Origin of the sequence: Limnobacter sp., from assembly GCF_043511195.1 — a bacterium.
GTDB lineage: Bacteria > Pseudomonadota > Gammaproteobacteria > Burkholderiales > Burkholderiaceae_B > Limnobacter.
Genome location: NZ_CP121330.1, coordinates 2,004,248 through 2,061,918 on the forward strand (window position 1 = coordinate 2,004,248; position 57,671 = coordinate 2,061,918).

Consider the following 57,671-nt stretch of genomic DNA (forward strand, 5'->3'; position numbering starts at 1 on the left):
CCTGCAGCCAAACCAGCAGCTGCACCGGCTGCTGCCAAGCCAGTTAGTCTCCTGCCCGAGGTAAAGGCTCCGCTTGATCCTGCTACCTTGATCGAAGGTCGCCCAGAGCAGCGCGTGCCCATGAGCCGTTTGCGAGCCCGTGTTGCTGAACGACTGGTGCAGTCTCAGCAAACCAACGCCATTCTGACCACGTTCAACGAAGTGAACATGAAGCCGGTGATGGACTTGCGCAACAAGTACAAAGACAAGTTCGAGAAAGAGCATGGTGCCAAGCTGGGCTTCATGGGCTTCTTCGTGAAAGCTGCAGTGGCAGCCTTGAAAAAGTACCCTGTGTTGAATGCTTCTGTAGATGGCAGCGACGTCGTGTACCACGGCTACTTTGATATCGGTATTGCAGTGGGTTCGCCACGCGGTTTGGTGGTGCCGATTATTCGCAACGCAGATCAAATGAGCATTGCCGACATCGAGATGAAAATTGCAGAATTCGGCCAGAAAGCCAAAGACGGCAAGTTGAGCCTTGATGACCTGACAGGCGGCACCTTCTCGATTTCCAACGGTGGTGTGTTTGGTTCCATGTTGTCCACCCCGATTATCAACCCACCCCAGTCAGCAATTTTGGGTATTCATGCCACCAAAGAACGTGCCGTGGTTGAAAACGGTGAAATCGTGATTCGCCCCATGAACTACCTGGCCATGAGCTACGATCACCGAATTATTGATGGTCGCGAGGCGGTGCTTGGTTTGGTTGCAATGAAGGAAGCCCTGGAAGACCCAGCACGCTTGCTGCTGGAACTGTAAGGGGAATAGTCATGAGTACACAATACGACGTAGTAGTGATCGGTGCGGGCCCAGGCGGTTACATCGCCGCGATCCGTGCAGGTCAATTGGGCATGAAAGTGGCCTGTATTGAAGGCAATGCTTACGATGATCCCAAGGGCGAGCCGCGTTTGGGTGGTACCTGCCTGAACGTGGGTTGTATTCCATCGAAAGCTTTGCTGGCATCTTCTGAGGAATTCGAGAAGATTGCTCACCATGCGGAAGACCACGGTATCACTGTGACAGGCGCGACGATGGATGTGGCCAAGATGGTCAAGCGCAAGGATGACATCGTTGCCAAGATGACAGGTGGCATTCAGTACTTGTTCAAGAAAAACAAAGTCACGCCCATCAAGGGGTGGGCCAGTTTTTCCGGCAAGGTTGATGGCGGTTTTGAGCTGACAGTGAAAAGTGCCGCGGGTGAAGAGAAGGTGACTGCCAAGCAAGTGATTGTGGCCACTGGTTCCAAGGCCCGCCATTTGCCAGGTATTGTCGTTGACAACGAATTGGTATGCGACAACGAAGGTGCCTTGAAATTTGGCGCTGTGCCCAAGAAATTGGGCGTGATTGGTGCCGGTGTAATTGGTCTGGAGTTGGGTTCGGTTTGGCGCCGTTTGGGTGCTGACGTAACCGTGCTTGAAGCCATGCCTAATTTCCTGGCCGCTGCCGACGAAGGTGTTGCCAAGGAAATGCAGAAGATCTTCACCAAACAAGGCTTGAAGATGCACATGGGTGTCAAGATCTCCGATGTGAAGGCCAGCAAGAAGGGTGTTTCAGTGGCCTACACCGATGCAGATGGTGCAGCCCAGAAGCTCGATTGCGACAAGTTGATCGTGTCGGTAGGCCGTGTGCCCAATACCGATGGTTTGAACCTGGAAGCAGTTGGCCTGAAAACCAACGACCGCGGTCAAATCGATGTGGACGCACATTGCCAAACATTGGTTGCGGGCATTTATGCAGTTGGTGATGTAATTCGCGGTGCCATGCTGGCGCACAAAGCCGAGGAAGAGGGCGTAATGGTTGCTGAAATCATGGCGGGTCAGGCCGGCCACTGCAACTATGACACCATTCCATGGGTTATTTACACCTCACCTGAAGTGGCCTGGGTTGGTAAAACCGAGCAGCAGTTGAAACAGGAAGGCCGCAAGTACAAGGCAGGTCAGTTCCCGTTCATGGCCAATGGCCGTGCGCTGGGGCAAGGCGATTCACAAGGCTTTGTGAAAGTGCTGGCCGACGCCACTACTGACGAAGTTTTGGGCGTTCATATCATCAACAGCCATGCATCCGATCTGATTGCAGAAGCGGTGATGGCGATGGAGTTCAAAGCTTCTTCTGAGGATATTGGCCGCATTTGCTATGCACACCCCAGTTTGTCTGAAGTAGTTAAGGAAGCGGCTTTGGCTTGCGACAAGCGTCAACTGAACGGTTAAACTCAGACTGACGTCGACCCCAAACGGCTGGTGAATTGCTTCATCGGCCGTTTTTAATTCTATTGATTCAAACTCATCATCGTGAACGTTCAGGAACATTACAAACAAACTTTGGCCGAACGGGGTTACCAATCGGATGCTGCACAGCAAAAGGCCGTGGACCGCATGCAGCTTTTCTATGATGAGTTTGTGGAATACAAAAAGGCGCGCAGCAGTGTGATCAAGAAGTTTTTGAATCGCCCCGCTGTACCCAAAGGCTTGTACCTGTGGGGCGGAGTTGGCCGTGGTAAAAGTTTTTTAATGGATTGCTTTTACAACTCGGTCACTGTTCAGCGCAAAATACGTTTGCACTTTCATGAGTTCATGCGAGGGGTGCATGCAGAACTCGATGACCTGAAAGGTGTTCAAGATCCGCTCGACGAGGTGGCGGCACGCATCGCCAAACGTTATCGCCTGATTTGTTTTGATGAGTTTCACGTGTCGGACATTGCCGATGCCATGATTCTTTATCGCCTGCTCGATGGCTTGTTTGCCAATGGCGTTACGTTCTTGATGACTTCAAATTACAAACCCGACGATTTGTACCCGGACGGCCTGCACCGCGATCGTTTGCTGCCCGCAATTGCTTTGTTGAACAAGCAGCTTGATGTGATCAATGTGGATGTGGGGGTCGATTATCGCCGCCGCACATTGGCGCAATTGAACACCTACCTGATGCCGTTGACTGAAAGTGCAGACATTCAATTGACCGACGATTTTAATCGTTTGGCTGAAGTGGCCGACGAGGCTGCCGAGTTGCAAATCGAATCGCGCGTGATCAAGGCAGTGCGCCGTGCGGGTTCAGTGGTGTGGTTTGACTTCCCCACCTTGTGTGGTGGCCCCCGCTCACAAAACGATTATCTGGAAATTGCCAGTCAGTTTCAAACCGTCATTCTAAGTGGCGTACCCAAGATGGGAGCTGGCATGGCGTCGGAGGCGCGCCGATTCACCTGGTTGATTGACGTGCTCTACGACCACAAAGTGAAGTTGATCATGTCGGCAGCAGTAGAGCCGGAAGAACTTTACACCGAAGGTGCCATGGCGCATGAGTTCTTCCGCACGGTGAGCCGCATTGTTGAAATGCAATCAAAAGAGTACCTGGACTCACCGAAGCGAAACGCCGTTCGCCTTTGATCTGCGCTTATTTGCTTCCCTTCGCCTTTGCAAACGCGGCAGCAAATGCATTGTTCGCAAATCCGGAGCCCGGTTGTGGTGCGCCATTTCCACCACGCCGATCGCCTCGAGAGTCACCTGCACGGTTGGCTTGAACTTGGCGAGCGGTATTTTGCCCTGGTGCAGCTTTGGGCACATCGTCGCCCATTTTCATGGTCAACGAAATCCGCTTGCGTGGAATGTCGACCTCAAGCACTTTCACTTTGACAATTTGACCGGTCTTGACCACGCTGTGCGGGTCTTTCACAAAGGTATTCGACAAGGCAGACACGTGCACCAATCCATCCTGGTGCACACCAATGTCGACAAAAGCACCGAAGTTCGCCACGTTGGTGACCACACCCTCAAGTGTCATGCCCGGTTTTAAATCGGCCATGGTGTGTACCTTGTCGTCAAACTTGGCGGTCTTGAAGCTGGGGCGCGGGTCACGGCCCGGCTTTTCAAGTTCGATCAAAATATCCTGAACGGTGGGTAAACCGAACCGGTCATCCACAAACTCGGTGGGTTTCAGCTCTTTCAGCGCGTCTCGATTGCCGACCAGGCTGCCCACTGGCTTCTTAACCTTGGACGCCATTTTCTCCACCACAATGTAGGCCTCTGGGTGCACCGAGGATGCATCGAGAGGATTATCGGCACCGTGAATACGCAGGAAGCCCGCCGCTTGTTCGAATGTTTTGTCACCGAGTCGTGGCACTTTGCGAAGGTCTTCGCGGCTTTTAAATTTGCCGTTGCTGTTTCTGAATGAAACCAGTGCTTTGGCCACTGATGCGTTCAAGCCCGATACGCGCGACAGCAATTGCTCAGACGCCGTATTCACTTCTACACCCACCGCATTGACGCAATCTTCAACCACCGCGTCAAGGCGTCCACTCAACTGGCGCTGATCCACATCGTGCTGGTATTGACCCACACCAATTGATTTCGGATCAATTTTTACAAGCTCCGCCAAGGGGTCCTGAAGTCGGCGTGCAATTGAAACTGCACCGCGAATGCTGACATCGAGATCGGGCAATTCGGCTGATGCCAAGGCTGAAGCGGAGTAAACCGAGGCACCTGCTTCACTGACCATGACTCGGGTGGCTTTGAGGTCTTTGTGTTGGGCAAGCAAGTCGGCAGCAAGCTGATCAGTTTCCCGGCTGGCCGTTCCATTGCCGATCGCAATCAATTCGACATTGTGTTTCATGCAAAGCGCTGCCAGCAGCGCAATCGATTCATTCCATTGGCGGCGCGGCTCGTGTGGGTAAACAGTGGCGTGTTCAACCACCTGGCCTGTGCTGTCTATCACGGCCACTTTCACGCCAGTGCGAATACCCGGGTCCAGGCCCATGGTGGCCTTGCCACCGGCTGGCGCCGACAACAGCAGGTCTTTCAGGTTTTTTCCAAACACGGTAATGGCCTCGGCTTGGGCTGCGTCACGCAGCGTACCGATCACCTCACTTTCCAGGGAGCTGGCTAATTTGATTTTCCAGGTCCAGCGGCATGTTTCATTGAGAAATTTACCTCGAGGACTGTCATTGCGTTCAATGCCATGCAATCGCGCGATTTCTGATTCGAAGGGATGGGGCGCGCGCGGGCTCTCGGCTTCCCACACCTCTGGTAAATCCACTTTTAGCGTCAAGAATCCTTGCTCGCGACCGCGAAGCATGGCCAACATGCGGTGCGACGCGGTGCTGCTCAAGGCTTCTTGATGTTCAAAGTAATCTTGAAATTTGATTGCTTCGCTGGCTTTTTCAGGCACTACAGCGGCGCGAATAGCGCCCTCGGCTTTCAAGCGACTTCTTAAAAGAGCCAACAAAGCTGCGTTCTCGGAAAACTGTTCAGCCAAAATGTCACGTGCACCGTCCAGCGCCGCCTTGGTGTCATTAATTTGATGTTCGGCATTCAAGTAAGCCGCGGCCAATTCTTCAGGCACTGCTTGCTTGTTTTCAAAGATTTCATCAGCCAGTGGCTGCAGGCCGGCTTCACGGGCAATTTGGGCACGCGTGCGGCGCTTGGGCTTGTAGGGTAGGTACAAGTCTTCCAGCGTTTGTTTGTTTTCTGCTTGTTCAATTGCGGCTTTGAGTTCGGGTGTCAGTTTGCCCTGGCTTTCAATGGATTCCAGAATACTGCCGCGTCGGTCTTCCAGTTCACGCAGGTACACCAGTCGTTCTTGAAGGTCGCGAAGCAGTGCGTCGTCGAGCCCGCCCGTGGCCTCTTTTCGGTAACGGGCAATGAAGGGTACAGTTGAGCCTTCGTCCAACAAATCCACAGCTGCCTTGATTTGTGATTGCGCGGCACCCAATTCTTGGGCCAACTGGGCGATAATTCGATTTTGAACAAGCGACATGGATTCTGATCTATGAGTTTTCAAAGTAAGCAGGGCATTGTGCCACAGCTTGTGAAGTCCTTCGGGGTTAGGGTGCAAGGCCTGTTCACCCGCATTTTGCCAGCTTCGGCCTTGTTGCTGGCAGCTTGCAGCACGATCCAACTTCAGGCAAGTAAACCCCAAGCGCCAAATACGCTTGACCAAGCACGAGCCTACGTGGCTGAGCGTGAAAAACAACTTGAGTACCTGGAGTACGAGTTGAACGAACAGTCACGCGCCTGTTACAAAAAGTTTTTTGTATCCAGTTGCCTGGACGATGTGCGTTTACAAGGCGCTCAAATTCGCAGGGCACACCTGGAAGTTCAAGGTCAGGCCGAAGACATGATTCGTTTGAATGAGTATGCGAATCGACGCGCGAGAACACCAAACTAAAACAGGCCGCAGAACGGGTGATCCACTTCGGGTAGATTGTTTCCAGCCTTCGTTCACTTGCGGCTACAATGTTCACAACACCGAGCTGGTTCAACCTGAATGCCCATGGTCCACACTGAAGACATTGAATCGATCAAGCGACGAATCGTAGAACTGCAAGTCGAGCACCGCGACCTGGATCAAATAATTGCCATGCTCACGGCGCAGGCAGGTTTCGATCAGCTACAGGTTCGCAGGTTGAAAAAGCGAAAGTTGCAAATCAAAGACTCGATTACGCTGCTCCAAATTCAGCTTGAACCCGATATTCCCGCCTAACTTTTACACCTAAACGCACCTGTATCCTGCATGTTTGATTTTTCTGAACCCTTGAACGAGGCATTCGCCCCTGGTGGCGCTTTGGCTCGCCGTTTGCCTGGGTTCAGTGCACGCGAATCACAAATCGAAATGGCACAAGCCGTGGGGCAGGCCATTGAGAAACAAAGCGCTTTGGTTGTCGAGGCGGGCACAGGTACAGGCAAAACCTTTGCGTATGTCGTGCCTGCTCTGTTGTCGGGTCGCAGGGTATTGTTGTCCACGGCCACCAAAACTTTGCAAGATCAGTTGTTCAACAAAGACCTTCCGCTGGTTCGTGAAGCCTTGGGGGTGCCGGTTAATGTGGCTTTGCTGAAAGGCCGTCAAAATTATGTGTGCCATTTTCACCTTGAGCGGGCTTTAAAAGAGGCACGTTTGCCGTCGCCGCGTGAAGTGGATCATCTTCAAAAAGTGAAACTATTTGCTGGCCGCACTCTCACGGGTGATCGCGCCGATTGTGCAGGGGTGCCCGAGGATTCCGCCGTGTGGAGCTGGGTAACTTCCAACAAAGACAACTGTTTGGGTGGCGAATGCCCCAATGCCTCCGAGTGTTTTGTGAACAAGGCGCGCCGGGATGCGCTGGACGCAGAGGTGGTTGTGGTGAATCACCATTTGTTTTTGGCCGACCTTGCGCTGAAAGAAGAGGGAATTGCAGAATTGCTGCCCGCCTGCGATGTAATCGTATTTGACGAAGCACACCAGTTGCCAGATATCGCGACAAGCCTGCTTGGACAGGCGATATCCACAGCCCAGTGTCAGGAGTTTTTGCGTGATGTACTCATTGAAGGCCGAACTTCCAGTGCGGATGCTGGCGATTGGGACACCGTGCTCCGCCCCATGGAGCTTGCCCTGAAGGAAATTCGCCGAATCGTAGGTACCGAGATTGATTCAGCGCGGTTCACGCATGCCCAGTTTTTGGCCTTGAATGGCGTGGCTGCCGTGTGCGCTGACTTTGAAAGTCGCCTGGAGGGCTTGATTGAAATGATCAGCCCATTGTCGGTGCGCAATGAGTCGTGGGTGAAACTGATGGGCCGGGCAAGCGAGCTGTGCCTGCGCTGGCAAGATTGGTTCTCGCCCGCAACCGCGCAAGCCGATGAACAATCTGTGCGATGGGTGAGTGTGTCTACCCATGTGGTTCAGTTCTGTGATTCACCACTGGATGTATCCAATGCATTTGCCAAGTTGTATGCCGAACAGCCCAAAGCGTGGGTGTTTACCAGTGCCACCTTGAGTATCAAGGAAAGCTTGCAGCACTTCACCTTGCAGGTGGGGCTGGATGATTGCCAACAGCTTTTGTTGCCCAGTCCTTTTGACTATGAGTCGCAGGCATTGCTGTGTGTACCCGACAATCTCCCGTTTCCAAACGAGCCCCAATTCAGCAAGAAGTTGTGCGAAACGGTGTGGCCGTTGCTGCAAGCCAGTGAGGGCGGCGTGTTTTTTCTGTGCACCAGCCATCGCGCGGTCAAGCAAGTGGGGGAATACCTGCGTGAACGCATTGAGAAGGACGAGCTTGATTGGAGCTTGTTGGTCCAGGGGGAAGCATCCAGGGCCGAGTTGCTTGAACAGTTCCGGGTGTTGAATAACCCGGTTTTGGTGGGGGCCGCCAGCTTTTGGGAAGGTGTGGACATTCGGGGTGAAGGGCTGCGCTTGGTCATTATCGACAAGTTGCCGTTTGCACCACCTGATGATCCTGTGTTTCAAGCCAAAAGTGAGTTGATTAAAAACCGCGGTGGCAATGCGTTTCAGGATCTGTCATTGCCCGATGCTGCCATTGCGCTGAAGCAGGGAGCCGGCCGCTTGATTCGTGACGAATCAGATTGGGGTGTATTGCTGATTGGCGACCGTCGCTTGGTAGAAAAAGGCTATGGCAAGCTGCTTTGGCGTAGTTTGCCCCCGTTCAAGCGCACACGAGAATTGAAAGTGGCTATTCAGTTCATGACTGACAAGCGCCAAAAATAAAAAAGGATCCGCGAAGGATCCTTTTTTATAAAACCAGAAGAGTGTTTACTCTTTCCAGACCTGCCACCACTTGGCTTCAACCTTTTCCTTTTCTGGAAGATCCATATCCCAGTAAGGGCTGTCTTTGAAGTTCAGGTTGATCACACGCTTGGTGTCTGCCGCCAAGGCGGTCATATTCAATTTCTCGTAGCTTCTCAGGCTGATAAACAGGGCTTCCTCGATGGAGGGTGTCTGTTCGAATCGACGAACCACTTCCTGAGCCCGGTTAACGGCGGCCAGGTAGGCGCCACGCTTGTAATAATAGCGGGCCACATGCAACTCGTTTTGCGCCAGTGCATTCACCAGGTATTGAAGGCGAGACTTGCTGTCGTCGTAATATTTGCTCTCAGGAAAGCGACTGACTACTTCCTTGAACGCATCAAATGCTGCGCGTGTTCCTTTCGGGTCGCGAGCACTTTGATCTTCGCCAGACAGCAGTGCAAAAATGCCTTTGTCTTCGTTAAAGCTGATCAGACCACGCAGGTAATACACATAATCAAGGTTTTGGTGGTTGGGGTACAGCTTGATGAAGCGGTCGGTCGCTGCCAAAGCCTGGGCATTGTCGCCAGACTTATAATAGGCAAATGCGGTGTCAATTTGAGCTTGCTGCGCAAAACGGCCGTAAGGGTAGCGCGCTTCCAGCTTTTCCAGCAATTCGATGCCGCGTTCGTAGTTGCCCACATCAATTTCTGCTTTGGCTTCCTCGTAAAGGCGGGCAGGGCTCCAACCCTCGGTTTCATCGAATTGTTTTGCCGAGCCGCAGGCAGCCAGTGCGAAAATCAACGCGGGGATCAGGAATAACTGCGATAATGTGCGCAGCCAAGTATTGCGCGGGGCCAATGTGGTTTTGTTCATGTGATTTCGAAACCCGAAGTGTCCCTGTTTGATCATCTATGGTTTTCCATTATATCGGGCAAAGCCCGTGCTGCCCACCGGCGGCATACTCAATTGAAAGATTCGATTTTAATTTATGACCTCCCAAATTCACGACGACGCAGAAAGCGCGCAACCCGATCAACCTTTGCAAGCCCGGGTGCCTATGGAACTGGGTGGTTCTCGCTTGGACAAAGTGATTGCCGAGTTGTTCCCGCAGTATTCCCGTTCCCGCCTGCAGGGCTGGTTAAAAGAGGAGCGGGTGCTGGTCAATGGCGTGGCCGCAGCCAAAGGCAACCAGAAAGTACAAGGCATGGACCGCATCGCGCTTAGTCCAGGGGTTCTTGCCCACATGCAGGCATTGATACCTGAGGACATGGGCCTGGACATTGTGGCGCGCACCCAGGAATACACAGTGGTCAACAAGCAGGCGGGTTTGGTGGTTCACCCTGCGCCTGGGCACTGGACGGGTACCTTGATGAATGGTTTGTATCACCTTGACCCCGAATTGATCCACGTGCCCCGTGCGGGTATTGTTCACCGTCTGGATGCCGACACCACCGGCCTGATGGTGGTGGCTCGAACTCAGGAAACCCAGGTGAAGCTGGTCCAGATGCTGCAAGCCCGAATTGTAAAACGTGTGTACTTGGCCATGGTGTGGGGGCGCATTGCCAACTCGCTAACTGTGAACAACCCCTTGGGCCGCGACCCGCGCAACCGCTTGCGCATGGCTGTGGTTGATCATGGCAAGCCCGCAGTCACTCACTTTACCCCGGTAGCCTTCGGTGAACTGCTTGAGGTGCCGGTCACTTTGATGGTGTGTCGCCTTGAAACGGGGCGTACCCATCAAATTCGCGTGCATGCACAGCATGCAGGTTTTGCCTTGGTGGCCGATCCTGTTTATAAAATCAGGGGGGCTGGCAGTCATTCGGCGTTAAGGCTGTCGTCCATCGAGCTTCCAAATGGAGAAAAGTTTGAGCGCCAGGCCTTGCATGCCACGCATCTCAGCTTTCCCGACCCGGCTCATTTTCATGTGCAGGGCACTGATGAAGCTGCAGAAGATTGGGATGAAAGCCTTGGCAACCATGAATGGCCTGAATATGTGGCCAAGGCCCCAGAGGACTTGCGTTTGCTGGGAGAAATGGCTGGCATAGACTTTCACAGCGACGAGGTCGAAGAGGCTGTGCTTGAGGAAGCACACCAACACAAGGCCTCGGTGCTGGCGCGATTTGATGACGATGATGACCTCGAAGAAATCGAATAAATTCCTGCCATTGGCCGAAATCGGTCCAAACTGGTTGGGGGTGAAGGTGTGTGTAACGCAAACCGGATTCGGCGATCCTGCCTTTGACACTGGCCCTTTTGGTTTCAATTTGGGTACACATGTTGGAGACGAACTGGATGATGTCGAAAACAGGCGCAGCGTTGTTCAGCAGGAAATGGGTGCCGCAGTTCTTTGGCTGAATCAGGTGCATGGGTGCGATGTATTTGATGCCAGTCTGTTAACCAATTCACATGGCCTTGGTGCCATGCCACCAAGTGCTGATGCCTCTACATGCGTCAACAGCAATGTTGCTTTAGCCATCATGACCGCAGATTGCCTGCCTGCTGTATTTGCCGCCTTTGATTATTCCGGCAAAGCCATCGGTGTTGCCGCAGCACATGCAGGTTGGCGGGGTTTGCATGCTGGCGTACTACAGGCCACAGCCAAAGCGCTGGGTAATGCGTGCAATGTGCCGATGGGTCAGATCAAGGTTTGGTTGGGACCGGCAATTGGACCGGAGTCGTTCGAGGTGGGTTCTGAGGTATTGAATGCCTTTGTCCAGAAAATCACCACATCCTCAATGTATTTCAAACCCGCTGGGTCTGACGGAAAATTTCTGGCGAATATCTATGGTCTGGCTCGTTGCGTGCTTGACGACCTGGGTGTAGGCAAAGTTCAGGTTGGCGATTGGGACACGGTCACTGATTTACGTTGGTTTTCTCATCGACGGGGGCAACAGCAGGGTGTTCCTTCTGGGCGTTTTGCGACACTAATTCGGCTTCTTCCTGAGCAAGTCGTTTAAGCCGCCTCGACTTTGTTCCCATCAAATAAGCCAGCACTGCGCAGGGCAACGCCCCGTAAAACAGAAAAGTGACAATGCCTGCCACGAAGTTTGTTTCAGTGGCTGCCATCAAGGTAACCACATACATCCAGCCAATAATTACGATGTACATCTTTTGTGAACTCTAGGGTGAAACGAATACACTGGAGATGGTGCATGAAATTGGGCTCATCAGCAAACAGTAAGGGTCAGAGGCATACAATTATTTGACAAGTCAAAATGTTGCGGTGCACAATATACAAAAGGCCGACGAGCCAAGGGAGCGTATTGCGCCCGCAAAGGAGAGGAAGGTGAACAAACAAATACCAGACTTTAACGAAGTCTTCGGTCAGCTATTGCCTGTTGCAGAACAAATGCAGCAGCAGATGCAGGCCCAGTTTCAGCAGGCCATGGGTGCCTTCGGGCAACTGGGGCCAATCCCGGGATTGCAAGCCTCAGTGCCGTTACAAAATGCAACCATGGGAGCCATTCAGCCATTCATGAATTCGATCATGGGTGCTTGCCAGGCTGCACTGACCCAAATCCCGGTGCATTCACTGGGGCAAATTCAAACTGAATACGCTGCCGAGTTGTCCGCATTGCTGGCTTCGGCGTTTTCCAATTTACCCAATCCCGAGTCCAAGGCCACACAGCCTGTATCTCTTGACACCTGGATTCAGGGTGACAAGCGCTTTGCTTCACCCGATTGGCACGACCACGGTGTGTATGAGTTCACTGCGGCCATGTATTCGCTGAACGCACGGTTCACGAAACGTATTGTTGAACTGGTGCCCGACAGCAGTCCTGAAAAACGCAAGGTTGAGTACGCCGTTGAGCAGTTTGTCGATGCACTGAGCCCTTCCAATTTCTTTGTTACCAATCCGGAAGCGCAGAAAAAATTGCTGGAGAGCAAAGGTGAAAGCCTGACACAGGCCATTCAAAACCTGATGGCAGACATGCAAAAAGGTCGCATTTCACAAACCGATGAAGATGCGTTTGAAGTGGGTGTGAATGTAGCCACTACACCTGGTGACGTGGTGTTTGAGTGCGATTATTTTCAACTGCTGCAGTACAAGCCCACCACTGAAAAAGTGGGTAAACAGCCCATGTTGTTTGTGCCGCCGTGCATCAATAAATTTTACATTCTCGACCTTCAACCCGCCAATTCGCTGGTTAACTTCGTGGTTAGCCAAGGCCACACTTTGTTTCTGGTGTCCTGGAAAAATCCCACCGAGGCTGAAGGGCATTTCAGTTGGGATGGCTATGTTGAAGATGGCGTAATCAAGGCCATTGATGTTGTCAAAACCATCACCAAACAACCCAAGCTGAATGTGCTTGGTTTTTGTGTGGGCGGCACGCTTTTGGCAACGGCTTTGTCGACATTGGCCAATCGCGGTGACGACAGTGTCAACAGTGTCACGTTTTTGACCACCTTGCTCGACTTCACCGACACTGGCGCCTTGGGTGTATTTGTGGACGAGGAGCAGGTCAAGGCGCGGGAAGAAAGCATTGGTCAGGGTGGGGTTATGCCCGGCAAAGATTTATCAAGTGCTTTTTCCTCGCTGCGCCCAAATGATTTGATCTGGAATTACGTGGTGAACAATTACCTGAAAGGTGAAAAGCCACCCGTGTTCGATTTGTTGTACTGGAACAGTGACAGCACCAATTTACCGGGCCCCATGTTTGCTTGGTACCTGCGGAATACTTACCTGGAAAACAAGGTGTGCCAGCCGGGCAAAGCCATGGTTTGTGGCATGCCGGTTGATTTGGGTTTGATCGATGTACCTGTTTACATTTTGGCAACTCGTGAAGACCACATTGTGCCCTGGCGAAGTGCCTTTCAAACTAGCCATTTGGTGAGCGGTGAATCCAGGTTTGTGCTGGGTGCCAGTGGCCACATTGCCGGTGTTATCAACCCGGCCAATAAAAACAAACGCAATTACTGGGTGTGTGAAGGTGAAATTCCAGATACTCCTGAGCAATGGTTCAAGCAAGCCAAAGAAGTGCCTGGCAGTTGGTGGAATGATTGGGCGCAGTGGCTTGAGTCCATGAAAGGCGGAGAAGTGAAAGCGCCAGCAAAACCCGGCAATGCAAAATTCAAATCCATTGAGCCCGCACCTGGACGATACGTCAAACAGCGAGCCGTATAAAAACCTGTAAGGAGAGTTGACATGACTGAAGTTGTAATTGTTGCTGCGGGCAGAACCGCACTGGGCAAGTTTGGTGGATCACTTGCCAAAATTTCTGCGCCAGAGTTGGGGGCGCACGTGATCAAAGGTTTGCTTGAGAAAACGGGCGTGAAGGGTGAGCAGATTTCAGAAGTGATTCTGGGACAGGTGCTCACAGCAGGTTCGGGTCAAAATCCGGCCCGTCAGTCTGTCATCAAAGCGGGATTGCCGAACACTGTGCCTGCTCTGACAATTAACAAAGTCTGCGGTTCTGGCCTGAAGGCAGTGATGCTGGGCGCACAAGCGATTGCTTGCGGCGACGCTGAAATCGTGATTGCCGGTGGTCAGGAAAACATGAGTGCAGCGCCCCATGTGATGATGGGCAGCCGCGATGGTTTTCGCATGGGAGACGCTAAGCTGGTAGACAGCATGATCGTGGATGGCCTGTGGGACGTGTACAACCAGTACCACATGGGCATTACCGCTGAAAACGTGGCGGACAAGTATGGTATTCAACGTGCGGAGCAAGATGAGTTTGCGGTGAAAAGCCAGAACAAAGCTGAAGCTGCAATTAAGGCTGGCCAGTTCAAGGATGAAATTTTCCCGTTGAGCATTCCTCAGCGCAAAGGCGACCCCTTGGTGTTTGACACCGATGAGTTTCCACGCCTGGGCGCCACGCTGGACAACATGACCGCGTTAAAGCCCGCATTCAAGAAAGACGGCAGTGTGACTGCTGCTAACGCATCTGGTTTGAATGATGGTGCAGCCGCTGTGATGTTGATGAGTGCTGCGAAAGCGAAAGAACTGGGTTTGCCCGTGTTGGCGACCATTGCTGCCTATGCCAGTGCCGGGCTGGATCCCACGATTATGGGTATGGGGCCGGTCCCTGCTTCGAAGAAGTGCCTGGAAAAAGCAGGCTGGACTGCTGCTGAGCTGGACTTGATGGAAATCAACGAAGCTTTTGCGGCACAAGCATGTGCCGTGAACAAGGAAATGGGTTGGGATACATCAAAGATCAACGTGAATGGTGGCGCCATTGCCTTGGGGCATCCAATTGGTGCGTCAGGTTGCCGTGTGCTGGTAAGCTTGATTCATGAAATGAATAAGCGCGATGCCAAGAAAGGTTTGGCCTCATTGTGTATCGGCGGTGGCATGGGCGTGGCTTTGGCTGTCTCCAGATAGTATTCGGATAAATTCAAATCAATACAAATAAAGAAGGGATGTGAATCATGAATGAACCAAAAGTAGCGTATGTGACAGGTGGTATGGGTGGTATTGGAACGGCCATTTGCAAGAAGCTGTGTGAGTCGGGTTACCGTGTGATCGCAGGCTGTGGCCCCAATTCACCCCGCAAGGAAAAATGGCTGGGTGAAATGCGCAGCGCAGGATACGAGGTGTATGCCAGCGAAGGCAATGTGGCCGATTGGGACAGCACCGTGACTGCTTTCGAGAAAGTACGTGCCGAGCACGGCACGGTTTCCATTCTCGTGAACAATGCCGGCATTACCCGCGATGGCACTTTTGTCAAAATGAGTCGCGACGATTGGTCTGCCGTGATCGACACCAACTTGAACTCGTTGTTTAACGTGACCAAACAGGTTATCAGTGGCATGGTTGAGCAGGGCTTTGGTCGTGTTATCAATATTTCGTCGGTGAATGGTCAGAAAGGGCAGTTTGGGCAGACCAACTACTCCACAGCCAAAGCGGGTTTGCGTGGTTTCACCATGGCGTTGGCTCAAGAAGTCGCATCCAAGGGTGTCACTGTGAACACGGTTTCTCCGGGCTACATCGGTACGGACATGGTTCGTGCCATTCGCCCTGATGTACTGGAAAAAATTTTGAATACCATTCCGGTAAAGCGGTGGGGTACACCTGAAGAAATTGCATCCATTTGCGCCTGGTTGGCCTCTGAGGACTCTGGTTTCTCGACAGGCGCTGACTTTTCGCTGAATGGTGGTTTGCACATGGGTTAATCCTTGGTGCATTTTCGGCAACCAAGTGCCAAAAAGGCGGTATGATGTTGCACTGCACGTTGAAAAAGCGTGCAGTGCTTTGTTTTTTGTAAGTGCTTGTTTGTGCAAGGTAGTTTGACAAATTGATGCACCTGCAACCAGACCGTTCACCCACGCAGGTGCGGCGGCGTATAACACCACAAGAAAGAGATGAGAGGCATGGCTGACGCAACACGACTGATCAAGAAGTATCCAAACCGACGCTTGTACGACACTCAAACCAGCAGTTACATCACCTTGGGCGATGTAAAGCTATTGGTGCTGGAAAACGAAGGATTTCAAGTCGTGGATGCGAAAAGCGGTGAAGATTTAACCCGTAGCATTTTGCTCCAGATCATTCTGGAAGAAGAAACTGCAGGCGTGCCAATTTTCACTTCTCCCATGCTGTCGCAAATCATTCGGTTTTACGGCAATGCCATGCAGGGCATTATGGGTACATTCCTTGAGAAAAACCTGCAAGCGTTCATGGACATTCAGAACAGCTTCCAGGATCAAGGAAAAAATGTGGCGGATGGCAGTCAGTTTGCAAACCCGGAATTGTGGTCACAATTCATGAGTGTTCAAACGCCTGTGATTCAAAGCATGATGAGCAATTACATTGAACAAAGCAAAAACATGTTTGTGCAAATGCAGGATCAGTTTCAAAACCAGACCCGCAGCATGTTCACAAACTTTGGATTCCCAAACCCGGGCGAGTTTCCCGGCATGAGCGGAATGCCAGGCGCGCCTGGTATGCCCGGTGCCACCAAAGCAAAGCCGGACCCTACCAAAAAGTAACACCGAATATGCAAGACGAAACCTTCTCTGCCAAGCGCCCACCGAGTGTGGGCTTTGTTTCTTTGGGTTGCCCAAAGGCCCTTGTGGATTCCGAGCGAATTCTGACCCAACTGAAAGTAGAGGGGTACAACGTATCTGCCTCCTATGAAGGGGCAGACCTGATCGTTGTCAATACCTGCGGTTTTATCGACAGTGCCGTGCAGGAAAGCCTGGACGCCATTGGTGAAGCCATTCATGCGAACGGCAAGGTAATTGTAACGGGTTGCCTGGGTGCCAAAAACGGCAACGAGGGCAAGGAACTGATTACCAACTTGCACCCCAAGGTGTTGGCTGTTACTGGCCCACATGCCACTGAAGAAGTGATGCAGGCGGTGCACATTCACCTGCCCAGACCACACGACCCGTTCATTGATTTGGTGCCCGACCATGGCGTGAAGTTAACGCCCAAGCACTATGCCTATTTGAAAATTTCGGAAGGCTGTAACCACCGTTGCACCTTCTGCATTATTCCAAGCATGCGTGGCGATCTCGTCTCCCGTCCAATCGGTGAAGTAATTCGTGAAGCAGAAAGCCTGAAAAAATCGGGCGTGAAAGAATTGCTGGTGGTGAGCCAGGATACTTCGGCCTATGGCGTGGATTTGAAGTACCGCACTGACTTTGTGAATGGCCGCCCCGTAAAAACACAGTTTCAGCAACTGGCCGAAGAACTCGGCGAACTGGGCATTTGGGTGCGCATGCACTATGTGTACCCATACCCCCACGTGGACCGTGTGGTGCCGTTGATGGCGGAAGGTAAAATTTTGCCTTACCTCGACATTCCATTCCAGCACTCACACCCCGATGTGCTCAAGCGCATGAAGCGCCCCGCCAGTGGCGAGCGCAACATTGAACGCATTCGTGCCTGGCGCGAAACCTGCCCCGACATTACACTGCGCAGCACATTTATCACTGGTTTCCCTGGTGAAACAGAAGATGAATTCAAGCATCTGCTCGATTTCATTGAAGAAGCGCAACTGGACCGCGTGGGTGTATTTGCCTATTCACCCGTGGACGGTGCAGTGGCCAATGCGCTGGACAACCCGGTGCCGGAAGAAGTGAAAGAAGAGCGCCGCGCGCGTTTGATGGAACTGCAGGAAAAGATTTCACTGAGCCGCAACGAAGCCAAGTTGGGCAAAGTGATGCAAGTGTTGGTCGATGAAACCGACGAAGAGGGCATTGTGGCCCGCAGCAAAGCCGATGCCCCGGAAATTGATGGCAATGTGTTTGTACCCATGCCTGAAAACCCGGCCCAGAAGCCTAAGCCGGGCGATTTTATCAATGTGCTGATTGATGACTGTGATGAACACGACCTTTGGGGTCGAATTGCATAACAGAATCATTTAGCTGAATCGTTTAATAAAAAATAGGAGATAGAGCAATGACACGTGAAGTGGTAGTAGTAGCCGGTGTACGCACCGCAGTGGGCGACTTTGGTGGAAGTTTGAAAGATTTTTCCCCAACGCAGTTGGGCGCCATGGTTGTGAAAGAAGTGGTTGCACGCGCAGGTGTAAGCGCCGACCAGGTGGGCCATGTTGTGTTTGGCCATGTGGTTAATTCCGAGCCCCGCGACATGTACTTGTCTCGCGTGGCTGCCATTGAAGGTGGTTTGGACAAAACAACGCCTGCACTTACTTTGAACCGCCTGTGCGGTTCTGGCTTGCAAGCCATTGTGACTGCTGCGCAAAGCATTATGTTGGGCGATGCCGATGTCGCCATTGGTGGCGGTGCTGAAAGCATGAGCAAAGCCCCGTACATTTTGCCTGCTGCCCGTTGGGGTGCACGCATGGGCGACATGAAGGGCATCGACATGATGGTGGGTGCACTGCACGACCCATTCCATGTGATCCACATGGGTGTAACCGCTGAGAACGTGGCCAAAGAATTCAATGTAAGCCGTGAAGACCAGGACGCCTTGGCGGTTGAAAGCCACAAGCGTGCAGCCAACGCAATTGCAAACGGTTATTTCAAAGACCAGATCTTGCCGATCGAAGTAAAAACCCGCAAAGGTCCTGTTGTGTTCGACACTGACGAACACGTTCGTGGCGACGCGACTGTTGAGGGCATGGGCAAACTGAAAACCGTGTTCCAGAAAGACGGCACAGTGACTGCTGGCAATGCTTCGGGTTTGAACGACGGTGCGGGTGCTGTGCTGTTGATGGAACGTGGCGCTGCCGAGAAGGCTGGCAAGAAGCCCATGGCCCGTTTGGTGGCCTACGCCAACACGGGCGTTGAACCAACCATTATGGGCATTGGCCCCGTGTCTGCAACCAAAAAAGCCTTGGCAAAAGCTGGCTTGAAAATTGAAGACATGGACGTCATTGAAGCCAACGAGGCTTTTGCTGCGCAGGCTTGTGCCGTAACCAAGGAATTGGGCATGGACCCGGCCAAGGTGAACCCCAATGGTTCAGGTATTTCAATTGGCCACCCCATTGGTGCCACAGGTGCAATTATTACCGTGAAAGCATTGTACGAATTGCAGCGCATTCAGGGTCGTTACGCACTGGTGACCATGTGTATTGGTGGCGGTCAGGGTATTGCGGCGATTTTTGAGCGGATGTAATACTCAGCGGTATTGCCGCGTGATGAGGTTTGGGTGTTCTGCCCAAACCTCTGTTCGCTGATCAGCTATTCGCCTCAAACCACTTGCAGATGCTATCCAACCCACCGTGGTTGATACAAAAGTCTGTTTTCACCTGCACCACTGGCTTGGCATGAAACGCCACGCTGGCGCCGGCAATTTCCATCATTTTCAGATCGTTGGAACCATCGCCCACCACAATTGCGCGCGAGGGCTCGCAGCCTAAGAGTGCGCAGGTTTCCAGCACGGTTTCACGTTTCACTTCTGCATCCACAATGGTGCCCAACACGCGGCCGGTCAAGTGTCCATCGACAATTTCGAGCGTATTTGATCGGGTGTAATCCAGCCCCAATACTTCCTTCATTTTGTCGGTGAAAAAGGTAAAACCACCACTGACCAACAGCGTTTTCCATTTGTTGGCTTTGGCATAGGCAATCAGCTCTTCTGCCCCTGGCGACAAGCGCAGGCGTTCTTCAAATACAGACTGCAGGCAGCTTTCCGGTACGCCTTTGAGCAAAGCCACCCGGCGGTTCAGGCTTTCGGAAAAGTCTTTGATTTCACCCCGCATGGCGGCTTCGGTAATTTCAGACACTTCCTTTTTTTTGCCTGCAAAGTCTGCAATTTCATCGATGCATTCAATCGTGATCAGCGTGCTGTCCATGTCCATGGCCAGCAATTTGAATTCATTGGCCTGAAACTCGGATTCCAGGATTGCAAAGTCGAACTGGTGCACACGGCTTAATGGCCGCATGGTGTCGGTAATGGCTGCTTTGGGCAGTGTGTAGGCCTCAGGAATTTCAATGCAGGCTTGTTGGTCTTGAACTTCAACGCCCAGTGTGGGCAGGCTGAGTGCATCAAGCGCGGTGTGCACCTGGGCGGTGGTCAATGTTTTGGAGGAAAAGAATAGTCGGCTCATGGTGTGCTCTCCGTGGGTTGCGCGGATTCTACCTTGTCGTTTGCGGAAATTTCACCGGCGGGCTCTTGAAGTTGTGCCAAGAGTTTGATTGAGGGTTCGTGACCCTGTTGCGCCGCAAGGTTCAACCATTGTAACCCCAAGGGCTTGTTGACTGGAAATCGGGTTCCCTCATAGAGCAGATTGCCTAGCAGGTGCATTGATTCAACCAATCCCTGTTGCGCTGCGGAATTCAACAATGCCAACACTGCCGGGTCTTCTGGTTGAAGGGGCACTTCATTTTTCAGGACAAGCTCGGCCAATTCATGACTGGCTTGAGGGTGATTCAGGCGCGCAGCACGACGCAACCAGAACATGCGGTCTTCACCCTCAAACTTGCTCAACCAGTAGCGTGCGTTGGCGTCGTCTGCATTGGCCAATGTGTAAAGCAGGCGCTTTTTTTGTTCGCAGAATTCGTTTTTGGGGCAGTAAACTTCTTCCTTGCCCTTGTCGAGTCGTTGCAGCGCATATTGGGTGCACGGCAAGTACACTTCAGCACAAGAATCCAGGTGTTGCTGGGCTTCAATTTTGCTGTGTCCGAATGGGCTTTCCAGGTGACTTTCCAGAACGGTTTGTGAGTACAGCAATTGCGACGGGCTGTGTTGGTCTCGGGATGCACGGCGCAACCAACCCAGGCCTTCGGTCAGTTGTTTGCTCAGGTCTGGCTGGCTGGCATTGAAGACATCAAGCAACAGCAATTGGCCCAAATAGTATTGGGCAGGCGTGTGGTTTTGCATGGCCGCTTTCCCCAGCCAAACGCGTGCGACCTTCAGGTCGCGTTCCACGACATCACCACGCAGGCGCATCAATCCGAGTGCGGTTTGCACTTCGGCATCACCTGCTTCGGCCTCGGGCAACAAGGCCTTGTAGACTGCCAGGCCAGCGTCGCCTGAATCAGGGTTTTGTGCTTGCACCTTGCCTGAGATTAAAGCGCTCCCGAAAAGGAGAGCCGCGCCCAGCAGGCGAAACCAAGTGAATTGTGTGCCAGCGTTGTAGATCATGTGGGTTCAGGCCAGTTGTTTGATCAAACCTTTAAGAAACTGTACACGGTCGCTGACTTTCGGGAAACTGCGTGTAATTCTTAAACGCTCGGCGCCGGCCAGTTTCATGTCTTTTTCTTTTTGAATCATCAATATGATTTTGCCTGCATCCACATTCGGTTGCGCATCAAATTGCACAACGGTTGCGTCTGTTGAGCTGTCAATTTTTGCAATGCCCAGGGGTTTGGCCAAAATGCGCAGGCGGTGCGTTTCAAGCAGTGCTGTGGCAGCTTCAGGCAGTTTTCCAAAGCGGTCAATCAGTTCTTCCTGAACCTCTGAAATGAAGTCCATTTCTTCGGTACTGGCCAGGCGCTTGTAGAGGGTCAGGCGTTCATGCACGTCGGGGCAGTAATCTTCAGGCAACAAAGCCGGCGTGTGCAGGTTGATTTCTACTGTGACGTTCAGTGGTGCGGTCAAGTCGGGTTCTTTGCCAGCGCGCAAACTACGCACAGCGTGGTTCAGCATGTCGGTGTACATTTGAAAGCCCACCTCGTGCACATTGCCGCTTTGATTGGCACCCAATACCTCGCCAGCACCGCGAATTTCAAGGTCGTGCATGGCCAGATAAAAACCGCTGCCCAGGTCTTCCATCATGGTGATGGCTTCAAGGCGACGCTCTGCGTTTTTACTCAGGCCTTCTTCGTTGTTCACCATCATGTAGGCATAGGCTTGGTGGTGCGAACGGCCAACGCGGCCACGCAACTGGTGCAGTTGCGCCAGGCCGAATTTGTCGGCTCGGTGAATCACGATGGTGTTGGCTGTGGGTACATCAATGCCGGTTTCAATAATGGTGGTGCACAACAACAGGTTGAATCGCTGTTGATAAAAATCGCGCATCACGCGTTCAAGGTCACGCTCATTCATTTGCCCGTGCGCAATACCGATACGGGCTTCCGGCAGAATTTTTTCAAGCGCCTCACGGCGATTTTCAATGGTATCGACCTCATTGTGAAGGTAGTACACCTGCCCGCCACGTTTGAGTTCGCGTAGTACAGCCTCGCGAATTACGCTGTCAGTTTCACGGCGCACGAAGGTTTTAATCGACAGGCGGCGCTGCGGGGCAGTGGCGATTACGGAGAAATCCCGAATGCCTTCCATGCTCATGGCCAGTGTGCGTGGAATGGGTGTCGCGGTAAGCGTCAGTACATCCACTTCAGCACGCAGGTTTTTCAAGGCCTCTTTTTGGCGTACGCCAAAGCGGTGTTCTTCATCAATAATCACCAGCCCAAGGCGCGAGAACTCAACTTCTGAGCTGAGTACTTTGTGCGTGCCAATAATGATGTCGGCTTTGCCGGTATTGATCAATTCAACTGCATCGCGAATTTCTTTGGGTGATTTGAATCGGGACAGTTCGACTACTTTCACGGGCCAATCGGAGAAGCGATCGGAGAAGGTTTGGAAGTGTTGTTCGGCCAACAGCGTTGTGGGGGCCAGCAGCACCACTTGCTTGCCATCCATTACACTGACAAATGCAGCGCGCAATGCCACTTCGGTTTTGCCAAAGCCCACATCGCCACACACCAAACGGTCCATGGGGCGGGGCGAGGTCATGTCGGCGATTACCGCGCGAATGGCAGCGGCCTGGTCGGCTGTTTCTTCGAAGCCGAATTTTTCAACAAAGGCTTCGTAGTCGCCAACGCTTAGTTTGAATTCATGGCCCTTTCGCAAGGCGCGGCGAGCATACAGGTTCAACAATTCAGCTGCGGTGTCGCGCACCATTTTGGCAGCTTTCTTCTTGGCTTTTTCCCACTGGCCTGAACCCAGTGCATGCACGGGTGCATTTTCCGGGTCTGCACCGCTGTAGCGTGCGATCACGTGCAACTGGGCTACCGGCACAAACAGGTTCGAACCGTTGGCATATTCAAGATGAAGGAATTCAGATTCGCCTTCGCCAAGGTCCATGCTGATCAGGCCTTTGTACCGGCCAATACCATGTTGTTGGTGCACCACTGGGTCGCCGATTTTCAGTTCCGACAAATCACGAATCATTGATTCGACGTTGCTTTGCCGTTCTTGTTGTCTGCGTGCGCCGCGGCGGCGTGGGGAAAGCGAGAACAATTCTGCTTCAGTAACAAACGCAATTTGCGCTTCAAGCCCGCGGTGCACGCCAAAGCCTTGGTCCAGTACTGCGGTACACAGCACAAAGTGTTCGCCACTTTCCAGTGCACCTTGCAGTGTTTCGGTTTGGTGGGGTTTTAGCTTGTGTTCAAGGAAATACTGGTTCAGGGTTTCTCGACGACCATCGCTGGGGGCCACCATAATCACTTGTTTGTAGCTGCCAGCTCCAGTGCGTTCTATCAGGTTGCGGAATTTGAAAACAGGATCATCTGCTTTTCGGTCGGCAGCCAGGTCGGGTAGCAGTGCGCCGCTGTATTCTGGCACCAAAGCATTTTTGGATGCCGACAAATTCACGCGCGCCGCATTTTCGAAACTGCTGAAAAACTCATTGGCATTCAGGTAAATTTCGGAAGGCCGCAGTATTGGGCGCTGTATGTCTTTCGACAAGAAGTCGAAGCGGCTTTGCGTGTCAGCCGCGAAGGTCTGAAGCGCTTGGTCTACATCGCCATGCTGAATAAACACCAGTTCTTTTTGAGGCAGGTAGTCGACCAGGCTGGCCGTGTTCTCAAAAAACAGAGGCAGGTAATATTCAATGCCAGCGCTGGCCACACCGGTGCCCATGTCGCGGTAAATGCCAACTTTCGAGGGGTCGCCTTCAAAGCGTTCTCGCCACTTGCTACGAAACTGCGCGCGGCTTTGTTCATCCATCGGGTATTCGCGCCCGGGGAGCAGGCGCATTTCGCGAACCGGGTAAAGGCTGCGCTGGGTGTCTACATCAAATGTTTTGATTGATTCGATTTCATCATCAAACAAATCAATGCGAAATGGCAGGGCTGTGCCGGTGGCAAACAAATCGATAATGCCGCCGCGAATGCAATACTCGCCAGGGGTCATCACCTGCGACACATGGCTGTAGCCGGCGATCGTCAACTGCTCGCGCAGTTTTTTTTCATTCAGTTTGTCGCCTGTTTTGAAATAAAACGTACTGCCCGCCAGAAAAGAAGGCGGCGCCAGTTTTTGAATGGCTGTGCTGGCTGCGGTAATCAGTACGTCCAGATCGCCCCGCTGTGTTTGGTACAAAGTGGCCAGTCGTTCAGACACCAAATCCTGGTGGGCGGACAAACTGTCGTAGGGCAAGGTTTCCCAATCGGGCAGGTAATGCACCTTCAAGCCTGGAGCAAACAAGGCAATTTCTTCTTGCAGGCGGGTTGCATCGTGCGGGTTGGCGCAGGTGATCAGGCACAGCTTGCCCTGTTCTTGGGCCTGTGAACACAATTGGGCCAACAAAAATGCATCGGCGCTGCCGGGTGGGTGCGCCAAGCTGAGCCTGTGGCCGCCGGTTAACTGAAAAGAAGAAGTAAAATATGACAGCATAAGGTTTGCCCGCTTGGATACTGCAACCTTGCTGGTTTTCCAGTGGGCGTCAAGTTCGGGTTTTGGGTCGATGAATCAAGGCCCGTATTATACGGCGGCAAGTGCCCGCATAGGAACAGGCTTTCATGGCAAGAACTGCCAGGTTTTTTGGATTGGTGCCTGCTGGTGGCGCGGGGAATCGCTTTGGCGGAAATATCCCCAAGCAATACGCCATGCTGGGCGCAAAAACAGTGCTCGAGCGCAGTGTGTCGGCCTTGTTGGCTGATCCACGCGTGGAAAAGGTATTTGTGGTGGTGGCTCGGGATGATTCGGCAGCCCAGGACTTGTTTGCCGGGCATGCCAATGTGAAGTGCCTTCCGGTAGGGGGGCAAGAGCGAGTCAATAGCGTATTGAATGGCTTGAATCATTTGCTGGCGAACTTCCTTGTCGCTGAAACCGATTGGGTTTTGGTGCACGACGCTGCTCGCCCCGGTTTAAGCGCAGCTGCCTTGAAAAGATTAATCGATGAAGGCAGTGAGCACATTGCAGGGGCCTTGCTGGCGTTGCCGGTGGCCGACACCTTGAAAAAAACCAGTGTGGCTGAGGGGGGCGAGGTGATCGCCCAGACCACGGTGCCCCGAGACCAATTGTGGGCTGCGCAAACGCCGCAAATGTTTCGGGCACAGGCTCTTGCCATGGCCATTTCCGAGTGTGTGTACAAAGGTGCCAAACTGACCGACGATGCCAGTGCAATCGAAACCCTTGGAATTGGTCCCCTGATTGTGCCTGGGCATATTGAGAATATGAAAATTACCCAAGCTGATGATTTGCAGGTTGTGGCCAGGTTGCTGAACTTGCAACAGGAGGACTCTGAATGAGTGAAATTAATCGCCTGCGGGTGGGGCAGGGTTACGACGTTCACCGCTTGGTCGAAGGACGCAAGTTGATTTTGGGAGGAGTGCACATTCCTTCCGAGCTCGGCTTGTCAGGTCATTCCGATGCAGACGCCTTGTTGCATGCAATTACCGACGCAATTTTGGGTGCCTGCGCTTTGGGTGATATCGGTACTCATTTTTCTGACACCGATCCCCAGTTTGAAGGCGCAAACAGTGGTGTGCTGTTGAAGAAAGTGATCGATCTAGCGAATTCCAAAGGCTTCTCGCTGATCAACATTGATTCCACCCTGATTTGTCAGAGCCCAAAACTTGCGCCGCACATGGCGGCCATGCATGAAAGCTTGAGCGGCCTTTGTGGTTTGCCACTGGATGCCGTCAATATCAAAGCCAAGACCAATGAGAAGTTGGGTTATCTGGGACGGAAAGAAGCCATCGAAGCTCAGGCTGTGGTCTTGATGGTAAAGGGCCGTTGATGACGTCTCGTTTTCTATTGGCAATCAGCACCAGTTCGGGCGTGGCCAGGGTGGCCGCCGCTGCAGAACCCTTAAGTCCACTTGATTTGGCAGGTGAGTTGTTCAGCTTTGAAATCACCGATTACAAAAGCCAGTCAGCCCAGCTGTTGCCGCTGATCCAGGCGCATTTTCAAAAAGTGGGCTTGAAGTCGACCGAATGTGTCGCCATTGCGGTAGATATTGGCCCTGGTGGATTTACCAGCTTGCGAACAGCTTGTGGTGTTGCCCAAGGTTTGGCAGTGGCGTGGAAAGTGCCCACCGTGCCGCTGAGCAGTTTTGAATGCATGTTGCCCTTACCCTTGCCAACCAGGCCTGTAACGGTGCTAACGGATGCGCGTTTGAATGAAATTTATGCCGCAACCCTTGAACGCCTGCCGTGCGGCACGCAGTGGGTGCAGCCGCCGCATTTGTTGCCGATCTCGATATTGCAAACATTAGAAGGCGAGGTCGTTTGCGATTCGCAATTGTTTGCGCAAATTACGTTGGCAAGCGACAGCGTGAAACAGGGCGAGGTGTCTGCAGTGCGCTTGGGGCAATTGGCATGGCAAGCATTTGCGGCGGGGCGGGTTGCTGGGGCAATCGATTGCCAACCTTTGTACGTTCGCGACAAGGTTGCGCAAACCACCACTGAACGATTGGCGTTGAAGCATGGCGTTATTTAGTATTCGACCCATGACGGAGGCTGACGTGCCTGCTGTAATTCTGGTTGAAAACCAGATTTACGAATTTCCGTGGACTGACCGTAATTTTCTCGATTCCTTGCGGGCGGGATATCACATGCATTGCATGTGGCTCAACGAGGAGCTGGCTGGTTACATCGTGATGATGCATGTGGTTGATGAGTATCACTTGCTCAATATTTCCATTCGTGCTGACCTGCAAGGTTTGGGACACGGCAAACATTTGTTGCAGTGGGGCATTGGTCAGGCCAAACTGGCCAGTGCAACAGGCATGTTGCTGGAAGTTCGGCCCAGCAATGTCGCTGCAAAAAATCTCTATGAGAAACAAGGGTTCAAGTTGATTGGTGCACGCAAAAATTATTACCCGTCTCAACTGGGGCGAGAAGACGCCCTCGTGATGTTCAAACGATTTACAGGCATGCTGGAATGACAAACGCACGTACCAAGGCCAGCCTGTTCAATGCAATGGGCTTGGGCCCGGTTTGGGAATTGAAAGCAAACGAGACTCCGCAGGTGCAGGTTCCGGCTATTCCTGCGCAAGGTGTGCATCAGGAACTGCCCTCGCTGAAGTCATTGCAAAACACGGTTGCCAATTGCAAGAAATGCAGCTTGTGTGAAACACGCAAGCAAACGGTGTTTGCTGATGGCATTGCGCATGCACCTTTAATGGTCGTGGGAGAAGCCCCTGGCATTGACGAGGACGCTGTGGGTTTGCCTTTTGTAGGCAGGGCAGGGCAATTGCTTGACCGCATGCTGGCAGCAATCTCGGTGAGTCGTGCAAACAATGTATACATCGCCAATGTGTTGAAGTGTCACCCACCTGGCAACCGAAATCCCGAGTCGGCTGAAATTGCAGAATGTTCGCCTTACCTGGTGGAGCAAATCAAGGCCAATGATCCAAAAGTATTGTTGTTGGTGGGGCGTTTTGCGATTCAAACCTTGCTGAACAGCAAAAAACCAGTGGGCGAACTTCGTGGTCAGGTTCATCGAGTGACCCTGGACGGGCTCGATATTCCAGCGGTGGTGACTTACCACCCGGCGTATCTCTTGCGCAGGCCCGAAGAAAAATCGAAGGTGTGGGACGATTTGTTGTTATTGAAACAACAGGGCATTATTTAATTCGCGGTTTATTATTGTGGCATGCCCACGGGGCGGTCTTCGCCAATGCGTGCTTCCACATTGAACAGCCGTTGGTTTCGGCGATGCCAAAGAATCACCATCATCATGGTGGCCATTACAAACCCGCCGAACATTAAAATCACATTGTTCACATGCACGTCAAAGCTGATCAAAATGGCGTAAATGCCAAGCATGGTCAGTACGGAAATATTTTCGTTGAAGTTTTGAATTGCAATGGAGCGACCCGCGCTCATCAGCACATGACCGCGGTGTTGAAGCAGAGCGTTCATGGGCACCACGAAAAAGCCGCTAAGCGCGCCGATCACTGTAATTAGTAGGTAGGCCATGCTTTGGTTGTTTACCAAAACCATGGTCATGCAAACAATACCCATCAAAATACCCATGGGCAGTACCACCATGGATTTTTTCAAGGGAATCAGTTTGGCGGCTGCCACAGCACCCGCCGCTACACCAAAAGCACAAACACCCTGCAGAATCGCACCTTTATCCAAGGGCAATCCCAAAGCACTTTCAGCCCACTTTAAAACGATGAACTGCAGTGTGGCCCCGGCACCCCAAAACAGCGTGGTGACCGCCAATGAAATTTGTCCAAGTTTGTCGCCCCACAACTGCTTTACACAGCCGTAAAACTTGCGAGTCATGATAATGGGGTGGTTGAGTTGGGGCTCGTAACGTGCGCCCGTGTCTGGGATCTTGAAATTGAAAATGGCCGCAATCAGGTAGCCAGAAATGATCACGAAAATCGCTGCTTCGGCAGGCGTGTCCATATTGTCGGTGACGCCCGGAATATGAAGTTGCATCAAATACTGGCTTGTGCCCGGCGCAATCAAAATACCCCCGAGTACGGTGCCAAGAATAATGGACAACACCGTGAGTCCTTCGATCCAGCCGTTGGCCTCTACCAAACGCTCGTGTGGCAGCAACTCGGTCAAAATGCCGTACTTGGCGGGCGAGTATGCCGCGGCGCCCAAGCCCACCACTGCGTATGACAGCAGGGGATGCACACCAAAGAACATCATCAGGCAGCCCACAATTTTGATCGAATTCGTGATCAACATGACCCGCCCCTTGGGCAGAGTGTCTGCGAACCCGCCAACAAATGGCGCAAGAACCACATATGAAACCACGAAGAACAGTTTCAGCAATGGGGTCATCCAGTCAGGCGACTGAATTTGAAACAGCAATGCAATTGCTGCAATCAAGAGTGCGTTGTCTGCTAGCGACGAGAAAAACTGCGCCGCCATGATGGTGTAAAAGCCGGGTTTCATTCAACTTTGAATTGAGCGAAATCCATTTAGTGCGATTTCGCCGTTTCGCTACTCGTTCAACGGTGTTGAGGCGTTATATCATATCCAGATGCTTCACGTATTAAGCAATGCCTTTTTTACGAAGTTCGAGCCTACCCTTAAATCATCATTAGCCAGTCCATGCCACGACCCATACGTGCAGTGGTTAACCCTGCCGCCATCTCAGCCAATATCAATAGAATCAAGGAATTGCTGGGCAATACCTTGGTAATGTCCGTGGTGAAAGCCGACGGTTATGGGCATGGTCTGGAAAGAATTATCGATGGACTGCAGTATTCAGATGCTTTGGCCATTTTAGAAATTGAGGGGGCAGCACGCTTGCGCAGTTTGGGCTAGAACAAGCCCATTGTGTTGCTTGAAGGTTGTTTTGATCAGGCCGATTTGCTCAAAGCCATCGAATTGCGCTGTGACTGGGTTGTTCACAATCAAGATCAGTTGAATGATTTGGCAGGTTTGGAACCACAACTGTTTTTCCACAAACCCCGTATTTTTCTGAAGTTGAACACCGGAATGAACCGACTGGGCTTTCAGCCAGAGTCCGCCGCCGCAGCTATTTGCTGGCTGGATGAGTTCACCTTGAAGCACAACTGGCCAACCCCTGTCTTGATGACTCACTTTGCCAATGCAGATGAAGCCGAGCCCAGGGCTCGACTGCCTTTTGCTCAAGATCAACATCAAACCCTGATGCGCTTGAAGCCTGTACGTTGGCAAAGCAGTTTGGGAAATTCGGCTGGTAGTCTTAATTTTCCGGCTTTGGCGGGTGATATTGCACGCCCAGGTATCGCAATTTATGGCGCAACACCTGGTCCGAATGCCGCTGCCAATTATGGATTAAAGCCCGCCATGGTTTTCACCAGCGAAATCATTGCCATTCAACCCATTAAAAAAGGCGATACCGTGGGCTATGGCTCCCGGTGGCAGGCTGCCGAAAATGGCCGTGTGGCTGTGGTGGCCTGCGGTTATGCTGATGGCTATCCGCGCCATGCGCCCGATGGCACTCCCACCTATGTCGAGGGTCATGTTGCGCCCGTTGTCGGTCGAGTGTCCATGGACATGATGACCATTGACGTTAGCCACATTCCGAATGCCAATGTTGGCAGCACCGTCGAGTTGTGGGGCGAGCATATTCCGGTGGATGTGGTGGCCGATCGGTCTGGCACCATTGGTTATGAACTGCTGTGTGCAATTGCGCCCCGCGTGCCATTTTTTAAGTCTAGCTGTTAAAGGGACATGCCGTTTTGGCCAAGAGCAAAAGTCAGTATCAATGCACAGAGTGCGGCGCCGTATTTGCCAAATGGCAAGGTCAGTGCACCGATTGCAGCAGTTGGAATACATTGGTTGAGTCTGTGGTAAGTACTGCCGCGCCAACCAGGCACAGCCGTTTCGCGGCATTGGCCGCGCAAAGCAGTAGCGTTATCAAGCTTTCAGAGATTCAAGCGCAAGACCACCCACGTTTCAGCAGTGGTGTGCCCGAGTTTGACCGTGTGCTGGGCGGCGGAATGGTGCCGGGCATGGTGGTATTACTGGGCGGCGATCCAGGCATTGGTAAATCTACTTTGCTGTTGCAGTCAATGGTCACCTTGGCCAAAACAACTTCGGCCTTGTATGTCAGCGGTGAAGAATCTGCTGGGCAAATTGCCTTGCGGGCGCAACGCCTGGGGCTGGAACACACCAACTTGAATGTATTGACTGAAATTCAGCTTGAGCAAATTGTGGCTCAGCTTGAAACACACAAACCCCAGGTTCTGGTGATCGACTCCATTCAAACCCTGTACACCAGCGAGCTAAGTGCTGCGCCGGGCTCGGTAAGTCAGGTGCGCGAATGTGCAAGCCAGTTAACCCGACTTGCCAAGGCTTTGGGTATCACCACCATTTTGGTGGGTCACGTTACCAAAGAAGGCACGCTGGCTGGTCCGCGTGTTTTAGAGCACATTGTTGACACGGTGCTTTACTTTGAAGGCGACTCGCAGTCCTCGTTTCGCTTGGTGCGCGCATTCAAGAACCGATTTGGTGCAGTCAATGAGTTGGGCGTGTTCGCCATGACCGATCGTGGATTGAAAGGCGTGAACAATCCATCCGCGCTATTTTTGTCGCAAACCGCCGAATGGGTGGCTGGTTCCTGTGTCATGTGCACTCAAGAAGGCGCGCGACCATTGCTGGTTGAAATTCAGGCTTTGGTCGATTCCTCTCATTCACCTTCACCGCGCAGGTTGTCGGTTGGCCTAGAGCAGAATCGCTTGGCCATGTTGTTGGCGGTGATGCACCGCCACGCAGGTTTGCAGTTTTTTGATCAGGACATTTTTATCAATGCTGTGGGCGGCGTGCGAATTTCAGAACCTGCTGCCGACCTGGCCATTGTGTTGGCCATGGTGTCGTCCTTGCGGAATAAACGCTTGCCCAAAGAATTGGTCGTGTTTGGTGAAATTGGCCTGTCGGGTGAGCTGCGCCCAGCCCCGCGTGGGCAGGAAAGATTGCGCGAAGCAGCCAAGCTTGGTTTTACTCATGCCATTGTGCCGGCCAGCAATGCACCGAAACAGCCCATCGATGGCATTGAAGTGATTGGTGTCGACCGAGTCGAAAAGGCATTGGCTGCCCTGAGAGACAAGCTGGATTGTTTTTGACCCTGTTTTGACTTGGCGTTTGATTACAACGACAATTGCGCAGATAACAATAAATTCACTCTGTTGAGCGATCCATGTCCCAAAGCCGTTTGTTCTCGCCTGTTGTATGGGCCGCCGTTGGCTCGCTGCTGCTTGCCGCCTGTTCCCGTCCTGAAATAGACACCTCCGAAGTGATTCGGCCTGTGCGCGTAATGGCACTTCAAGCGGCCGGAAGTACCTTTGAAGAAAGTTTTCCTGGTCAAATTGAGCCTCGTATTCAAGCACGGCTGAGTTTTCAGGTGGGTGGTAAATTGACCGCACGCCTTGTCGAAGTGGGGGACAAAGTAAAGAAAGGCCAGGTGCTTGCCAAGATTGACCCCCAAGACTTAAGCCTTGCCTTGCAGGCTGCGCAAGCGCAGTTTGATGCGGCGGCGACTGAACAGGCTCAGTTGAAAACTGACCTGGAGCGTGCGAAAACCCTGAAACAACAAAACTTTGTCAGCCAGGCCGAACTGGATCGCCGCCAGTTGGCACTGGATGCCGCCAGTAGCCGTTTAAGCCAGGCACGCGCTCAATTGAGTACGCAGGCCAATCAACGCCAATATGGCGACTTGCGCGCTCCGGGCAGTGGTGTGATTTCCAGTGTGTATGTCGAAGTGGGGCAGGTAGTGGCACCCGGACAGGCTGTGGTGCAATGGGCTGATGAAAACGAAGTGCAGGTCAGCATGGCAGTACCCGAAAGCAGGGTTAGCGATCTTAAACCGGGGCAGGACGCACGTGTTTTGCTGTGGTCTGGCAAACAAGCCTTGAATGCCAAAGTCCGGGAAGTTTCACCGGTGGCCGATCCGGTTACACGCACTTTTGCTGTGTTACTGGACGTCGATGACCCATTAAAACTCTCGCGCTTTGGAATGAGTGCCACCGTGGAGTTCACTAAAGAGAGCAAATCCAATGCTTTCAAATTACCGATTTCGGCCTTGGTGGCAGAACACACAGGTGCCTTTGTGTGGGTATTCGACGAACAGCAAGGTGTGGTCAACAAAAGAGTAGTCCAGCCTTACGCTGTGTCTGAAAGCGACTTTCTGGTGAAAGAAGGGTTAAACAACGGCGACTTGATTGTCACTGCGGGTACGCATGTTCTGAACGAAGGCCAAAAGGTTCGCCGCTTCGTCGAATCCAGCGATCTTTCCAAATGAGAAAAATCAACCTTTCGCGTTGGGCGCTTGAAAACCAGCCTTTGGTTCGCTACCTCCTGGCGGTGTTTGTCTTTGCAGGTGTGGCCGCGTTCTTCTCTTTGGGTCAGGAAGAAGATCCGCCCTTTGTTTTTCGTGGCATGGTGGTGCGAGCCTACTGGCCAGGTGCCACAGCCATGCAAATGGGGCAACAGGTTGCCGATCCCATCGAAAAGGTGATTCAGGAAATTCCCTACGCGTACAAAATCCGGTCATATTCCAAGCCGGGTGAAACTGTGATTTTTCTTCAGCTTGATGACAGCGCACCCCCCAAGCAAGTGGCCGACATTTGGTACACCACGAGAAAGCGGGTCAGCGACATGGCAGGAACCCTGCCGCGCGGTGTGGCAGGGCCATTCTTCAACGACGAGTTTGGTGACACTTTCGGCGTGCTGCTTGCTTTCTCTGCGGATGGGTTCAAGTATGCGGAGTTGAAAGATTTTGTAATACAAGTGCGGCAGGAAATGCTGAAGGTCCCCGATGTCGCCAAGGTTCAGTTGTTTGGTGTTCAGCCAGAGAAGGTCTTCATCGACATATCGCATTACAAAATTGCGCAATTGGGAGTTTCTGCGCAAGACATCTTCAATCAAATCAACAGCCAGAATGCTGTGACCTCTCAAGGTGTTTTAAGCCTGGAAAACCAAAAAGTGTGGTCACGTGTTCAGGGGCAGTTTGAATCGATCGAAGACATTGCCAACACCCCGATTCGGGCGGGCAAAAATACACTGTTGCTCAAAGACATTGCCCATGTGCATCGTGGCTATCAAGATCCACCCGTTTCCAAAATGCGCTTCAATGGCAAAGAGGTGATCGGGCTCGGTATCTCCATGGTCAATGGTGGTGACATCATTCGCCTTGGCCAAGAGTTAGAGAAGGTGGAACGACGAATTCTCGCTGAACTTCCAATCGGTATTGAACTACAACGCGTTGCGGATCAACCCAAGTCAGTGAGCACCTCGGTCAGCGAGTTTGTGAAGGTGTTGATTGAAGCAATTGTGATTGTTCTGGCTGTCAGCTTTTTGAGCCTTGGTCTGCACAGCAAACCGTTTCGCATTGATACGCGACCTGGCCTTGTGGTTGGGTTGACCATTCCGTTGGTACTGGCGCTGACTTTCCTGGCCATGTCCTTTTTCAACATCAACCTGCACAAAATCTCCTTGGGCGCGCTGATTATTGCCTTGGGTTTGTTAGTCGACGATGCAATCATCGCAGTTGAAATGATGGTTCGCAAACTGGAAGAGGGCTATTCACGCTTCGATGCGGCCATATTTGCTTATGACTCCACCGCCATTCCAATGCTCACGGGCACGCTGATTACCGCAGCGGGTTTTCTGCCCATTGCTTTGGCTCAATCTGCAGCCGGTGAATACACCTACTCAATTTTTGCGGTGACTGCGATTGCGCTGGTGTTGTCGTGGTTTGTGGCAGTTATTTTTGTGCCCTACATTGGTTATTGGTTGCTGAAGAAGCCCAAGGACGGTGAGGGGCATTCCGAGGTATTTGACACCCCGTTTTACCAGCGATTCCGCCAGTGGATTGAGGTGTGCGTGAATCACCGCTGGATCACGATTGCAGTCACCGTGCTTGCGTTTATCGGGGGCGGGTATTCTTTCAAATTCATTGAACAGCAGTTTTTCCCTGATTCCAACCGCCTGGAGATCATGGTGAATTTGTGGTTGCCCGAGGGAACCGCATTTGAAGAAACAGAAAAACAGGCCATTCGCCTGGAGCAGTGGTTGGCCAATCAACCCGAAGTGCAAGGTTATGCGAGTTTTGTTGGCGACGGGGCACCGCGCTTTTACCTGTCGCTTGATCAAAAGTTTGTGCAAAGTAACCTGGCCGAACTGATCGTGATTCCCAAAACCTTCGAAGACCGTGAGGTACTTCGAGGCAAACTCAAAGAGCACCTGGAAAGTAGTTTTCCCGATATTCGTCCGCGAATTACCTTGTTGCCCAATGGGCCACCCGTGACCTATCCCGTTCAGTTTGTGGTGCAGGGCCCTGATCCGCGCGTGGTGCGTGTGGTGGCCGACAAGGTGAAAGAGGCCGTGGCATCGAGTGAATACACCCGCGGCACGCATGACAACTGGAATGAAAACATCAAGGTTATGAAAGTGGAAGTGGACCAGGCCCGTGCACGGGCCTTGGGAGTCAGCAGCCAAAGCATTGCCGAGTCCTCGCATGTTATTTTGTCGGGCGCCACCATAGGGCAGTACCGTGAAAACAACCGTCTGATCGACATTGTGTTTCGTAACCCCGAGAGCGAGCGCGACACCCTGGCTGAGCTCATGAATGCCAACGTGCCCACGGCAAGTGGCTCGTACGTACCCTTGTCACAGGTGGGCAAGGTCGATATGAGTTTTGAGCCGGGCGTTATCTGGCGTGAGGGTGGGGAATTCGCAATCACCGTGAAGGCCGATGTGGTGTCGGGTATTCAAGGCACCACGGTGGCTTTGGCCATGAACAAAGCCCTTGACCCCTTGCGTGCAGAGCTGCCACTTGGGGTGGGTGTGAAGCTGGATGGTCTGGCTGCCGATTCTGGCAAAGCCCAGCAGTCGATCATGGCCAGCGTGCCATTGATGCTGTTTATCGTACTTACCTTGCTGATGCTGCAGCTCAAGAGCTTCGGCAGAACCTTGCTGGTCTATTTCACTGGCCCACTGGGTATTATTGGTGCGGCTTTGGCTTTGATCATTACCGCACGCCCGTTTGGATTTGTGGCACAACTGGGTGTCATTGCCCTGTTTGGCATGATTATTCGAAATTCGGTGATCTTGGTAGACCAAATCGAACAAGACAGGGCAGCAGGCGTTGATCCGTTCGAGGCCATCATCGGTTCAACCATTCGGCGTTCGCGTCCAATTTTATTGACAGCCGCCGCCGCCGTGCTAGCCATGATCCCGTTGATGCGTTCCCAGTTTTGGGGGCCCATGGCCGTGGCCATCATGGGGGGCCTAATCGTTGCCACCTTGTTAACTCTGTTTTTCTTGCCGGCGCTTTATGCCGCAGCGTATCGGATACGCAAGCCAAGGTTGTGACCTGAGTAAATTCCTCACCACCTCAGCACTTGTGTGGTCCACGCGGTGCTGAATTTCTTGAAAGGGGTGATGATTTTTTGTTCGGTTAACATTTTGTTGCCTGCCGCCTCATGCACCTTCAGTTCTGCAACGCGCATTCTGAACAACGCCCGCAGTGGCCTGGCAAACAGGCGTTGGTCTGCCGGCATGGTTTTCCAGGCACCGTTGGCTTTCTCAAGCAAATGTTCGCCCACTTGCTGAAACAAAGACCTGGTGGCCTCACTGTGCTCCCTGCGTTTAAGTTGTTCGGCAGTTACGCCATGCTGGGCCAGCACATCAACTGGCAGTGGTTGAAACCCTTGGTCCAAGTACTTGGCCAGCCGAAGAAGCTGACACAGCTGGGTGGCGGTGGTCCAGAATTCCAGCAATTCAGTGCAATCTGTGTCGGAATCTGTAAAACGGGCTTGAATCACCTTGCCCCACGGTTTGGTCTCTTGCAGAACATCGTTGTGCCAATCCGCCAAACTGTTGTAGCGCTTGGGCTCGCAACCACTGGCCACGCTGTTGATCAATTCTCCCCAATGCTCAGGGGGTATTTTTGCAATCACTGGTTTTGAAATGGCCGTGATAACAGGGTGGGGGTTGCTGTTTTCTACCGCGTTGGCCAAGGCGTTTTGCCACCAGCCCAGTTTGACCTGTGTCAGGCCAGCCTCAAGCTGTTTCAGGCAAGCCTGGCGTAATTCGTGGTTCAGCGTAAAGCAGCCCAGCCAAAACGCTTTGAATTCATCGGTTTGAAACAGCGTTGCATAGTGCAGGGAGGCAGTTTCTCCACTCACTTTCTCGCGGCAGTAAGCAAGCGGATTTTCAAGAGATACAGCCATATCACCTTCTAAATGGGGGTAATGCAGTCAATAAATGACATTGTAAGGGCTTAAAAGTTAAAATCGGGCTATAATGCGCGCCTACATGCGGATGTGGCGAAATTGGTAGACGCACCAGATTTAGGTTCTGGCGTAGCAATACGTGAAGGTTCGAGTCCTTTCATCCGCACCACCCCTCTTGTGCCCCGGGTATATCGCTTCTGGGGCGGTCCAGTTTTACCAAGCCCCCGCCAAAGCAGCTTCATACTTGTGTAAGATATCGGCAATTGTAGAGCCTTTACGCCCATTAACCATCCCCTTGGCCAACCTCGCCAGGGCAACTAGTTCAAGAGTTCCAAATGACTGAAACAACCACCACTGCCAGCTCACTCGAGAAAACCATTTCCTTGAAGCTGTCGGTTGAAAAAATCAATGCTGAAGTTGAAAAGCGCCTGAAAAAGGTGGCTCGCACAGCTCGCATGCCCGGTTTCCGCCCAGGTAAAGTGCCCATGAAAATGGTGGTACAGAACTACGGCCCTCAAGTACATTCCGAAGTGTTGAGCGACGAAATCGGCCGCACATTCAGCGAAGAAGTTCAAAAGCAGGATCTGCGAGTGGCTGGTCAGCCCCGTATTGAAGCCGCCAAGGACGCTGCTGATGACGCATTCGAATTCAATGCGATTTTCGAGGTGTTCCCTGAAGTGAAGTTTGGCGACTTTGCCACGCTTGAAATCGAGAAAACAGTGGTTGAGGTTTCTGACTCTGAAGTGGACAAAACCATTGAAATTTTGCGCAAGCAGCGCGCAAACTTTGCCGAGGCCGATCGTGGCTCAGCAGAAGAAGACAAAGTAACTCTGGATTTCGTTGGCAAAATTGACGACGTACCCTTTGATGGTGGTACTGCTGAAGACTTCTCGTTTGTCATTGGCAAGGGCCAAATGCTGCCTGAATTCGAAGCCGCAGCAAAAGGCTTGAAAAAAGGCGAAGAGAAAACTTTTGATCTGGCATTCCCCGAGGATTACCACGGTAAAGATGTCGCTGGCAAAACTGCCCAGTTCACAATCACAATCAAGAAAGTTGAAGGTCCACAGTTGCCCGAACTGAACGAAGAGTTCGCCAAGGCCATGGGCATTGCCGACGGTTCACTGGAAAAGCTTCGTGACGATGTTCGGGTTAATTTGAGCCGCGAAGTCAGCAATCGCACCAAGGCACAAACCAAAGAAGCGGTGATGAACGCCTTGTTGAAAGTGACTGAATTCGATGTGCCCAAGGCCCTGATTCAATCTGAAACAACTGAACTGGCCTCTCGCGCCCGCCAGGACCTGAAAGCCCGTGGCATGCAGAATGTTGAAGAAATCCAGTTGCCGGAAGACATTTTTGCTGCACAAGCCGAGCGTCGCGTTCGCTTGGGTCTGATCGTTTCAGACTTGGTGAAAGACAACAGCTTGCAAGCCAAACCCGAGCAAGTGCGTGCCTTCATTGAAGAGCAGGCTCAAAGTTATGAAAACCCCGCTGAAGTGATGCAGTGGTATTTTCAAGACCGCGCCCGTTTGGCGGATGTAGAAGCGGTTATTCTGGAAGACAATGTGGTTGAATTCGCTTTGAACAAATCCAAAGTGGTTGAAAAGAAATTGTCCTTTGACGAACTGATGGGAAATAAATAAATGATGTGGAACCCTCGCTCTATGACTAACAACATGAACAATTCTGGTGCGCTTGAAACCCAAGGCAATATGTATGTGCCCATGGTGATTGAGCAAAGTGGTCGGGGCGAGCGGGCCTATGACATTTATTCGCGCTTGCTCAAGGAGCGTGTCATTTTCCTGGTTGGCCCAATCAACGACCAAATGGCCAACGTTATCGTGGCCCAAATGCTGTTCCTCGAGAGCGAAAACCCGGACAAAGACATCGCCTTGTACATCAACAGCCCTGGTGGATCTGTGTCTGCGGGTATGGCCATTTATGACACCATGCAGTTCATCAAGCCCGATGTGTCTACATTGTGCACAGGCTTGGCTGCCAGCATGGGTGCCTTCCTGTTGTCCTCTGGCACCAAAGGCAAGCGTTTTTCCTTGCCCAACAGCCGCATCATGATTCACCAGCCTTTGGGTGGTGTTCAGGGGCAGGCATCCGACATTGAAATTCACGCCAAGGAAATCCTGTATTTGCGTGAAAAATTGAACGGAATACTGGCTGAGAACACAGGTAAGTCAATTGAAGAGATTGCACGAGACACAGATCGTGATAACTTTATGGGTGCAGACTCTGCAAAAGAGTACGGCTTGATTGACGACGTGTTGAAGCACCGTGTGTCACCGGCCGACAAGAAGTAACTGCAGTAACATTAAACCTGGATTTCTTGATTGCCCCCACGGGGGGCTTTCCAGAGGATAAAAGATGTCAGAAAAGAAAGGCTCCAGCGAAAAGCTACTGTATTGCTCCTTCTGCGGCAAAAGCCAGCATGAGGTGAAGAAATTGATCGCAGGGCCCTCTGTGTTCATCTGTGATGAATGCATTGAGTTGTGCAACGACATTATTCGCGACGAAGCAGCCGAAGCCATTGCCACTGGTGGTGGCGACAAACTGCCCACTCCCCAGGAAATTCGTTCAATTCTTGATCAATATGTGATCGGTCAAGACAAAGCCAAGCGCGTGTTGGCTGTAGCGGTATACAACCACTACAAGCGCTTGCGCCACATGAGCAAGAAAGACGACATTGAGTTGACGAAAAGTAATATTTTGCTGGTCGGCCCCACGGGCTCTGGCAAAACATTGCTGGCGCAAACCCTGGCCCGTTTGTTGAATGTGCCATTTGTGATTGCCGATGCAACCACGCTGACCGAAGCGGGTTACGTGGGTGAAGACGTCGAAAACATCATTCAGAAGCTGCTGCAAAGCTGCAACTATGAAGTTGAGAAAGCGCAGCGCGGCATTGTCTACATCGACGAAATCGACAAAATTTCCCGCAAGTCCGACAACCCGTCCATCACGCGCGACGTGTCGGGCGAGGGCGTTCAACAGGCCTTGTTGAAGTTGATCGAAGGCACCGTGGCATCCGTTCCTCCACAGGGCGGTCGCAAACACCCCAATCAAGACTTTGTTCAAATTGACACAACCAACGTGCTTTTCATTGTGGGCGGCGCGTTTGAGGGTCTGGACAAGGTGATTCGCAATCGTTCCGAGCGCTCCGGCATTGGCTTTGGTGCCACCGTGAAAAGCAAGGAAGAGGGTAACGTTGGTACCCTGCTGGCAGAAGTCGAGCCAGAAGACTTGATCAAATTCGGTATCATCCCCGAGTTGGTGGGCCGTTTGCCGGTGATTGCCACGCTCGAAGAGCTCGATGAGCCAGCACTGATCGAGATTTTGACAAAACCCAAGAATGCCATGGTCAAGCAATTCGAGAAGTTGCTTGAAATGGACGGAGCGGAACTTGAAGTTCGTCCATCGGCCTTGAGTGCAATCGCCAAAAAAGCGATTCAGCGCAAGACCGGCGCGCGCGGTTTGAGAACCATTCTTGAGCAGGCTTTGCTGGGCATCATGTACGATCTCCCTGGTGATACCAATGTCAAGAAAGTGGTGATTGATGAAAACACAATCAATGGTGTTGGCCAGCCTTTGTTGATCTACGAAGACCAACCCAAAGTAGCCAGCAGCAAAGACAAATCCTGATGCAGCAAACCAGATCAAAACAGATTGCAAAATGATTAAAAAAGCCCAGCTCAACAGTTGGGCTTTTTCTTTTCAGTGGTATTGTTTATTTGTCGTGAAATAAAGCTTGAATAAGCGCGTTTTAACCCCACTGTAGGGTTATGCATTTAATAGGTGATTCATATGTCAGCAACTAACGTGCTTCCGGAACAACCCATCGAATTGTCATTGCTTCCTTTGCGGGATGTGGTCGTATTTCCACACATGGTGATTCCTCTGTTTGTGGGCCGTCCAAAATCCATCAAGGCACTCGAAATCGCGATGGAAACAGGCAAAAGTATTCTACTGGTGGCGCAAAAATCTGCCACCAAGGACGAACCCAGCGACAAAGACATTTACAACATTGGCTGTGTGGCCAATGTTCTTCAAATGCTGAAGCTGCCCGACGGCACAGTGAAGGTACTTGTTGAAGGCGTGCAGCGTGCCCGCTTGACCAAGGTAACGGACGAAGGCACTCACTTTGCAGCCACGGCCTTGCCCTTGTTGCCCGATCCTTCGCAAAGCCCCGAGACCGAGGCCATGAAGCGTGCCGTTATGGCACAGTTCGATTCCTACGTGAAATTGAACAAAAAGATTCCGCCGGAAATTCTGACATCGCTGGCCAGCATCGAAGACATTGGCCGCTTGGCGGACACCATTGTTTCGCATCTGCCTTTGAAGCTTGAGCAGAAGCAGTCCATTCTGGAAACCTTCAGTATTGCCCAACGTCTGGAAGCCTTGCTGTCACAACTCGAAACCGAGATTGACATTCTTCAGGTGGAAAAGCGCATTCGCGGTCGTGTGAAGCGCCAGATGGAAAAAAGCCAGCGCGAGTACTACCTGAACGAGCAAGTGAAAGCCATCCAGAAAGAACTGGGCGAGGGCGAAGACGGCGCGGACATGGAAGAGCTGGAAAAGCGAATCAAACTTGCACGCATGCCCAAAGAAGCCTTGAAGAAAGCCGAGGCTGAGTTGAAGAAACTCAAGCTGATGTCACCCATGTCGGCCGAAGCCACGGTGATTCGCAATTACATCGATGTGCTGGTGGGTTTGCCTTGGAAGAAGAAAACCAAAATCAACAATGATTTGGCCAACGCAGAGAAAGTGCTGGATGAGGACCATTATGGTCTTGAGAAGGTCAAGGAACGCATTGTTGAATACCTCGCGGTGCAGCAGCGCGTTGACAAACTGAAGGCGCCAATTTTGTGCCTGGTAGGGCCTCCTGGTGTTGGTAAAACATCGTTGGGTCAGTCTGTCGCCAAGGCAACAAACCGCAAGTTTGTTCGCATGGCGTTGGGTGGTGTGCGCGACGAAGCCGAAATTCGTGGTCACCGCAAAACCTACATTGGTTCTATGCCTGGCAAGGTGCTGAACAGCATCACGAAAGTGGGTGTTCGTAACCCGCTGTTTTTGCTCGACGAAATTGACAAGATGGGTCAAGACTTCCGTGGTGATCCCGCATCGGCTTTGCTCGAGGTGCTTGATCCGGAGCAGAACAGCACATTTGTGGACCATTACGTTGAAGTGGAATACGACTTGAGCGACGTGATGTTTGTGGCCACTGCGAACTCACTGAATATTCCGCATGCGCTGCTTGATCGTATGGAAGTGATTCGCTTGAGCGGTTACACCGAAGACGAGAAAGTGAATATTACGCAAAAGTATTTGCTGCCCAAGCAGTTGAAAAACAATGGCGTGAAAGACGAAGAGCTGAGTGTTTCCGAAGCTTCGATTCGGGATGTCATTCGCTACTACACCCGTGAAGCGGGTGTGCGTGGCCTTGAACGTGAAATGTCCAAGATTTGCCGCAAGGTTGTGCGTCAAATGGTGCTGGGCAAGAACGAAAAGAAAGTGCAGGTGACGCCAAAGAATCTCGACAAATTCCTCGGTGTTCGTCGATTTAACTTCGGCATGGCCGAAAAAGAAAACCAGGTGGGTCAGGTGACTGGTTTGGCCTGGACAGAAGTGGGTGGTGAATTGTTGACCATTGAAACGGTGTCCATGCCGGGCAAGGGCAATGTGATTCGCACAGGTTCTTTGGGCGATGTGATGAAAGAGTCAGTTGAGGCTGCCCGTTCAGTGGTGCGCGCACGCGCAAATCGCTTGGGTATTCGCAACGACGCTTTTGAGAAACGTGACATTCACGTGCACGTGCCTGAAGGTGCTACACCGAAAGACGGACCTTCTGCAGGTATCGCAATGACCACCGCATTGGTGTCCACATTGACGAACATGCCGGTGCGTTCTGATGTTGCCATGACGGGTGAAATTACACTTCGTGGTGAGGTGTTGGGCATTGGTGGATTGAAAGAAAAGTTGCTGGCTGCACACCGTGGTGGCATAAAAACTGTGCTTATTCCTGAAGAAAATGTGAAGGATTTGGCGGAAATTCCAGCCAATGTGAAGAACAGTTTGGAGATTATTCCGGTGAAATGGATCGATCAAGTGCTGCAACATGCCCTTGAATCGCTCCCAGAGCCAGTCTCCGAGCCAGCCGAGGTGATTGCAGGCAAAGCTGATGAGGCTGCTGCAAACCCAAGTGTAAAGCACTGATATCAATCGACATTTTTAATGGACCTCCGCATGAAAATGTGGAGGTTTTTTTTTGTGCATCGCGGAAAGCCTTAGCTGGCTTGAAAAATAAGGGTTATCCGCCCGCAAAATGTGTTGACAGCTTGGTTTCAGGCATGTCTAAATTAAGAACTGGAAGCAACGTGGTGCCTGATTTTGGGCACTTTTTATTTGTCACCATGAGGGGGCTTTTTACATGAATAAAACCGAACTGATCGATCAAATTGCTGAGTCAGCAGAAATTTCCAAAGCGGCTGCTGGTCGCGCACTGGATGCAATGATTGCTGCTGTTAAAACTACTTTGAAAAAAGGTGGTTCAGTAACTTTGGTTGGTTTTGGAACCTTTGCAGTTGGCAAGCGTGCTGCACGTAGCGGCCGTAACCCACGCACTGGCGCAACAATCAAAATCAAGGCAGCCAAAGTGCCAAAGTTCCGTCCTGGCAAAGCCCTGAAAGACGCAGTGAACTAAATTTAAAATTTTTTTGACAAAAGGTATTGCAGGCCGAGTTAATTTGTATATAATTGCGGTCTTGGCTGATTCGCAGCATGACAAACACTAGCAAAACAGTGAGCGTCGGGTGCTTAGCTCAGTTGGTAGAGCGGAGCCCTTACAAGGCTTAGGTCGGGAGTTCGAGCCTCTCAGCACCCACCAACATTGCGAAACAGCAACCAACTTTGGAGTGGTAGTTCAGTTGGTTAGAATACCGGCCTGTCACGCCGGGGGTCGCGGGTTCGAGTCCCGTCCACTCCGCCAAACAAAAAAGGGAATCTTCGGATTCCCTTTTTTCATTTCCGGGCTCATTCATTTCCAACCCCAGCCGCGTTCCACACGGTTTTGTGGTGTATACCTTCAGGTATAGTATCCGCTTGTTGTTCAACACTAACGCCACCTAAAAACATGTTTGAATTCATCCGAAACAATCAGAAGATCATGCAGTTTGTGCTGCTGCTGTTTATTGCACCCGCATTTGCCTTGTTTGGTCTTGAGGGATACAACACTGTCAGCGCAGAAGCGAATGCGTTGGCGATTGTGGGCGATTACCCAATCAGCCAGGAAGAGTTTGATCAAGTAAAGCGTGAGCGAATCGAAGAAGCACGTGCACAGTCTGGCGACAACTTTGATCCCAAGGTGTTTGAGTCACCTGAAATCAATCGACAGTTGCTCGATACATTGGTGCTTCAATACCTGCTTCAGCAGTCTGTACAAAAACAGTATTTGACTGCGTCCGACAAGGCGCTGGCCGAAGACGTTGCCCGCACCCCTTTGTTTCAGGTCGATGGAAAATTTGATCTGGAGACCTACAAGCGTGAATTGGCAGCGCGCGGTTTAACACCCACGCAACATGAAGCCAATGTACGTTTTGGTTTGGCTCGGAACCAGGTGCTTGATCCGGTGTTGCGCGCATCATTTTTTCCCGAGACATTGAAAACGCAACTGGATGATGTTCAGTTGGCAGGCCGTGTGGTGCGAGTCAAGAATATTGATTTGGCTCCTTACCTGGCGAACGTGAGCATTACCGATGAGCAAGTGGCAGCATTTTATGAGGCCAACAAAGCGCAGTTCATGGCTCCACAAAAAGCCGATGTTGAGTATGTGGTGCTGTCGCCCGATACCATCAAATCCAAAATTGAAGTCAGCGATGCGGATATCGCAGCTTACTATGAGCAAAACAAGGCTCGCTTCTCGACACCAGAAGAACGTCGTGCACGCCATATTTTGCTGGACGCAGAGAAAGAGGGTGCTTCAGCCGACGAGTTGAAAGCGGCTGCTGAAAAAGTCTTGGCTGAATTGAAAGCCAACCCCTCGAAGTTTGCAGAACTTGCCAAGCAATATTCAATCGACCCAGGTTCAGCAAATCAGGGTGGCGACCTTGGGTTTTTTGGTAAAGGGGCGATGGTTCCCGAGTTTGAGCAGGCTGTATTCGCCCAGAAAAAAGGCGAGTTGAGTGGCCTGGTGAAAAGTCAGTTTGGTTATCACATCATTGAAGTTACAGATGTACGTGGCGGTGAAGTGCAAAGCCTTGACGAAGTGAAAGGCCAGATTGCAGACGAAATCAAGAGCCAGAAAATGACTGCCCAATATGCGGATGCGCAAGGCCGCTTCACCGAACTGGTGTACGAAGGCGGGCAATCGTTTGAGAATGTGATTAAGGCCTTGGGTGTGCAGGCGCAATCATTCAATGGTTTGACTCAAGGTGCTGCGAACGCGCCTGAGGTATTGAAAGATGCCAAGCTCATGGCTGAAGTCTTTTCGGCTGACTCCATTGAAAACAAGAACAACACCAAAGCGGTGCAGGTGGGTGAGGCCATGGTGTCTGCCCGCATTGTGAATTACGTGCCTGCAACCGCTCGCCCATTGGACGAGATGAAGCCTGTCATTCAGGCGCGCCTGAAGCAGGAAGAGGCGGCTAAGGCGGCTTTGAAAGACGCGGATGCCTTGGCGGCCAAACTGGATAGTGAAAAGCCACAGGCGGGCGCTGAGTTGCTGGATGGTTTTGCAGATCCAAGAACCGTATCCGCATTGAGTGCCGAGGGATTGCCCGGTTTGGTGGCTCAGTCTGTGTTGAACACGGGCGTGTCCGATTTGCCGAAAGCGAAAGTAGTGGGTTTGGGCAACAATGGTTATGCGGTGGCCTGGGTTCAAAGCAGTGCGCCGTCTACTGAGGTGAAGGCGAAGGCTGATCCGCAAGTGGTTCAATACTACGAAAATATCGCGGGCCAAGTGTATCAAGAGGCCCTGTTGTTGGCTGCTCGCGATGCAATGAAAAAACGTGTTGATGTCGAGATCAAGAAAACGTTTTAACGACCGGTCTCGGTAGTTGATCTCCGGCGCAATTGAAGGTTCTGCGCCGAAGATCAAAAAACTATTTCAATGTGGCTGAAAAAGTCGGCCAGATATTGTCAAGAATTTTAGGTTGTGCACCGGCATTGGGATGAATGCCATCGGCTTGAAAGGCCGTGGGATCCAGTGCAAACCCTTCCAGCATGAATGGCACCAAAGGCACTTTTTGCTTGCGGGCCACTTCGCCAAAAGTATCACCAAAGCGTCGTGCATAAGCAGGTCCGTAATTTGACGGAATTTGCATGCCGATCAATACAGCCTGTGTTTGATTGCGCCGTGCTGCGACCAACATATTGGTGAGGTTGTCTTTCATGGTGTCCAGTGACAAACCGCGCAATCCATCGTTGGCTCCCAATTCAAGAATCATGTGAGTGGGGTTGTGTTGTTTCAGCAGCGCGGGTAAACGCGTTTTGCCCCCTGCCGTGGTTTCACCCGACACCGAGGCGTTCACAACGTTGCAATAGGGGAACTTTTCAGTCAAACGACTCTCCATCAATGCGACCCAGCCTTGTTCTTTGGGCAGGCCGTATGCGGCGGACAAGCTGTCGCCCATCACCAGAATTTTGCATTCCTGGCCTTTATTCGAAGCAAAGCTGGATACACTGGTCGACAAGCCAAACGCGATCAGGCCAAATACCAAGGCGTTTTTAATTTTTTTAGCAGTAAAGGCAAACATGAGTCGTGCAATCCTCGAAGTCGAAGGTTTAAATCAATTGGTTCAAGACGGACAAAGCAGTTTGTCTATCCTTGAAAACATTTCGTTCACTATAAATCAAGGTGAAGCGGTTGCCATCGTGGGTGCTTCAGGTTCCGGCAAATCCACTTTGTTGGGCATGCTTGCAGGGTTGGACATTCCCTCTAGCGGTGCAGTTCGCTTTTTGGGGCAAGACTTAACTCAACTTAACGAAGACAAGCGAGCAGGCTTGCGTGCTGAACATGTGGGCTTTGTATTTCAGTCATTTCAGCTGCTTGATCACTTGAGTGCGCTTGAAAATGTCATGCTGGCCACAGAGCTTACGCCCATGCCCAATCGCGAAAAGGCTTGCAAGGAAATGCTGGAGCGTGTGGGCTTGGGTGATCGCTTAAACCACACACCCAAAACCCTCTCGGGTGGTGAACAACAACGTGTGGCATTGGCCCGCGCTTTTGTGCGTAAACCTACAATTGTGTTTGCCGACGAGCCTACTGGCAGCCTTGATTTTGCAACTGGGCAGCGAATTATCGATTTGATGTTTGATCTGCAAAAAGAGCAGGGCACCACCCTGATCTTGGTAACCCATGACGACAAACTGGCTGCCCGTTGCTCACGGCAATTAACTATTGCGGCGGGCGCCTTGGCTCAAGAGATGGTTTAAATGCGTTTTCATGCGCTGGGCAATTTCGCTGGCATGTGAAATGCCTAAGCCCTCCCGCTCGCGGCCCAGTGGCTCAATGGCCAGGCCGTGCAGGTAAACCGCAAACGAAGCCGCCCTGAACTCATCAAGCCCTTGCCCCAGCATGGCGGCCACAGCGCCGGCGAGTACGTCGCCACTGCCTGCCGTTGCAAGTGCAGGGCCACCGGTGGTATTGATTTCCATGCGTTTTGAATTGCAAATCAGGCTGCCGGCCCCCTTCAGTACCACTGTGCAATTGAACTTGCTGGCCAGCGACTGCGCTGCCTGAGTGCGTGCTGCCTGAATCATTTCGGTGGTGCTTTGTAACAGACGCGCCGCCTCCAGAGGATGAGGTGTGAAAACCATGGCTTTGCCCGGATGCTTGCGCCTGTAGTGTTCAAAATGCGCGCGCAGTGTCGAGTCGGCTGCCAGAATGTTCAGTGCGTCTGCGTCCCACACCATATTCAAACCTTTGTCGTGCTCAAGTGAGGTAAAAAGCATGTTCAAGGCTTCCTGACTTTGCCCCAAACCTGGCCCGATCACTGCGGTGTCGGCGAATTCCAGACTGTCTTCGATTCCCTTGTTCATGATCTCCGGGAACATCAAGTCGAGAAAGGGCGATTGACCTTGGCGTTGAACGTCGGGCAGGTGCATGTCGGCCTCATGAAGCAGGGTTAGGGCCACCCGACCGCAACCCAGCATCAGGGCTGTTCTGGCACTTAATACACAGGCACCCACCATGCCTTGTTGGCCGCCCAGAATGGCAATGCTGCCGAAGCTGCCTTTGTGGTGTTCATGATTGCGCAAGGGCAGGCGTTGCAGTTGCTCAAGCCGCGAAACAGCATGTATGACCGAACCCAAGCCGGCTGTTTGCACAAGCGTGTTGAGCAATGTATTGCAATTCAGTTCATCGATCCACAGTTCACCGCACAAGCCTTTGCCTTGCTGGCTTAACAGGCCTTGTTTACAAGCGAGAAAGCTGAAGGTTGTATGTGCGTGAATGACTTCGCCAGGCGCGTGGCCAGTGTCGCAGTTCAACCCGCTAGGGCAGTCCAGTGCATAGACCCGCGCTTTGCAGTGGTGGGAATTCACATGTTCAATCATTTGTTTGATCAGGCCCTCGGGAGACCGATCACAGGCAATTCCCAATAGTCCATCGACGATCACCGTGCCAGTGGTAATTTCAGGCAATGGCATGTTGGGCTCAAGCTCAATGGGTTGAACACCGTGGGCCAGCGCCCAAAGTACTGCTTGCATGCGGTCTTTGGAACCTGTTTTGCCTTCGGTAAGCTGATACAGATCCACCTGCAGGCCTTTGCGTTTTAGCTCCCCGGCAACAATACAGGCATCACCGCCGTTGTTACCGGGGCCCGCCAGTACCAGGCAGCGCGCTGAATGTGTCTCGCTGTGCACAATTTGATCCACAATTTTCAAGGCAGAGCGCACGCCTGCGGCCTGCATCAGCAAAAAAGAATCGATTTGCGCGAAAGCAGCCTGCTCCAATGCTCGAATTTGCTTCACAGACAGCACCGGCATTGATTTTTGGTCCACCTGCTGCCAGTTCGCATGGCCCAGGTTCTCAGGGTGTAAGTCAATCAGTTCAGGCATGTGCATTCCATGGAAATTCAGGGTGGTTTATCAAGGCTTTGGCCTCAGAAAGTGGGCTGTAGCACTTATAATTCAAGATTACCTCAACCACCCCCACTGCTGTCATGTCTCTTGCCCTGTCTTCGGCTGATCAATTCGATGTTTCAACCTTCAATGGCGCGTCTGCCCTGTCTGCTTTCCGTGCAGAAGGTTTGTTGAAACGCCTGCAAGCCATTGATGCGAATGTGTCGGCAGTGCGCGCACATTTCGTTCATTTCGTGGCCACCCGCGGCGCGCTGGAAGGAACGCAGCGCAAAGTGATGGAAGGTTTGCTCGATTATGGCCATGCTGCACCCGCACTGGATCGTGTTGACGTTAGTTGCGTGGTGGTGCCCCGCTTGGGCACGGTCAGCCCATGGGCGTCGAAGGCCACTGACATTGCCCACAACGCTGGTTTGGCCAACGTGGTGCGCATGGAACGCGGCATTGAATTTCAGCTGACGTTCAAAAAAGGTTTGCTGGGCGGCAGCAAATTGCCTGAAGGCGCGGCCTTGCAGGCTTTGAAGGCCGCACTGTACGACCGCATGACGGAAGCGGTATTGCCTGATGGCTTCGATGTGAAAAGCCTGTTCCTGCCTTTGCAAGGCAAGACGTTGCAGATTATTGAGCTGGGCCAGGTGGGCGAGGGTCGCAATTCATTGGTGAAGGCCAATAGCGAACTTGGCCTGGCCTTGAGCGAAGATGAAATCGATTACTTGCTGGAAGCCTACACCGCCATGGGCCGTTCGCCCACCGATGTGGAATTGATGATGTTTGCGCAGGCCAACAGCGAGCACTGCCGCCACAAAATTTTCAATGCCACCTGGACCATCAACGGGCAGGCGCAAGATGAAACCCTGTTCGGCATGATCCGCAACACCCACAAAACAACGCCGCAAGGCACTGTGGTTGCGTATTCTGATAATGCAGCAGTGATTGCCGGTGGGAGGGCTGAACGCTTTTTTGCGGATGCAGACGGTGTGTATCGCCCGCATGAAGAAACCACGCATTTCGTGATCAAGGTTGAAACCCACAACCACCCCACGGCCATTTCCCCTTATGCAGGCGCGGCCACAGGTTCAGGTGGTGAAATTCGCGACGAAGGTGCAACCGGCCGTGGTGCAAAGCCCAAGGCAGGCCTGTGCGGTTTTACCACCTCGCATTTGCGTTTTGACGGTGGCAAGGAAAGCTGGGAAAGCGGGCAGGACGCACTGATATCGCTGGAACAGCGTAGCGAGCAGCCACAGCCTGTTGGTATTCCCACGCGTATTGCAACGCCCGAACAAATCATGATCGACGGCCCGATTGGTGCGGCTGCGTTCAACAATGAATTTGGTCGCCCCAATCTGGGCGGTTATTTCCGCACCTTCGAGCAGCGTGTGGGCGACCGTGTTTACGGTTATCACAAGCCCATCATGATTGCGGGTGGCTTGGGCAATATTCGTGAAGTGCACACTCACAAGTGCGACTTGCCAGCGGGCAGCCTGCTGATTCAACTGGGTGGCCCCGGCATGCGCATTGGCATGGGTGGTGGTGCTGCATCGTCCATGAACTCTGGCTCGAACACCGAATCGCTCGACTTTGATTCAGTGCAACGTGCCAACCCGGAAATGGAACGTCGGGCACAGGAAGTGCTGGACCGTTGCTGGACTTTGGGCGAGGACAACCCTATTTTGAGCATTCACGACGTGGGTGCGGGTGGTATTTCCAATGCATTTCCGGAATTGGCCGATGCCTCGAACAAAGGCGCTGAATTCGATTTGCGCAAAGTCAACCTCGATGAAAGTGGCTTGAGCCCCGCTGAAATTTGGTGCAATGAATCGCAAGAACGTTATGTGATGGGCGTTGCACCCGAATCGCTTGAGTTGTTTACGCAACTTTGTGAACGCGAGCGCTGCCCGTTCTGCGTGGTGGGCGTGGTCACTGATGAGCGCCAGTTGAAAGTGCTGGACGCGGAAAGCACAAGCAACCCTGTTGACATGCCCATGGAAGTCTTGCTGGGCAAGCCACCCCGCATGGAGCGCAACGACAACCGCGTTGAAACTGTGAAAGCTGAAATGGATTTGACCCAAACTGACTTGGGCGAGGCCATTGAACAGGTGTTGAAATTTCCGGCCGTGGCTTCAAAGCGTTTCCTGATCACCATTGGTGACCGCACCGTGGGCGGGTTTACCGCGCGTGACCAAATGGTTGGTCCACACCAGGTGCCTGTGGCCGATGTGGCAGTAACCATCGACGACTACACCGGCTACGCAGGGCAGGCCATGGCCATGGGCGAACGCACGCCTTTGGCTGTGTTGAATGCACCTGCTTCAGGCCGCATGGCCATTGCCGAAAGCATTACCAACTTGTTGGCTGCACCTGTTGAAAAACTGGAAGACGTGAAGCTGAGCGCAAACTGGATGGCCGCCTGCGGCACGCCAGGGCAAGATGCCGCATTGTTCGACACCGTAAAAGCCATTGGCATGGAGCTGTGCCCACAACTGGGATTGGGTATTCCGGTTGGTAAAGATTCACTTTCCATGCGCACCCGCTGGAATGAAGGCGATGTGCAGAAGGAAGTGTTGTCACCAGTCAGTTTGATTGTGACTGCCTTCTCAAAAATCAACGACGTACGCGGCACACTAACGCCGGTGTTGAATACCACCGAGGACACCGTGTTGGTGTTGGTTGATTTGGCCCGCGGAAAAATGCGCATGGGTGCCAGTGTGCTGGCGCAAGTCACCAATCAGTTGGGCACCGATGTGCCCGATGTGGAAGACGCCAGCGACATCAAAAACTTTGCGCAGGCTTTGAGCGTTTTGCGCGAAAAAGGCTTGGTGCATGCTTACCACGACCGCTCCGACGGTGGCTTGTTGACTGCACTGGCAGAAATGAGCTTTGCAAGCCGCAGTGGTTTGTCAATCAACCTTGATTTGATCACAATCGATCCGTATTCAGCCGATTGGGGCGACTTTAAAATTCGCCCCGAGCAGGTCAGCGTGCAGCGCGGTGAACTCACCTTGAAAGCCTTGTTCAATGAAGAACTGGGTGTGGTGTTGCAAGTACCCGCAGCGCAAAAAAGTGAAGCCATGCAGGTGCTGCGCGATTTCAACCTGAGCAAGCACAGCAATATTATTGGCAAGCCAAACGACCGAGATGTAATTGAGTTTTATCGCGATGCCAAATGCATTTACTCGGAAACCCGGGCCAAGCTGCAGGGGATTTGGGACGACACCAGCTATCAAATTGCCAAGCGCCGTGACAACCCGGCCTGTGCAGAAAGTGAGCACAAAGCAGCTGCGGAATTGCCCAATGCTTTGGTGTGGAAGCCCGGTTTTGACATCACAGAAAACCCGGCAGCACCTTTCATCGCCACCGGAGCAAAGCCGCGCGTGGCAGTACTGCGTGAGCAGGGCGTGAATGGTCAGCTTGAAATGGCTGGTGCATTCACCTTGGCCGGTTTTGAGGCCGTGGATGTGCACATGAGCGACTTGCTGACCGGCAAGCGCAAGCTGGCAGATTTCCAGGGCTTGGCCGCCTGTGGCGGTTTTAGCTACGGCGACGTGTTGGGCGCCGGCGAAGGCTGGGCGAAAACCATTCGCTACAACAGCGTACTGGCCGACCAGTTTGCTGAATTTTTTGGCCGCAACGATGTGTTCGGTTTGGGTGTTTGCAATGGTTGCCAAATGATGGCCACGCTGGCTGATCTGATTCCCGGTGCAACACACTGGCCCAAGCTGATGCGCAATGAAAGCGAGCAATATGAAGCACGCTTGGTGAATGTAAAAATCAACAAAACCCCATCCATTTTGTTGAATGGCATGGAAGGTTCGGTGGTGCCTGTGGTGGTTGCGCACGGTGAAGGTCGCGCTGATTTCTCTCGTCAGGGTAACCACACCAAATTAAGTTCTGATGGTTTGGTGGCGGTGCAGTATGTGGACTCGCAAGGCGAGACCACTCAACAGTATCCGTTCAATCCCAATGGCAGCCCCGAGGCACTGGCCGGTTTCACCACGCCAGATGGCCGCTTTACCATCATGATGCCGCACCCTGAACGCGTGTTCCGCAATGTGCAAATGAGCTGGGCACCGAAAGATGCGGGCGAGTTTTCACCATGGATGCGTTTGTTCTACAACGCGCGCAAGGCATTGGGTTAAATGGAAAAAAAATTGGCATGGCAACCCTTGGCGATGGACCAGCAATGGCCGGCCAAGGTGTTTGATGTGCATTGCACGGCATGCCCGCGTCTGTGCGCTTTTCATGAACAGAATCGCGAAAAGTTTCCAGGTCATTTCAATGGCCCGGTGCCGCCTTTCGGCCCTGCCAACGCCGAGCTGTTGATTGTGGGCCTGGCGCCAGGTTTGCATGGTGCCAATCGCAGTGGGCGCCCATTTACGGGCGATTATTGTGGTGACCTGTTGTACAGCACTTTGCACAAGTATGGTTTTGCCAACAGGCCTGTTTCCTTGGCAGTGGGCGATGGCATGCAACTATTGAATGGACGCGTTAGCAATGCCGTGAAGTGTGTTCCGCCTGAAAACAAACCCACGCCTGCAGAAATTAAAACCTGCAACCAGTTTATTGCGCACGAATTCAAAGTACACCCACCGAAAGCTGTTCTGGCCTTGGGTTTGGTGGGTCACCAAGCCGTGTTGAAAGCCATGGATCAAAGGCAGAGCGCATTCAAGTTTGGCCATGCAGCCGAACATGATCTGGGTGCGTTTCGTTTATTCGACAGTTACCATGTAAGCCGCTACAACACGCAAACAGGCCGGCTTACCGTACCCATGTTCGAGGCTGTGCTGGAATCGATCAGCCATTTCCTGAAAGCGTAAGGGCAGGGCGATGACCGAAGATCAGCAGTCGTCAGACTCCCCTTTTGATATTGCCGCATTTCTGAAGGATTTGACCACGCGTCCTGGCGTGTATCGCATGATCGACGCAAGCGGCACGGTGATGTACGTGGGCAAAGCGAAGAACCTGAAAAAACGGGTGTCGTCGTATTTTCAGAAAACCCATGCGAGCCCGCGCACCAGCCACATGGTTGAGCGCATTGTGCGCGTTGATGTCACGCCCACCCGCACGGAAGCGGAAGCGCTGCTGCTTGAAAACAACCTGATTAAATCGCTTAGCCCGCGTTACAACATTCTGTTTCGGGACGACAAAAGCTACCCCTACCTTCGCCTGACCAACCACAAATACCCGCGTGTGGCGTATTACCGTGGCGCTGTCGATAAAAAGTCCCAGTTTTTTGGGCCATTTCCCAATGCGTGGGCAGTGAAGGAAAGTATTCAGGTGCTGCAGCGCGTGTTTCTGTTGCGCACCTGTGAAGACACAGTTTTTGCGCATCGGTCACGGCCCTGTTTGCAGGCCCAAATTCAGCGTTGCAGCGCACCCTGTGTGAACTGGATCAGCCCTGAAGATTACGCAAAAGATGTGGAAGCTGCTTCTCGCTTTTTGCGGGGTGACCACAAAGCGGTGTTGGCCAGCCTGGAAGAGAAAATGCTGGAGGCCAGCGGCTTGCTGGAGTTTGAGAAGGCGGCCATGTACCGCAACCAGTTGGGTGCGCTAAGCCGCGTGTTACAAAAGCAGTCGGTGGACACCACGGGCGGCGATGACGACGCAGATATTATTGCCGTGGTGATCAAGGGTGGTGCAGTGTGCGTAAACCTTGCCATGGTGCGTGGCGGTCGGCATCTGGGCGACAAGCCCATGTTTCCCAGCGTGGCACAAGCCAGCGAGGACATTGGTCCCGAGGTGCTGGAAGCGTTTTTGAGCCAGGCCTATGTGGATCGCCCAATTCCGAACCTGTTGATCGTGAATCAGGATCTGGATGCGCCCGAATTGCTGATGGCACTCAGCCAGCAGGCAGGTAAAAAAATCAATCTGATTCGACAGCCGCAAAGCGAGCGACGCAAGTGGCTGGACATGGCCGTGGACAATGCGGAAATCGCCATTGCCCGGCGAATTGCTGAACAGGGCTCAGCCCAGTTCCGAACCCGTGCACTGGTCGAAACACTGGGCCTTGAAACACGGCTTGAAGAAGCTTTGCAGGCGGGCGAGGCGAACAGCCTCTTGGGTGGCACCATCAAACCACTGGGCGACATTGCCAGCGATTCCGTTTTACCACCCGGCACGGAAGCTGCCGTGGACACACCGCCCGAGGACATTGATTTGCTGGCCACCTTGCGCGTGGAGTGTTTTGACATATCGCACACCGCAGGCGAGGCCACACAGGCTTCGTGTGTGGTGTTTCACAACCATGACATGCAAAGCCGTGAATACCGCCGGTACAACATTGAAGGCATTACGCCGGGTGATGACTACGCAGCCATGCGCCAAGCGGTAACCCGCCGCTATCAGCGCGAGGGCAAAGCCCCAATTGTCATGCCGCATGTGGTACTAATCGACGGTGGCAAGGGGCAAATTGAAGTGGCCCGGCAAGTGTTTGAGCAATTGGGCCTGGACATCGGCCTGATCGTGGGCGTGAAGAAAGGTGAGAACCGCAAGGTGGGCCTGGAAACCCTGGTGTTTCCCGACGGTAGGCCGAGCCTTGAGCTGGGCCCTGGGCACCCTGCGCTCATGTTGATTGCCCAGATTCGGGATGAAGCCCACCGGTTTGCAATCACCGGCATGCGAGCCAAACGGGCAAAGACTCGCCAGGTGTCTGAACTGGATGAAATTGAAGGCATTGGTGCGCGGCGCAAACAAAAGTTACTCACCCGTTTTGGCGGTTTGAGGGGGGTTAAAGCGGCCAGTGTGGAAGATTTGCAAACAGTCGAAGGGATCTCCAAGACGCTGGCTGAAGAAATTTATCGGCGTTTGCATTGAAGATGTGTGCCTCAACAGACGTTGGCGCTGATATATTCTGTACCTCTATACCGTGTATTTTTACTTAACAAAAGAAAAACAGATATGCCAATGAACCTGCCCATGATCCTGACCTGGGTCCGGATTATTTTGATTCCACTGGTTGTCGGCATTTATTTTCTGCCTGAAACAGTGATGTCCATTTCCATGCAAAACTGGGTGGGTGCCTGGGTGTTTGTGTTCGCCGCCATTACCGATTTTGTAGACGGTTACCTGGCCCGCCGCTGGAATCAAACTTCCGCCTTTGGTGCGTTTCTCGACCCGGTGGCTGACAAGCTGATGGTGGGTGCCGCACTGATTGTGTTGGTTGATCTTGGGCGTATTGGACCCTTCATTGCGCTAATCATTATTGGCCGCGAGATCACAATTTCTGCATTGCGCGAATGGATGGCAAGCATTGGTGCGCGCAACAGCGTTGCAGTGAACTGGCTTGGCAAGTTCAAAACCATTGCGCAAATGGTGGCCATACCCATGTTGTTGGCCAATGAAACCTGGATGGGCATTGATTTCCGCTTACTGGGTACCTTGGGAATTTATGTGGCTGCGGTATTAACTGTGTGGTCGATGTGCTATTACTTGATGAAGGCATGGCCTGAACTTCGCGCTCGAAGTTAAGCGCCCACCAATCTTGTTTGTCATGAATAAAAGTAACTTATTGCCCCAGCCATACCCTTTGCGGCAAGCGCTGAATGATGAAGTCCATTCTCGCCCCACCGAGGCCTTGTGGCCGCAGGAAAGAGTGTTCCACATTGCTTTGCTGGTACAGGGCGAGGTCACGCCCGAGATTGTCGCGCAATTGCAGGCTTTGGTGGACTATTGTGGATGCAAACCAGTTTCCGATGAGGAATTGGCTGCTCCCCAGGTCAGCTTGAGCCTGTGTGGAGGCGAATCGGCCTTGCGCCTGCGCTTGGAGCGCCACAATGAATTCATTACGCTCACATTTTTTGAGCGTGCCGACCATGCAATAGTTTTTGATCGCCCGGTTACCCGCCGCTTGCCACCAAGCTGGATGGCAGCTTTGCCTGGCGTCATGCTGGTGGCCATTGAGCTGTTTGTTCAAAAAACAGAGAGCTCTCGCGAACCACGCAGTGTTGCAGGCTATTTTGATGGCAACACCTTGATCGGCGGCATGATTGCGAATGGGGCCGGGCAGGTGTTTTCCGACCTTCGAATTGCTGATCGCGGCGCTACCCGTATTCTGATTTGTAATCTGAAAATGGGGTCTCGCCAGTTGGGGCGGGTGGTGCAGCGCACGATCGAGATGGAAACCTATCGCATGATGGCGCTGCTGAGTTTTCCTGTGGCGCGTGCCACATTGCCGAAGCTGTCGTCGCATGAGGATCGCCTGGTGAAGCTGGCCACTGAAATGGCGGCCACCAGCAAAACGGAAGACTTGGCTGAGGTGACTTCCGAAGATGTTGAGCTGGATCGCAAGTTGTTGAGCCACTTGACTGACCTGGCGGCCAAGGTCGAGCAGTTAAGTGCTGAAAACCGCGTGCGGTTCACTGCGGCAGAAGCCTACACCGATTTGGTGAAAAAGCGGATCGCCGAGTTGAAAGAAATCCCCATGGTGGGCATGCAAACGTTTGGCGAGTTCATGGATCGCCGTTTGGGCCCCGCGATGAAAACCTGTACCTGGACAGCACGCAGGCAAGATGAGTTGGCTGCCCGTATTTCCCGAGTTACCCAATTGTTGCGGACCCGCGTGGAAATTGAGCGGGAAAGCCAGAATCAGCGTTTGCTCACCAGCATGGACAAGCGTGCAAAGGTTCAGTTGCGTTTGCAGGAGACGGTAGAAGGTCTTTCGATCGTTGCTATTTCTTACTACGGCGCGAGTTTGGTAGGTTATTTGGCCAAAGGGCTAAAAACCATGGGAGTGCCTGTTTCGCCTGATTTGGCGATCGCTGTGGCCATACCCACCATTGCTGTGTTGTCGTATGTCAGCATGCAAGCCATGAAAAAGCGCATGGGCCTAAAGGGTTAGCGATATTCCACGAT

The 57,671-nt window shown here is 52.4% G+C and carries 43 protein-coding genes, 3 tRNA genes and 1 pseudogene (1 of these 47 cut by a window edge); 38 read left to right on the top strand and 9 right to left on the bottom strand.

The window, feature by feature from the left end:
* The 3 genes from odhB to zapE form a co-directional block, all read left to right on the top strand.
* On the top strand, positions 1-798 hold the 3' portion of the coding sequence (gene odhB, locus P0D43_RS09585) for a 2-oxoglutarate dehydrogenase complex dihydrolipoyllysine-residue succinyltransferase (RefSeq protein ID WP_394672284.1). It extends 489 nt beyond the left edge of the window; 798 of the gene's 1,287 nt are visible here — the last part of the coding sequence; its start codon lies off the left edge, out of view; its stop codon occupies positions 796-798.
* 11 nt (positions 799-809) lie between these two features.
* Positions 810-2,246, top strand: a complete 1,437-nt coding sequence (lpdA, locus tag P0D43_RS09590) for a dihydrolipoyl dehydrogenase (protein WP_394672285.1) — start codon at positions 810-812, stop codon at positions 2,244-2,246.
* A gap of 81 nt (positions 2,247-2,327) precedes the next feature.
* The gene (zapE, locus tag P0D43_RS09595; protein ID WP_394672286.1) at positions 2,328-3,419 is read left to right on the top strand and encodes a cell division protein ZapE; all 1,092 of its coding nucleotides are present in this window, start codon (positions 2,328-2,330) and stop codon (positions 3,417-3,419) included.
* Between the two features lie 7 nt (positions 3,420-3,426).
* Here zapE and P0D43_RS09600 read toward each other — a convergent pair whose 3' ends face one another.
* Entirely contained in the window at positions 3,427-5,784 is a 2,358-nt protein-coding gene (locus P0D43_RS09600; RefSeq protein WP_394672287.1) for a Tex family protein, read from the bottom strand.
* A gap of 12 nt (positions 5,785-5,796) precedes the next feature.
* Between P0D43_RS09600 and P0D43_RS09605 the strand changes: the two genes are divergently transcribed.
* The 3 genes from P0D43_RS09605 to P0D43_RS09615 all read left to right on the top strand — a co-directional run bounded on the left by P0D43_RS09605 (position 5,797) and on the right by P0D43_RS09615 (position 8,505).
* Positions 5,797-6,195 (top strand): hypothetical protein, encoded by a 399-nt coding sequence (locus tag P0D43_RS09605; protein WP_159568650.1) that lies wholly within the window; start codon positions 5,797-5,799, stop codon positions 6,193-6,195.
* Positions 6,196-6,294: 99 nt separating this feature from the next.
* The gene (locus P0D43_RS09610; RefSeq protein ID WP_008248474.1) at positions 6,295-6,510 is read left to right on the top strand and encodes a YdcH family protein; all 216 of its coding nucleotides are present in this window, start codon (positions 6,295-6,297) and stop codon (positions 6,508-6,510) included.
* A gap of 30 nt (positions 6,511-6,540) precedes the next feature.
* Positions 6,541-8,505, top strand: a complete 1,965-nt coding sequence (locus P0D43_RS09615) for an ATP-dependent DNA helicase (protein ID WP_394672288.1) — start codon at positions 6,541-6,543, stop codon at positions 8,503-8,505.
* Positions 8,506-8,550: 45 nt separating this feature from the next.
* Here P0D43_RS09615 and P0D43_RS09620 read toward each other — a convergent pair whose 3' ends face one another.
* Positions 8,551-9,399: an outer membrane protein assembly factor BamD gene (locus P0D43_RS09620; protein WP_394672289.1), complete on the bottom strand. Its 849-nt coding sequence runs from the start codon at positions 9,397-9,399 to the stop codon at positions 8,551-8,553.
* Positions 9,400-9,514: 115 nt separating this feature from the next.
* On the opposite strand from P0D43_RS09620, the gene P0D43_RS09625 reads away from it, so the two are divergent.
* From P0D43_RS09625 to bktB, 8 genes are all read left to right on the top strand, one after another.
* Entirely contained in the window at positions 9,515-10,681 is a 1,167-nt protein-coding gene (locus tag P0D43_RS09625) for an RluA family pseudouridine synthase (RefSeq protein WP_394672290.1), read from the top strand.
* Positions 10,650-11,483 (top strand): polyphenol oxidase family protein, encoded by an 834-nt coding sequence (locus tag P0D43_RS09630; protein WP_394672291.1) that lies wholly within the window; start codon positions 10,650-10,652, stop codon positions 11,481-11,483. The genes P0D43_RS09625 and P0D43_RS09630 overlap by 32 nt, the downstream gene beginning before the upstream one ends.
* A gap of 329 nt (positions 11,484-11,812) precedes the next feature.
* A complete protein-coding gene (locus P0D43_RS09635; protein WP_341236664.1) occupies positions 11,813-13,651 on the top strand; it encodes a class I poly(R)-hydroxyalkanoic acid synthase in 1,839 nt (612 codons plus the stop codon).
* A 21-nt stretch (positions 13,652-13,672) separates the two neighbouring features.
* The gene (locus tag P0D43_RS09640; RefSeq protein ID WP_159568646.1) at positions 13,673-14,851 is read left to right on the top strand and encodes an acetyl-CoA C-acetyltransferase; all 1,179 of its coding nucleotides are present in this window, start codon (positions 13,673-13,675) and stop codon (positions 14,849-14,851) included.
* Positions 14,852-14,898: 47 nt separating this feature from the next.
* Positions 14,899-15,642, top strand: a complete 744-nt coding sequence (gene phbB / locus P0D43_RS09645; protein ID WP_394672292.1) for an acetoacetyl-CoA reductase — start codon at positions 14,899-14,901, stop codon at positions 15,640-15,642.
* Positions 15,643-15,840: 198 nt separating this feature from the next.
* Positions 15,841-16,458, top strand: coding sequence for a polyhydroxyalkanoate synthesis repressor PhaR (gene phaR, locus P0D43_RS09650; RefSeq protein WP_159568644.1), 618 nt, complete (start codon positions 15,841-15,843; stop codon positions 16,456-16,458).
* Between the two features lie 8 nt (positions 16,459-16,466).
* Positions 16,467-17,828: a 30S ribosomal protein S12 methylthiotransferase RimO gene (gene rimO, locus P0D43_RS09655; protein WP_394672293.1), complete on the top strand. Its 1,362-nt coding sequence runs from the start codon at positions 16,467-16,469 to the stop codon at positions 17,826-17,828.
* 47 nt (positions 17,829-17,875) lie between these two features.
* Complete coding sequence (bktB, locus tag P0D43_RS09660) at positions 17,876-19,057, top strand: beta-ketothiolase BktB (protein ID WP_159568642.1); 1,182 nt, start codon at positions 17,876-17,878, stop codon at positions 19,055-19,057.
* 61 nt (positions 19,058-19,118) lie between these two features.
* Here bktB and serB read toward each other — a convergent pair whose 3' ends face one another.
* The 3 genes from serB to mfd all read right to left on the bottom strand — a co-directional run bounded on the left by serB (position 19,119) and on the right by mfd (position 24,499).
* Entirely contained in the window at positions 19,119-19,991 is an 873-nt protein-coding gene (gene serB, locus P0D43_RS09665) for a phosphoserine phosphatase SerB (protein ID WP_394672294.1), read from the bottom strand.
* On the bottom strand, positions 19,988-20,941 hold the full coding sequence (locus P0D43_RS09670; protein ID WP_394672295.1) for a hypothetical protein: 954 nt from the start codon (positions 20,939-20,941) through the stop codon (positions 19,988-19,990). Before P0D43_RS09670 ends, serB begins: the two co-directional genes overlap by 4 nt.
* A gap of 93 nt (positions 20,942-21,034) precedes the next feature.
* A complete protein-coding gene (gene mfd / locus P0D43_RS09675; RefSeq protein ID WP_341236660.1) occupies positions 21,035-24,499 on the bottom strand; it encodes a transcription-repair coupling factor in 3,465 nt (1,154 codons plus the stop codon).
* 125 nt (positions 24,500-24,624) lie between these two features.
* On the opposite strand from mfd, the gene ispD reads away from it, so the two are divergent.
* From ispD to P0D43_RS09700, 5 genes are read left to right on the top strand one after another with little or no spacing between them, the layout of a single operon-like run.
* Positions 24,625-25,356 (top strand): 2-C-methyl-D-erythritol 4-phosphate cytidylyltransferase, encoded by a 732-nt coding sequence (gene ispD / locus P0D43_RS09680; protein ID WP_159568638.1) that lies wholly within the window; start codon positions 24,625-24,627, stop codon positions 25,354-25,356.
* Entirely contained in the window at positions 25,353-25,847 is a 495-nt protein-coding gene (gene ispF / locus P0D43_RS09685; RefSeq protein ID WP_394672296.1) for a 2-C-methyl-D-erythritol 2,4-cyclodiphosphate synthase, read from the top strand. The genes ispD and ispF overlap by 4 nt, the downstream gene beginning before the upstream one ends.
* On the top strand, positions 25,847-26,548 hold the full coding sequence (gene tsaB, locus P0D43_RS09690; protein ID WP_394672297.1) for a tRNA (adenosine(37)-N6)-threonylcarbamoyltransferase complex dimerization subunit type 1 TsaB: 702 nt from the start codon (positions 25,847-25,849) through the stop codon (positions 26,546-26,548). The genes ispF and tsaB overlap by 1 nt, the downstream gene beginning before the upstream one ends.
* Positions 26,535-26,996: a ribosomal protein S18-alanine N-acetyltransferase gene (rimI, locus tag P0D43_RS09695; protein ID WP_341236657.1), complete on the top strand. Its 462-nt coding sequence runs from the start codon at positions 26,535-26,537 to the stop codon at positions 26,994-26,996. The genes tsaB and rimI overlap by 14 nt, the downstream gene beginning before the upstream one ends.
* Positions 26,993-27,685: a uracil-DNA glycosylase gene (locus P0D43_RS09700; protein ID WP_159568634.1), complete on the top strand. Its 693-nt coding sequence runs from the start codon at positions 26,993-26,995 to the stop codon at positions 27,683-27,685. Before rimI ends, P0D43_RS09700 begins: the two co-directional genes overlap by 4 nt.
* An 11-nt stretch (positions 27,686-27,696) precedes the next feature.
* Here P0D43_RS09700 and lplT read toward each other — a convergent pair whose 3' ends face one another.
* Entirely contained in the window at positions 27,697-28,974 is a 1,278-nt protein-coding gene (gene lplT, locus P0D43_RS09705; protein ID WP_394672298.1) for a lysophospholipid transporter LplT, read from the bottom strand.
* 159 nt (positions 28,975-29,133) lie between these two features.
* Between lplT and alr the strand changes: the two are divergent.
* The 4 genes and pseudogenes from alr (at position 29,134) to P0D43_RS09725 (ending at position 35,883) form a co-directional block, all read left to right on the top strand.
* Positions 29,134-30,237, top strand: a pseudogene (gene alr, locus P0D43_RS09710) (alanine racemase).
* A gap of 14 nt (positions 30,238-30,251) precedes the next feature.
* The gene (gene radA / locus P0D43_RS09715) at positions 30,252-31,634 is read left to right on the top strand and encodes a DNA repair protein RadA (protein WP_159568631.1); all 1,383 of its coding nucleotides are present in this window, start codon (positions 30,252-30,254) and stop codon (positions 31,632-31,634) included.
* A 74-nt stretch (positions 31,635-31,708) separates the two neighbouring features.
* A complete protein-coding gene (locus P0D43_RS09720) occupies positions 31,709-32,809 on the top strand; it encodes an efflux RND transporter periplasmic adaptor subunit (RefSeq protein ID WP_394672299.1) in 1,101 nt (366 codons plus the stop codon).
* The gene (locus P0D43_RS09725) at positions 32,806-35,883 is read left to right on the top strand and encodes an efflux RND transporter permease subunit (RefSeq protein WP_341236654.1); all 3,078 of its coding nucleotides are present in this window, start codon (positions 32,806-32,808) and stop codon (positions 35,881-35,883) included. The genes P0D43_RS09720 and P0D43_RS09725 overlap by 4 nt, the downstream gene beginning before the upstream one ends.
* A 14-nt stretch (positions 35,884-35,897) precedes the next feature.
* On the opposite strand, the gene P0D43_RS09730 is transcribed toward P0D43_RS09725, so the two are convergent.
* Positions 35,898-36,743 (bottom strand): squalene/phytoene synthase family protein, encoded by an 846-nt coding sequence (locus P0D43_RS09730; protein WP_159568628.1) that lies wholly within the window; start codon positions 36,741-36,743, stop codon positions 35,898-35,900.
* A gap of 87 nt (positions 36,744-36,830) precedes the next feature.
* Between P0D43_RS09730 and P0D43_RS09735 the strand changes: the two genes are divergently transcribed.
* From P0D43_RS09735 to P0D43_RS09775, 9 genes are all read left to right on the top strand, one after another.
* Positions 36,831-36,915, top strand: a tRNA-Leu gene (locus tag P0D43_RS09735).
* A 166-nt stretch (positions 36,916-37,081) separates the two neighbouring features.
* Positions 37,082-38,386, top strand: coding sequence for a trigger factor (gene tig, locus P0D43_RS09740; RefSeq protein WP_159568627.1), 1,305 nt, complete (start codon positions 37,082-37,084; stop codon positions 38,384-38,386).
* Between the two features lie 21 nt (positions 38,387-38,407).
* Positions 38,408-39,055, top strand: a complete 648-nt coding sequence (gene clpP, locus P0D43_RS09745) for an ATP-dependent Clp endopeptidase proteolytic subunit ClpP (protein ID WP_159568626.1) — start codon at positions 38,408-38,410, stop codon at positions 39,053-39,055.
* A 64-nt stretch (positions 39,056-39,119) separates the two neighbouring features.
* Positions 39,120-40,391, top strand: coding sequence for an ATP-dependent Clp protease ATP-binding subunit ClpX (gene clpX, locus P0D43_RS09750; RefSeq protein ID WP_394672300.1), 1,272 nt, complete (start codon positions 39,120-39,122; stop codon positions 40,389-40,391).
* A gap of 162 nt (positions 40,392-40,553) precedes the next feature.
* Complete coding sequence (gene lon, locus P0D43_RS09755; RefSeq protein WP_159568624.1) at positions 40,554-42,962, top strand: endopeptidase La; 2,409 nt, start codon at positions 40,554-40,556, stop codon at positions 42,960-42,962.
* 214 nt (positions 42,963-43,176) lie between these two features.
* On the top strand, positions 43,177-43,449 hold the full coding sequence (locus P0D43_RS09760; RefSeq protein ID WP_105029303.1) for an HU family DNA-binding protein: 273 nt from the start codon (positions 43,177-43,179) through the stop codon (positions 43,447-43,449).
* Between the two features lie 107 nt (positions 43,450-43,556).
* Positions 43,557-43,632: transfer RNA gene (locus P0D43_RS09765), tRNA-Val, on the top strand.
* 25 nt (positions 43,633-43,657) lie between these two features.
* A tRNA-Asp gene (locus P0D43_RS09770) sits at positions 43,658-43,734 on the top strand.
* A gap of 144 nt (positions 43,735-43,878) precedes the next feature.
* A complete protein-coding gene (locus tag P0D43_RS09775; RefSeq protein ID WP_341236652.1) occupies positions 43,879-45,783 on the top strand; it encodes a SurA N-terminal domain-containing protein in 1,905 nt (634 codons plus the stop codon).
* Positions 45,784-45,844: 61 nt separating this feature from the next.
* On the opposite strand, the gene P0D43_RS09780 is transcribed toward P0D43_RS09775, so the two are convergent.
* Positions 45,845-46,498, bottom strand: a complete 654-nt coding sequence (locus tag P0D43_RS09780; RefSeq protein WP_159568622.1) for an arylesterase — start codon at positions 46,496-46,498, stop codon at positions 45,845-45,847.
* Here P0D43_RS09780 and P0D43_RS09785 point away from each other — a divergent pair.
* Complete coding sequence (locus P0D43_RS09785) at positions 46,497-47,177, top strand: ABC transporter ATP-binding protein (RefSeq protein WP_159568621.1); 681 nt, start codon at positions 46,497-46,499, stop codon at positions 47,175-47,177. The two genes, P0D43_RS09780 and P0D43_RS09785, sit on opposite strands and share 2 nt — an antisense overlap.
* On the opposite strand, the gene P0D43_RS09790 is transcribed toward P0D43_RS09785, so the two are convergent.
* Positions 47,136-48,803 carry an NAD(P)H-hydrate dehydratase gene (locus P0D43_RS09790; protein ID WP_394672301.1) on the bottom strand — a complete coding sequence of 556 codons (1,668 nt, stop codon included), beginning with the start codon at positions 48,801-48,803 and terminating at the stop codon, positions 47,136-47,138. The two genes, P0D43_RS09785 and P0D43_RS09790, sit on opposite strands and share 42 nt — an antisense overlap.
* Before the next feature lie 104 nt (positions 48,804-48,907).
* Here P0D43_RS09790 and purL point away from each other — a divergent pair, with 104 nt between their 5' ends.
* From purL to P0D43_RS09815, 5 genes are all read left to right on the top strand, one after another.
* Entirely contained in the window at positions 48,908-52,960 is a 4,053-nt protein-coding gene (gene purL / locus P0D43_RS09795; RefSeq protein ID WP_394672302.1) for a phosphoribosylformylglycinamidine synthase, read from the top strand.
* Positions 52,961-53,638 (top strand): uracil-DNA glycosylase, encoded by a 678-nt coding sequence (locus P0D43_RS09800; protein WP_341236648.1) that lies wholly within the window; start codon positions 52,961-52,963, stop codon positions 53,636-53,638. It abuts the gene before it with no gap.
* A gap of 10 nt (positions 53,639-53,648) precedes the next feature.
* Entirely contained in the window at positions 53,649-55,634 is a 1,986-nt protein-coding gene (gene uvrC / locus P0D43_RS09805) for an excinuclease ABC subunit UvrC (protein ID WP_394672303.1), read from the top strand.
* 84 nt (positions 55,635-55,718) lie between these two features.
* On the top strand, positions 55,719-56,288 hold the full coding sequence (gene pgsA / locus P0D43_RS09810; RefSeq protein WP_159568616.1) for a CDP-diacylglycerol--glycerol-3-phosphate 3-phosphatidyltransferase: 570 nt from the start codon (positions 55,719-55,721) through the stop codon (positions 56,286-56,288).
* A gap of 22 nt (positions 56,289-56,310) precedes the next feature.
* The gene (locus P0D43_RS09815) at positions 56,311-57,657 is read left to right on the top strand and encodes a DUF3422 domain-containing protein (protein WP_341236646.1); all 1,347 of its coding nucleotides are present in this window, start codon (positions 56,311-56,313) and stop codon (positions 57,655-57,657) included.
* Positions 57,658-57,671 lie beyond the last annotated feature (14 nt).

What these genes read in the sequence shown, in the direction of transcription:
- lpdA (WP_394672285.1), top strand. Translation starts at nt 810, where the DNA reads ATGAGTACACAATACGACGTAGTAGTGATCGGTGCGGGCCCAGGCGGT.
- P0D43_RS09600 (WP_394672287.1), bottom strand. Translation starts at nt 5,784, where the DNA reads ATGTCGCTTGTTCAAAATCGAATTATCGCCCAGTTGGCCCAAGAATTG.
- P0D43_RS09605 (WP_159568650.1), top strand. Translation starts at nt 5,797, where the DNA reads ATGAGTTTTCAAAGTAAGCAGGGCATTGTGCCACAGCTTGTGAAGTCC.
- P0D43_RS09610 (WP_008248474.1), top strand. Translation starts at nt 6,295, where the DNA reads ATGCCCATGGTCCACACTGAAGACATTGAATCGATCAAGCGACGAATC.
- P0D43_RS09615 (WP_394672288.1), top strand. Translation starts at nt 6,541, where the DNA reads ATGTTTGATTTTTCTGAACCCTTGAACGAGGCATTCGCCCCTGGTGGC.
- P0D43_RS09620 (WP_394672289.1), bottom strand. Translation starts at nt 9,399, where the DNA reads ATGAACAAAACCACATTGGCCCCGCGCAATACTTGGCTGCGCACATTA.
- P0D43_RS09625 (WP_394672290.1), top strand. Translation starts at nt 9,515, where the DNA reads ATGACCTCCCAAATTCACGACGACGCAGAAAGCGCGCAACCCGATCAA.
- P0D43_RS09630 (WP_394672291.1), top strand. Translation starts at nt 10,650, where the DNA reads ATGACGATGATGACCTCGAAGAAATCGAATAAATTCCTGCCATTGGCC.
- P0D43_RS09640 (WP_159568646.1), top strand. Translation starts at nt 13,673, where the DNA reads ATGACTGAAGTTGTAATTGTTGCTGCGGGCAGAACCGCACTGGGCAAG.
- phbB (WP_394672292.1), top strand. Translation starts at nt 14,899, where the DNA reads ATGAATGAACCAAAAGTAGCGTATGTGACAGGTGGTATGGGTGGTATT.
- phaR (WP_159568644.1), top strand. Translation starts at nt 15,841, where the DNA reads ATGGCTGACGCAACACGACTGATCAAGAAGTATCCAAACCGACGCTTG.
- rimO (WP_394672293.1), top strand. Translation starts at nt 16,467, where the DNA reads ATGCAAGACGAAACCTTCTCTGCCAAGCGCCCACCGAGTGTGGGCTTT.
- bktB (WP_159568642.1), top strand. Translation starts at nt 17,876, where the DNA reads ATGACACGTGAAGTGGTAGTAGTAGCCGGTGTACGCACCGCAGTGGGC.
- serB (WP_394672294.1), bottom strand. Translation starts at nt 19,991, where the DNA reads ATGAGCCGACTATTCTTTTCCTCCAAAACATTGACCACCGCCCAGGTG.
- mfd (WP_341236660.1), bottom strand. Translation starts at nt 24,499, where the DNA reads ATGCTGTCATATTTTACTTCTTCTTTTCAGTTAACCGGCGGCCACAGG.
- ispD (WP_159568638.1), top strand. Translation starts at nt 24,625, where the DNA reads ATGGCAAGAACTGCCAGGTTTTTTGGATTGGTGCCTGCTGGTGGCGCG.
- ispF (WP_394672296.1), top strand. Translation starts at nt 25,353, where the DNA reads ATGAGTGAAATTAATCGCCTGCGGGTGGGGCAGGGTTACGACGTTCAC.
- tsaB (WP_394672297.1), top strand. Translation starts at nt 25,847, where the DNA reads ATGACGTCTCGTTTTCTATTGGCAATCAGCACCAGTTCGGGCGTGGCC.
- rimI (WP_341236657.1), top strand. Translation starts at nt 26,535, where the DNA reads ATGGCGTTATTTAGTATTCGACCCATGACGGAGGCTGACGTGCCTGCT.
- P0D43_RS09700 (WP_159568634.1), top strand. Translation starts at nt 26,993, where the DNA reads ATGACAAACGCACGTACCAAGGCCAGCCTGTTCAATGCAATGGGCTTG.
- lplT (WP_394672298.1), bottom strand. Translation starts at nt 28,974, where the DNA reads ATGAAACCCGGCTTTTACACCATCATGGCGGCGCAGTTTTTCTCGTCG.
- P0D43_RS09720 (WP_394672299.1), top strand. Translation starts at nt 31,709, where the DNA reads ATGTCCCAAAGCCGTTTGTTCTCGCCTGTTGTATGGGCCGCCGTTGGC.
- P0D43_RS09725 (WP_341236654.1), top strand. Translation starts at nt 32,806, where the DNA reads ATGAGAAAAATCAACCTTTCGCGTTGGGCGCTTGAAAACCAGCCTTTG.
- P0D43_RS09730 (WP_159568628.1), bottom strand. Translation starts at nt 36,743, where the DNA reads ATGGCTGTATCTCTTGAAAATCCGCTTGCTTACTGCCGCGAGAAAGTG.
- tig (WP_159568627.1), top strand. Translation starts at nt 37,082, where the DNA reads ATGACTGAAACAACCACCACTGCCAGCTCACTCGAGAAAACCATTTCC.
- clpP (WP_159568626.1), top strand. Translation starts at nt 38,408, where the DNA reads ATGACTAACAACATGAACAATTCTGGTGCGCTTGAAACCCAAGGCAAT.
- clpX (WP_394672300.1), top strand. Translation starts at nt 39,120, where the DNA reads ATGTCAGAAAAGAAAGGCTCCAGCGAAAAGCTACTGTATTGCTCCTTC.
- lon (WP_159568624.1), top strand. Translation starts at nt 40,554, where the DNA reads ATGTCAGCAACTAACGTGCTTCCGGAACAACCCATCGAATTGTCATTG.
- P0D43_RS09760 (WP_105029303.1), top strand. Translation starts at nt 43,177, where the DNA reads ATGAATAAAACCGAACTGATCGATCAAATTGCTGAGTCAGCAGAAATT.
- P0D43_RS09775 (WP_341236652.1), top strand. Translation starts at nt 43,879, where the DNA reads ATGTTTGAATTCATCCGAAACAATCAGAAGATCATGCAGTTTGTGCTG.
- P0D43_RS09785 (WP_159568621.1), top strand. Translation starts at nt 46,497, where the DNA reads ATGAGTCGTGCAATCCTCGAAGTCGAAGGTTTAAATCAATTGGTTCAA.
- P0D43_RS09780 (WP_159568622.1), bottom strand. Translation starts at nt 46,498, where the DNA reads ATGTTTGCCTTTACTGCTAAAAAAATTAAAAACGCCTTGGTATTTGGC.
- P0D43_RS09790 (WP_394672301.1), bottom strand. Translation starts at nt 48,803, where the DNA reads ATGCCTGAACTGATTGACTTACACCCTGAGAACCTGGGCCATGCGAAC.
- purL (WP_394672302.1), top strand. Translation starts at nt 48,908, where the DNA reads ATGTCTCTTGCCCTGTCTTCGGCTGATCAATTCGATGTTTCAACCTTC.
- P0D43_RS09800 (WP_341236648.1), top strand. Translation starts at nt 52,961, where the DNA reads ATGGAAAAAAAATTGGCATGGCAACCCTTGGCGATGGACCAGCAATGG.
- uvrC (WP_394672303.1), top strand. Translation starts at nt 53,649, where the DNA reads ATGACCGAAGATCAGCAGTCGTCAGACTCCCCTTTTGATATTGCCGCA.
- pgsA (WP_159568616.1), top strand. Translation starts at nt 55,719, where the DNA reads ATGCCAATGAACCTGCCCATGATCCTGACCTGGGTCCGGATTATTTTG.
- P0D43_RS09815 (WP_341236646.1), top strand. Translation starts at nt 56,311, where the DNA reads ATGAATAAAAGTAACTTATTGCCCCAGCCATACCCTTTGCGGCAAGCG.